This window comes from Alteromonas sp. G5_S2_22_S1, from assembly GCF_054968525.1.
Genome location: NZ_JBQKUJ010000005.1, coordinates 115,343 through 173,013, shown reverse-complemented (window position 1 = coordinate 173,013; position 57,671 = coordinate 115,343). Strand labels below are relative to the sequence as shown.

Here is a 57,671-nt window from a genome sequence, read left to right as displayed (position 1 = left end):
GCAAGTAAAACAAGCTGCTCTAAACGGGCCTTGTTTGTCTCGTTTAGCGTCAATGCCGTTACCTTTTCAATAAGCTGCTTGAGCCTATACTTTCGGTATACGCCAATATCAGCCTCAATCATACATTGAAGTAAATTCAGGCCAAAAGCGGCAGTTTGCGGCGAAAGTTGAAAGGCGTCATAAAAGTGTTTCATGGCTTTACTAAATAGCCCTTCAATAAAAAGCTGTGTACCGGTTTCATTAATCGAAACCGCTTGCTGGTGATTAAGACCTAAGCTTTCCCCGCCGGAAAAGATGAGCTCATCGTTCATCACTTGTTCTGATACTGCTTGTAGCTCAGCATTCTTTTGCTTTGCCATTAATAACAGTTCACCCGCCTTACGTTCATCACCCAAGCCGTGATGCACTTTAGCAGCAATAACCAAAACAGACGGTTCAGTACGCAAATAATTATCGACATAGTCACCTTCAAGCAGGTGTGTGGCTTTTTCTACATCGCCGTCAAGGACGGCGGAAAACGCTAAAAGGTAATCGCGTTTTTGCAAGGCTTGCGGGTCTCCTTGGCTTCTTCCTGCAATACCCACCAATTTTCGCGCTTGAGATAAACTTTCTGAACGATTTGTTTCAGGCGATTCTTCTGCAAGGAAAAGATAGAATTCCGCAAGTTCAAAGGTAAAGTCATTAAACCTGTCTTTTGCACTGCGGTGCATAGCGCGTTTCCTTTGTAGCAGATCTATGGCTTCAACAACCTTGTCCTGCTTTTGAAATGCTATTGTTTTCATCTTTGCTGCGGGTAAACTTAACTCGCTAAAGTTGATTTCATCTAAATACTTTTCAACTTGATCATAAGCGTTTTGCTCAAATGAAATGGACGCCAACCATTCGAATGCTTTATCTCGAGCAAGGCTTGAGTTAACCATATCGCCTAAATGATCTTTGCATTCGGGCCACTGTCCAGACGCATACTGACATTTGACTTTACCCCATTGGGCCCATAAAACTTTGTCTGAACGGGTCAATACATCATCGTAAATACTAAGCGCACGGCGGATTTCTCCGCTTTTAAAAAGAAGTCGGGCGTAAAGCTTTCTTATATCACCAACTAAACGCGGCGGTATGCCATCTTTAATTTTGGCGCGAACAATACTGACTGCGCGTTCTACTTGTTTGTTGTCTAATGCATGCAGTACGTTTTTTACAAAGTCGCGATATGAGAGGTAATGATTGACTTGGCGTGTTAACGACGCAATGGTGTATGGCTTTATTAGTAATACGTCTGGTTGTAAATCCATGACCCGACCAATGGTCTGGGGAGAGCGGTCAGAGGTAAGAAAAATAATGCCGGTACTGGGTCTAATAAAACCCGATTCCCGTAAAATTTGAACCCATTCAACGCCCGATTTTCCTTCGCCTAAATGATAGTCCATTAGCAGTAATTCGAAGTTTTGTTTCTTGAGGGCGGCTTTTAGCTCTACGCCTGATGCAAAACTGCTCACTGATAAATTTGCGATAGACATTAAATGCCCTCGAAGCGCAGTTCGAGCGGTCGCATTGTCCTCTACAATGGCTATTCTAAATTCCACGGTAACCTGACGGGTTATTGTAAAGTAACTAGATTATCAGCAGCAGAATAAAAGTGCATTATTAAAAAGGCTAAGATTCCCCCCCAATCGTGCGCACAATTCCCTACCTGACTCATCTCGTCACAAAATATTTACGTTATAGATTATAATATTTAAACAAATGTTTACCTTTACGTTTACGTAAGGGGTAGGTATTGGGTATGGTTACCGAAAAGTCCAATATATTAAAGGTAAGAAAAATGAACTTTGATTTAACCGATGATCAGTTAGCCTTTGAAGAAACCGCCCGCCAATTTGCTCAACAAGAGCTTGCGCCAAACGCCGCGATGTGGGACAGAGAGCACCACTTTCCCGTTGATGCTATTAAAAAAGCAGGTGAATTGGGTTTTTGTGGATTGTATGCACCAGAAAGTGCCGGAGGCCTTGGTCTATCGAGGCTCGACTCGTCTATTATCTTTGAGCAGCTTTCTATGGGGTGCACCACCACGACAGCAATGTTAACCATACACAATATGGCAACATGGATGATTGCGACGTGGGGTAGCGACGACGTTAAAGATGCATGGTGCGAGCAGTTGGTAACAGGCAATAAACTAGCGTCTTACTGCCTTACCGAGCCAGGCGCAGGTTCAGATGCGGCTTCACTTAAAACTAAAGCTACTAAAGAAAACGGTGGCTACGTACTAAATGGGGCAAAAGTATTTATTTCTGGCGCAGGCAGTACAGATATTTTAGTGGTTATGGCCAGAACAGGTGAAGACGGCCCTAAAGGAGTATCTGCATTTGCCGTTCCTGCGAATACAGACGGTATCGAATATGGAAAAGCAGAAGAAAAAATGGGCTGGAATGCCCAGCCGACCCGCATGATCACCTTTGATAATGTAAAGTTAGATGAAAGTTGGTTATTAGGTGAGGAAGGGCAAGGCTTCAAAATGGCCATGCAAGGCTTAGATGGCGGCCGTATTAATATTGCCACGTGTTCAGTTGGGACTGCGCAGCAAGCGCTGAATGTAGCGCGCGACTACATGAATGAGCGAGAACAGTTTGGTAAACCAATTGCCGGGTTTCAAGCGTTACAATTTAAACTTGCAGATATGGCAACGGAGTTAGTTGCGGCGAGACAAATGGTGCGTATGGCGGCTTGTAAATTAGATAATAATGATGCAGATAAAACTACCTACTGCGCTATGGCTAAACGCTTTGCCACCGACGTAGGCTTTAACGTGTGTAACGACGCGCTTCAATTACACGGCGGTTATGGCTATATAAAAGAGTACCCTCTAGAACGACACTTTAGAGATGTTAGAGTGCATCAGATCCTTGAAGGTACAAATGAGATTATGCGCGTTATTATTGGAAGACGTTTGTTGGCGGATGAACGCAGCGTATTGTAGTGCGCTTTTAGTAGCTATGTTAGACGTGGTTTTAATGGAACGTGTTTATGGTTGTAAACACGAAGAAGGAGGCGAGAAATAACGATGATTAATGCCGATTCAGTTGTAGTGGTTGATGAAATTACTACAGCAAGTAAAGACTACAAAATAGGCCGGTTAACGCTTAATAAACCCAAAGCACTGAATGCGTTAGATTTGGAAATGGCAGGTATAATGCTGGACGCACTTCGGCAATGGCAAGCGCGCAGCGACATTGTCGCTGTTGTCATAGACGCTGCAGGTGAGAAGGCGTTTTGTGCAGGTGGAGATATCGTCTCTATGTATAATTCGATGGTTGAAGCCCATGGAGAGATTCCCGCATTCCTCGAAACCTTCTTTGAAACCGAATACACCCTTGATTACACCATTCATAACTACAACAAGCCTATTATTGTTTGGGGCAGCGGCATTGTTATGGGGGGCGGTATGGGGTTACTTTGTGGCGCCAGCCATCGCGTTGTGACAGAAACTTCTCGTTTGGCGATGCCTGAGATTTCTATCGGTTTGTATCCTGATGTGGGTGGTAGTTACTTTCTTCCCCGCTTACCCGGTAAATCGGGGTTATTCTTAGGTTTAACCGGCGGTCAAATGAATGCAGCAGATGCTATGTACGTTGGGCTCGCTGATGTAATGGTTAGTAGTGCTGAAAAAGAAAATTTGCTGCAGGGCCTTGTAGACTACGCGTGGAATGAAACAAGCAGCTCAACCCTTGCAGAAGCAGTAAATACGGTGTTAAGCCGCCTACAAAAGCCTGAAACGGAAGTGCAGAGCAACATAGGGCCCAACATGCCCCTTATCAATGACTTGTGTAGTGCCAACAATGTAAGTGAGGTTGTAAATGCCATATTGACCGCTGATATGCAGGGCGACAAATGGCTATCTAGAGCGCAAAGTACCTTGGCAAAGGGCTCGCCTATAACGATGCACTTGGTATTCGAACAATGCAAAAAGGGCGCTACTATGTCGTTAGCAGACTGCTTTAGAATGGAGGCTGATATGTCCTGTCGATGCGGCGAAAGTGGTGAGTTCCAAGAAGGGGTAAGGGCGCTGTTAATTGACAAAGATATGACGCCCCAATGGAAATTTAAAAAGGTTGAAGACGTACCTGAAGCCGAGATAGCGCATTTCTTCACGTCTCCTTGGTCTAAAGAAGCACACCCGTTGGCTGCTTTGTAGTACAAAGCTTACTAAACGCGAGCGGCAACCAGTTCGGGCAAATTTGTGCATACATAAAGCCGCTACAACCGTGTAGCGTCATATTTCTATGACTATGCATTAGAAAAGTATGGCGCCAGTCGCACCGCTTATTGCCGTAAAGCTATCGGTTTTGGTATCCTTTACGGCAAATTCAAACACATAAGTACCCGTCATGTGGCACTGCCCACTTTGTAAAGCACCGATATCATTAATAGCCTCTCCAATTCGTTGTCAAAATAGCCACAGCTTCGACAAAGCGAAGTCTGGGTATGTAAATTTGCTCCCTGTTCAGTTCAAAAAGTCGAAAGCGCCTGGTGACGATAAGGAGATGGTTAAAGCGAGACGGGAATTCCATCAGCTAAATGCGTATGGTCCGTTAAAAGAGAAAATGGTGTCGCTGTTACAACGTTCTCTAAAAGATCTATACGCGGGGCAAGCTACTGTTAATGATCAAGGAAAGCACGGTTGTATCAATATCTTTGACGCAGGTTGCGGTGAGGGGAGTTACCTCGATGCGATAACTCAAGGGCTATCGGTACGCGGTTTTAATGTGCAAGGTGCAGGAAGTGATATCGCCAAAGTTGCGGTTGAACTAGCGGCCAAAGCGTTCAAACAGGCACAATTTGTGGTGGCAAGTAGCTTTGAACTTCCCCTTGAAACAGGTAGTCAGGACGTGATGCTGCAGGTCTTCGCGCCGGGAAGCGACAAAGAATACTTTAGGGTACTTAAAGATAACGGCCTTTTGATCACCGTTGACCCAGCACAAAAGCATCTATTCGAGCTTAAGCAACAGGTTTACGCTAATCCAAGACCGCATGAGCTGAACGATAGTGTAAAGGAAGGGTTTTCTCGTATAAAAAACGAAACTTTTTCATTTCCTATTGCGTTTGAAAGCCGCGAACATGCCCTTGCGTTGATTAAAATGACGCCTTTCTATTGGAAATTACCCAAAGGTAAAATTGATGAAATTGTCGAAGCCCTAAAAAGCGTTACCGCCGATTTTCACATCCAGCTTTGGAAAAAGCACAGTGATGTAGAAGCGTGATGACAAATATAGTTAAATCTGCCCCAGCGACAAAAGCATTGTTTTTAGACCGTGACGGCGTAATAAACGTTGACCATGGCTACGTAGGAACGTATGCGGACTTTGAATATATAAACGGCATATTCGATGTCATCAAGCAGTTTCAGTTAAAAGGCTATCAGCCTGTTATTGTAACGAACCAAAGCGGTATTGCCCGAGGGTTTTATACTGAAACTGAGTTTCAATCGCTCATGGAAAGAGTTCAAAAAGACTTTACTGCACACAATATAAATAACATACCTGTGTATTTCTGCCCTCATCATAAACAGGGCTCGATATCTCGCTATGCTATTTCCTGCGAATGCAGAAAGCCAGCGCCAGGAATGCTATTAAAAGCTGCTAAAGATTTAAATATAGACCTTTGTAACAGCATACTTATTGGGGACAGCTGGCGTGACATACAAGCCGCTGATGCAGCGGGCCTTAAACAAAGTATATTCTTGTCAAAAGAGATCGTCACACCTGAGCAGGCTGAAGGGCTTAGCGAAGGTCACAAAGTTAACATCGTTACTTCATTTTCAAAAATTACGCCACCATAATTCCCCGTTTAATCTGGTTACGCGTAACATCTGGGGCATTTGAAATTAAAGAGTTTTTACAAATACTTGATATGAAAAGGCTGCAGGAACTTATGTTGCTGCAGCCTTTTTTGAATGTTAATTTTGTGTTGAAAACCGCGAAAGATGCTTAATCGCTTGGCTTAATAAATCAACGTTTAGCGCGTCTTTACTGCGTTTTCCTGTTTCCATATCGCTTATCTCATAGCTGCCGTTACTTAACACATCAGTACGTTTATTATCGTGGAATACGACAATACGTTCGCCTGATGTGCTTACTAGCCACGCTCTAGAAGGGGCTAATAGGCTTTGACCGGTAGAATAAAAGGTTGCTGGTGCATTACAGCCAAGCGCATTTAAAATGGTCGGCGCTAAGTCTTCAGTGCTGGCTAAATTGGCCTTCAGATTGAGCGTACTGTACAACGCGCCTTTACCTTCCTCACTTCCAAAACCTGTGGCTACGATTACGTCGTGATTGCGTTTAAGCGTATTATCTACATAACGTGCAATATCATTGCTTTTCATAAACGCAATATGTAGGCCGTCGTGATTATTCGTAATGGGTTGTAAGTACCCAGACAGCTGCGGCAGTGGCAGTGTTTCATCGCTATGAATAGACACAGGCATACCCGAACCTAACGGAAGCGCAAGAAGAACAGGGCGCTTTTTCGATAACGCGTCTTGATAGATTTCCGGTACGCCAAACAGTGTTGACGTTATTAAGCCTTCAATGCTGCTAGCAGTAGAATAATAATTACTCACTTTATTTAAGCTTTTAGCGCCCACGCTAAGTAAATCTACCGACTGCTCGTTGTCTATTTGAACCACTACGGTTAGGTTCTTGTTTGTTTCCACTGAGCAGTAAACCGGTTGTGCTGGATACGTAATGTTGTGAATGTCTGGGCTAAACTGCAGCTGTTTTCGCTCCTCATAGGCTGCGAGGTCAAGAAGCCCGTAACGAGACATAGTCGTCTTAGCCGTAGCAGGATATGAAAGCGGAAACATATTGTCTTGTTTGATTATAGGCTGATAGAGCTTGGCGTCTGCCCATACGTGTATCGCGTGGCTCAGTACAAAGCAGCTTACGAAGAAAGTAGTAACAGGTACGCCGACCTTATAGCGAGTGAAGCGCTCAACTCGCTTCCAAATTGCATTGGCTAGCACTAATTGAAAGCCTAACCACACAATAAACAGCAAGAATAAAAACGCCCACTGTTGCCAGCTTTCAATGGTCATACTTGACTGAGCTTCGCTTCTCAATAAGTCTGCAGCGTGAAAACTAATGTGAAAGCCTGTGCGGTTAAATAGAAGGGCATCGAACGCCAGCAGCGCCAAACCGACAGCGGCAATAATCGAGGCGCTGCCTTTTATAACCCTGGGGTTATTGACCAAATAGCACAGGGGGAGAATAAAAATAACGAAGCCAAAAAAGGTCATAAACCCAATATGACCAAACCAATTGGCTAGTAGATACAAGGTGCCGACACCCGTGCCTGGCATAGGTGAAGAGAAAACAAAAATTGAGGCAATAACAATGGCGATAATAATATTCGCCAAGGCAAACCAGTGCCCCCAATTTACCAGTTTAGTAACACGCTGGCGACGAGGTGATTCGGCAAGTATCATGCAGTCCCTTAGCTATTTTTTACGCTTTTCTTAAGAACATCGGCAAACTGCGTTGCCATGGCTTCGCGATCTTCAGGGGCTACCTGAGTGTTTAAAATGTGCGTAATTACGTTTCCTAACACCATAAGTGAAAGATCACGGTTTGCACCGCCTTCTTCAAGCGTTAGAATAACGTTATTCATTAGCGTTTCGAACTGGTCGTTGCTATAGCGGCTCTGTTGGGGCATTGCTACGCCTCTTTTTTATGATTTCTTTGATAAAAAGAATGGTTTTACACGTAAAATGATTATAATCGTTGTTTGAGTGAGTACAATCATTCATTCTAAAATCCCGCAATTCTTTGGATATTTCTGACACTTTTTAAGCAACAGGACACCCGATACTCTATGAGTGCACTGATTCACCACTTTGTTGTACATCGATTGATTGTAAACAAAGAAGAGAAAATTGAAGCGATTCCCCGCGATAACTGCTTAGCAGTGACACCGGAAATCGAGCTTCTTGCCCATCAAATTAACCACAGCTTTAATGCTAAACCAGGCAAAGGTGTGGGGCATTTTGTTAGTGAAGTAACCCGTGAAGCAAAAATAGAAAATGAAGAGGGTGAAACCACCACCGAAAAAAGCACGGAGAATGTGGCAGAGTTTGCTGAAGGTCTAAAGCAATATTTAGAAGTTCAAAAAGAAGCAGGCGATAACGTAGAAGATGCTTTCCATGCTTTTTCGGTGTCTGCTACTCAGCGTTTGGTTCGCACATTAGCGGAAACTGGCACGGTCGAGACAGGTTTTCTAATTTTTTGCCAGTACGAATACCTAGCAACCCAGTATTTAATGATTGCGCTATTAAATACTCGCTCTCATGTAGAGGTTACGAACTCATTAGATTTATCTGCTCGCGAGCATTTAGATTTAGCGAAAATGCAGCTTGCTGTACGTTTTGATTTAACTCAGTGGGATATTCAACCCGAGCAACAGCGATACGTTAGTTTTATTAAAGGAAGAATGGGGCGCAAGGTATCAGACTTCTTTATGCAGTTTGTTGGTTGCGAAGAGTTGGTTGATGTTAAACAGCAAAATAAGCAACTTATCTCTTCGGTAGATGCGTATCTTGCTAGTGAGTCGTTAGACCCACAGGAGCAGCATCAACATCGTGAAGAGGTAAAATCTTACTTTAAAGAGAAGATTGATGCGGGCGAAAGTTTGTCTGTTAATGAATTAGCCAACCGTCTACCTCAAAATGAAGAGACCAGCAGCAACTTCAAGGCGTTTACAGAGTCTTTGGACGTGCCATTAGAAAAAGAAATTCAGCCCGATCCTGCTGCGCTTAAACAGTTGGCGAAGTTTACTGGTCAGGGTGGCGGCGTGTCTGTGAGCTTTGAGCGCAAACTTATGGGCGATAGGGTATTTTATGACCCAGCGACAGATACACTCACTATCCGTGGAATTCCACCGAATTTGAAAGATCAGCTGAATCGACAATCTTCAATGGACTAGTCGCTGCTAAGGCAAGATAAAAGACGTATACTAGGGGCATAGCTGTTGCTTGCGTGTTAATCAAGCACACACGCCAGCCTCACTTTATAGTAAATAAACTCGACTCAAGGGTGTTATGCAATTATTTGTAAATGATTTGACAGTGATGGACTTTTCTTACCTGTGCCCACAGCGTGGTATGGTAGGAGAAAGTTGGATTGTCGATGTAGTTTTGGACGGAGAGCTCAACGAAGAGAGCATGGTTCAGGACTTTGGTCACGTGAAGAAGAACCTTAAGCGTTTGATTGATGAATATGTCGATCATAAATTGCTAGTGCCTGCAGAGTACAGCGGCTCAGAGGTACTTCACGACGATGAAACCGAACAGGTAGAAACCCGCTTTACCTGCACAGATGGCCGCAGCATTATGTTGCACTGCCCGGCAGAAGCTTATGCTTTTGTCTATTCTGATGAAATTAACATGGATTCAGTAGGTGTTTACCTTAAAGAAGTGCTTGCTACACATCTTCCTGAAAACGTCGAAAACATTACCCTTAATTTACGTGAAGAAGTAATAACCTCGCCGTTTTATCACTATACTCACGGCCTGAAAAAGCATGATGGCAACTGTCAGCGTATTGCCCACGGTCATCGTTCGCGTATTGATATCATTCTTGACGGTAAAGTTAGTGTGGAAAGTCAGCAATATTGGGCAGACCGCTGGGAAGATATTTACATTGCAACTCAAGAAGACGAAATTGCCTACAGCGATAGAAAGTTAAAGGGTACGGTAGACAATGCAGAAGATTACTATTGTTTCGCCTATGAATCGTCTCAAGGTTACTTTGAATTATTAATTCCTAAATCTGATTGCGAAGTGATTGACACCGACTCAACGGTAGAGTGCTTAGCGCAATACTTGCTTGAAGAGCAAAAGAAGCGCACACCAGAAGGTATTTGCCAAGTCATTGCCTATGAAGGCGTAGGTAAAGGTGCCACGGTAAAAGGCTAAACCGCCAAAGCTCGAACGCAGTTAAAGCTAAGGAATAGACCATGAGACTCTCCCAATCAGGTAATGCATTGATAAAAAAAACCGCAAGCTTAGTTATCTCGGCCATGGCATGCACGTTAGCTTTGGGCTTACTGCCTTCGCCATCTGTGGCGTCGACAGCTGAAGCATCCAATGATTTACGTAACAAAGCTTCGAATGATATTGCTGTTTCTCTTAACGGTAAATTTACCCAAGGGGCACTTTTACGCGGCCAGGCGCCGGTTGAGTCAAAAGTTTTTCTAAACGGTAAGCCGGTACCTACCAATAAAGATGGAAAATTTGTCGTTGGGTTTGAAAGAGAGGCGCCGCTTCAACAAACCCTTACCGTTGAGTATGGGGGTGGGAAAACGTGGCAACGAGAAATTACACTAGAAAAGCGCGAATACAATATTCAACGCATCGACGGTTTAGCGCAAAAAATGGTAACGCCGCCTGCTGAAGTCACGGCGCGTATTAAACAAGATAATATAAACGTGGCTAATGCGCGCAGCGTTAATTCGGATCTCGACGCGCTTTTTACTCGGTTTGAGTGGCCGGCAAAAGGCGTTATCTCAGGGGTTTATGGTAGCCAGCGCATTTTAAACGGGGTACCTAAGTGGCCACACTATGGGCTGGATATAGCGAACGAAACAGGAACGCCTGTGTATGCACCAGTAGACGGTGTTGTGACCATGGCAGACGACCTTTATTATTCAGGCAATACGCTTATTCTTGATCATGGCATGCGTGTGTTTTCTACATTTCTGCACATGGATACAATAACAGTAGACGTGGGTGAAAAGGTTAAACAAGGCGAGCTGATCGGTACTATCGGGACAACAGGACGCTCTACAGGTCCGCACTTAGATTGGCGTATAAACTTAGGTAAAATGCGCCTTGATCCTCAAACGATTATCTCTGGCTCCCCTGAAACCCAATAATATTGTCGCTTAAAAGCGTACATTCGAAGTAAATAGAAAGGCTCCATAAGGAGCCTTTTTTACTATGCCAAGATGATAGCTTATCGGCCTAGCCACTGGTTAAGTGTTTGCACATCTTCGATATCAAAATACGCCATTTCAGCGCGTGCTTTAACCACGTTAAGGGGCAGGGTAAGTAGTTTGCCATCCCTAATAAGGGTAACGTCTACAGCTGATTTTTGCGCAGTATCAAGCAGGCGCTGCAGCTTTTGCACATTAACAATGTGCCCATCAAGGGCAATGATAACGTCGTTTAACAAAATGCCGGCTTGCATAGCGGCCAACCCTTCAAACACCTGTACTACCGTTAAGCCTAGGCTTGCTGGTTTCAATGTCGCCCCAAGTTGATTACGTATTGCTGGCAGCTGCGTCAAACCACCTTTATCTTCAGCAGATACACGAGCACGGGTGTTAAAGCGCACGCCCATTTCACTGACTAAAGAAACTAAGTCAACATCTTCTGTACCGTAAACCACGCGGTTTAGATAATCTGACACATCGATGTCAAAGTGGGTTTTACACAGGTTTTGAATGACGTCATCGGGCGTACCTTTTTCGTCAACACCATAGTGTTCCCAAAGTAGCCTCATTAGCGCATCGAGGTTTACTGAATTATTTGACGCTTTGCGAAGTAAAAGGTCCAGGCCGAGGGCGATTACGCCGCCCTTGGTATAATAGCTAACAATATTATTAGTAGCACTAGCGTCTTGCTTGTAAAACTTAGTCCATGCATCGAAGCTACTTTCAGCGGCACTTTGCTTTAATCGCCCGGTGTTTTGGATTAGCCGGCTGACGTTCTGTGCAACAATATCAAGGTACTTTTGCGGCTCGATAACCCCGGCTCTGGCAAGAGTGACATCGTCATAGAAGCTCGTAAAACCTTCGTATATCCAAAGTTGGTTAGTATAAGTTTCCTGAGATAAATCGGGATTGACCATAACCCTCGGTTTAATTCGTTTTACATGCCAGGTGTGGAAGAATTCGTGGCTACATAAACTTAAAAATGTAATATAGCCATCGGTTTTGTTCTCATTATCGCCCACTTGCGGCAGATCAAAACGCGGGTAGAGCAACGCTGTAGAATATTTATGCTCTAACCCTCCAAAACCGTTGTCGGCAAGCAATGTCATAAAGAGATACTTGTCGATGGGGTGCGGCGCTCCAAATAAGTCAAGGTGGTGCTTGCAGATAGGTGTTAAGTCGTTTGCTATACGCTGATAATCGATATTGTTATTACCCGAAAACAGCAAGGTAAACGTCACGCCATCAACATCAAAGCTATGGGTGTCGGCAATTCCCACATAGATAGGGTGGTCGATAAATGCATCGTAGTTGTCTTCAGCAAAATACCATTTTGATACGCTTGTGCTATTGCCGTGAGCAGGCATCGATGTATAGGCTTGCCATTTAGCCGTAGTTTCGTCGTTTTCATCTAACTGAATATCAAGCTCACAGCGCGATTGCTCAAAACCAGCTACGCGTAAAAACGCACTTGTGCCGTTAATAAAAGCGTATTCATGGTTCATAAACGCCGAGCGAATAGAGAGGTCGTTGGCATACACGGTATAACGAATGGTACAGGCACTACCGTTCGTTTTAACACGCCACGTTTGTTTATCTAATTTAGTAACTGGAAAAGCGTTTTTGGCATTACTGTTGTCAACCGCGCTTAGGGTGATGATGCTTTTAGCAAAATCTCGCACCATATAACTACCCGGGATCCAGCTAGGTAGTGAAAGCTCAAGGTCAGTTTGCTCGTGTTTTGGCACTGACAAGGCAACAGTGAACTGGTGAGAACGCCAATCAGAAATGGTTAACGCGTAATGAAGAACAGAAGAGGGCATAAACATCCGTTAATATAAACAATGATATCGGTTAACTATAACAACCTATAGGCGTAAGCCCAATAGTAGGTAAGGCTACATAGCGTAATTAGTAAGAAAAACGCTACCACGTTAGAAGCATAAAGTTGATCAAAGTTAAATTGATGCGTACATTGAGGCAATCAACAATATTTCCAGCAATAACAAATACAAATGGCTGAAAAAATACAAAGTAATTTACTCAGTGCAGAAGGCTTGGCGTCGCTTCGTACTCTGGTACCCGGCGATACGGTAGATTTACAAATTGCTATGCCTGCAGCGCCCAAGCGTGTAAAAACTGATTACACAGGCATGCTAATTGATGAATGCATGCTGTTCCATATTCCCACGACCGCGAAGTGGATCACCGTGCGCGATGCGCTGACCGTAGGTAACGATATTGTCGTACGTTCTGTACTTGAAGGTGATACGGGTCAGGTTATTGCATTTAAAGTAAAAGTACTCAAGCTGCTCTCAAAGCCCTCCGGGTTGCTTATAACGTCTTTTCCTAAACGCATTGAAAGCATAGGGCTTCGCGCTGTCAAGCGAGCGCAGCTTGGCGTTTCAGTTTCTCTTGATGCCGAGGTTTACCCCGATGATGAAACGGTCACCGGTATCATTATTGATTTGAGTGAAAAAGGCTGCAAGGTCGCACTACAGGTTAAACCTAACTGGCCCGTTATGCTCGATGAAGCAGATGTTAAGCTAAACTATTCAATAGACGGTAAAGAAGTTGCGCTTACCGCAAAGGTAAAAAATCACAGGTTAGAAAGTGACGTGGTCTACTATGGTCTTGCCTTTACCTGCGATGAAAAATTGATAAAAACGCTGCTGTCCCGACACACGCTATTAACGTAACAATAAACTGTTTTTAAGGCGTGCCGGGTGCTCTTTAGATAATAATCAAAATAACGAGCTAAGGGGAATAATATGAGAAGCATTGAACGACTCTTAATGCAATACGGCGAAAGTCATCAAAATAGAACAAATGTCATCATTCATGCGATAGCGGTACCAAGTATCTATTTTGTTTCACTGGCGTTACTGTGGAGTTTGCCAGTACCCCAATTTATTGCGCAGTTTGACATCACGTGGGCGCATATTATTGCTGTTCCTGTGTTGTATTACTATTTTATGTTATCTGGCCCTATTGGGGCCGCAATGACGTTACTCACAATTTTATGTTTTGGGGCGGTTAATGCCCTAGTTCACTTCAATGTTTCTGTGTGGCTGTTTTCGCTTGTGCTTTTTGTCGTCATGTGGGTACTCCAGTTTATTGGGCATCACATAGAAGGAAAGAAACCTTCGTTTTTTGAAGATTTACGTTTTCTGCTTGTTGGTCCGGCGTGGTGGTGGGTTCACTGGCTAAAACGTATGAACATAAGTTACTAGATGCGTGTAACAAATTAACGCACTGTTAAAACAACGCTGTTTTCAATATGTTGTCCTGCGACCAGAAGCATAAGGGGCACGACCAAGCCGCTTGGGTCGCAACAAGGCTTGCGTATAATCGTTGTATAAGTTTTTAAATTGGTAATATTGTGAGTCGCTTTCAGCGTGTAATAGAAAGTAATGAACGTTTATTTTGGACGCTCCACAGCGCCGGCTGGGCAGGGTTCGCGATAATTTATTACATTGGTTCTTTCCTACATGATGTGCGCCCAATTTGGGTTTTTATCATCATGCTCAATGCCTATGCAGGGTGGTTATTAACCATTCCTCTTCGCTACATCTACCGGTGGGCAAGAAAACAATCTCCGCTCAACATGATCATTATTGTGATTGTGTCATGCTACTTGATAGCTCTGCTTTGGGCCGTGGTGAAAAACATTAACTACTGGGAAATCTACAAGCACGGCTACCGCCCAGATGAATGGTACATGTACTTTACCAACACCATTAACTCACTCATCATGGTAGGTTGCTGGAGCGGCGTATACTTTGGCATTAAAAATTTCCAGATGTTGCAAAAAGAAAAACAGAATGCGCTAAAAGCCAGCACCATGGCTCATCAGGCACATATAAAGATGCTGCGTTATCAGCTCAACCCACATTTTCTGTTTAATACCCTTAATGCAATTTCAACGTTGGTTTTGCTTAAGGAAAACGATACAGCTGAAGCCATGGTGTCTAGGCTAAGTGACTTTCTGCGCTATTCCTTAGACAATGACCCCATAAAGCGCGTGCCGCTAGGGCAGGAAATTAAAGCGCTTCGCCTTTATCTAGAGATAGAAAAAGTAAGATTTGATGACCGCCTAGAGGTGTTGTGGGACATTGATGAGCAGTGTGAAAGTGCCCTTGTACCTAGCATGATATTGCAGCCCATTATTGAAAACTCGATAAAACACGCCATATCAAAAATGGAAAACGGTGGCCGCATTTCAATTACTGCTCGTACATTTGGCAATGATTTATTAATGGATGTTGCCGACAACGGCCCAGGCGCTGATATCAAAGACGGTACGCTCAGCCGGGAAAACGGTGTAGGGTTAGCTAATATTAAAGAGCGCCTGCAGTCGCTCTACCATCGTAATTTTGCATTTTCTATAGAACACAATCAGCCGTCAGGTGTACGAGTGAGAATTCGTATTCCTTACGAAGTTAAGGACGTATAACATGACAAAGCAAGTGATTAAAACCATTGTAGTGGACGACGAACCTTTAGCACGCAAAGGGCTTCGTGCCAGGTTAGAACGTCATGATGATGTACAGGTTCTTGCCGAGTGTCAAAATGGCCTTGAAGCGGTGAGTAGTATCTCTCAGCATCGCCCCGATTTAGTGTTTCTAGATATCCAAATGCCGGGCTTAAACGGGTTTCAGGTAATTCACAAACTGCGTGAACTAAAGCAACCCATCCCAATGATAGTATTTGTAACTGCGTACGATAGCTATGCGATTAAGGCATTCGATGTTCATGCTTTAGACTATCTACTAAAGCCGGCAGACGACGAACGTCTTGGCGCGGCGCTTAACAAGGTTAGAGAATACTTCTCTACTCAACATCAAGATGAGCAATCGCAAAAGCTTGTTAGCCTAGTTGCTGAATTAACTGGTGACGACTGCGAAGAAATCTTGCGCAAGCTTGCTAACGGTGAACCAGTGGAAACTAATCCATACCCAGATGTACTGGCCATTAAAGATGGCTCGGAAGTGACCCGTGTTAATGTTCAGGATATTCAATGGATAGACGCCGCGGGCGATTATATGTGTGTACATGCCCTAGATGGTATGCATATTATGCGTAAGACAATGAAAGAATTAGAGCAAGAACTAAACCCGCAGTTCTTCGTGCGTGTTCACCGTTCGGCTATTGCTAATATCCGCTTTGTCAAAAAGCTAGTTAGCCACATAAGCGGCGAGTATCACTTGATACTGCAAAACGATACTGAACTTAAAGTAAGCCGCAGTCACCGCGACAAAGTAAAAGCGGCAATGAAAATGTAACGGGCGTTACAAAAACGAAAAGCCCTGAGTCGTTTGCTTAAACCGCAACTCGCCACAGGGCTTTTTAATGCACGCTAGTTATCTGCTTGGTTATAACGCTCGTTCATAAGCGTTCGCATGGCGCCGACACGGGCCTCGTTAAGCGGTTTAGTATTTTTCCACGTTTCAGACAATGGCACGGTTACTGGACGCTGATTAACCTCACCAACCATAACATTACTTATGTCTTTTCCCACCAATCGAATGGCCGCTTCTCCCAGCGTAGTCGCTAAAAGTCGGTCTTGCGCTACCGGGGAACCACCGCGCTGAACGTGACCTAAAGTAACCGGCCTTACATCTTGTAGATTTCGTTGTTGAAGGGCATCAGTTAAGCCCGCTAGTCCGTTGGGCCATACGTTCTCTGCAACCACAACGATAAAACTAACAGGGCCTTTCAGCGTTCGCTGAGCGTTGATTTGCGACACGAGTTTTTCTATTTCAGATTCAGCTGAAGAGAAAAATTCTGGAACAATAACATAGTCTGCAGCAGAGGAGAGGGCTGCATTAAGGGCTAAGAAGCCAGCATTGCGCCCCATTACCTCTACTAAAAAGATACGTTCAAAAGCGTCGGCAGTATCGCGTACTTTATCGATAGAGCTCATGGCGGTATCAATAGCCGTGAAATAACCGATAGTTGCGTCTGTTCCCGCAATGTCGTTATCGATAGTGCCAGGGATACCTATAATTTGCCCATCCCAATGCTCGCTTAATTTAGCAGCCCCTTTAAACGAGCCGTCACCGCCGATAACAATTAATGAATCTATGTGCGCTTTCTTTAAATTATGAGCCGCTTTAAACAGCCCCTCTTCGTGCATAAACTCTTTGCACCTTGCGCTATGTAAAATTGTACCGCCTTGCTGAATAAGGTTATGCGTAGAGTCTAAGGACAATGAAATATATTCTTGCTGCAGTAGCCCATTGTACCCGTGCTTATAGCCCAACAGTGTATAACCGGCTTTTTGACAGGCAATGATAGCGGCCCGAATACATGCATTCATACCTGGTGCGTCGCCACCAGATGTTAAAATTGCGACACGTTTTGACACATTAAAGTCCTTCTTTTTACAGGCAATACGGTTAAGGTAAAGTAAAGTGTACGCTACGTAAAGTGGACGTTTGTAATGAAGCATTGAACACCCAAATGATTAAAAAAGTTTTACAACGGTGTTCCATTTTATTTCTCTATTTTTTTACTTGCAGTAAGCGGTTTGACTGCAAGTAACGTAAACAACAAAAAAGGATTGATTATGCGCACGTTGTTTATACTGGTATTCGTTGTCTTTCTCTCTGCCTGTAGTTCAAAACTGGCCTACAACAACCTTGATTGGTGGGTGTATTGGTATTTAGACGACTACATCGAACTTAAAGAGGGACAAGAAGAAAAGTTTGATGACCACCTTCAGAACTGGTTGCGTTGGCATAAAACAACAGAGCTTAGGCGGTATAAAGCACACCTAAGTGAAATTAAAGCCGAAATAAATGAAGGCACGTTAGACTCTAACACAGTGTACAACCACTTAGTTAAAGCGAGGTCACACTGGGAACGGGTTCGTGATGAAATAAGCCCGGAACTGGCAATTCTCGCTAAGACCTTAGATGACGAGCAAGTTGTTTCGCTTTTTGCCGCGTTAGAAAAAGATAACAAAGAGGAAGAAGAAGAGCGTAAAGAGGCGCTTGTAAAAACAGAAGAAGCGCGCTTAGAGGACCGTATCGAGCGTATTGAAGAAGCGATGAGTGAACGCATTGGCAAACTTAGTCATGAACAAAAACAAATTGTAAGTACTTATGCTACGCAGTTTATCCCTACGGGGGAAGAGTGGCTTAAATATCGCAGAGACATCCAAAACGCGGCAAGAAAGTTATTTGTTACTCGAAGTTTCAACAACAATTTTGAAACAGACTTAATCGAACTTATGCAAAACCCCGACAGCTATAAGAGTGACATATACAAACAAAGCAGTGCGCACAATATGACGGTGACCGCTACATTAATATCAGAAGTGTTTTCCACCCTTAGCCGCAAGCAGCGCGAAGTGCTAATTGAAAATATAGATAAATTGATTGAAACCGTTGAGAACTTTAAAGGCTAACCTTGTTTTCTAAAAAGGCATGTTAAAGTCGACCTTGCAATTGATTAAGTATCATAAAAACTGCGTAAAGTATTTATTGTTAATAGTGAAGGGGAGTGAAGGAGCTACTGTTTATTTCCTGCATAACATTGATTTCTTCAGGTGGGCGACGGCTTAGTAAAGCGGACCTTGGAGCAATGAACTTTCCATCTCAAAGACCAGTAGACTAACAACAAAACTATCTGCAATCTGGGCTACCAATCCCTGGCAAGGACGCCATTGTTAGCCATTAACATGCATACCTATAAACGACATCGGCCAGAGCAAACATTGCTATACCAATTGGTTGAGCAATATTATCCAGATTTTCTGGAGTACCTTTCCCATCAAGGAAAGACATTACCACTTCATGTAGATAAAGAGTTTGCAGAATTTCTAAAGTGTGGTCGGTTTGAGCATGGATTTCTCAGAGTCGTGTGTGACGACTGCAAACATGAGAAGCTGGTCGCGTTCAGTTGCAAACGTAGGGGCTTCTGCCCTATTTGCGGGGCAAGACGGATGGCAGAGAGTGCGAAGTTACTGGTTGACGACGTTCTTAACGGCTATCCCATACGTCAGTGGGTGTTGAGTCTACCTATCCCATTGAGGCTGCTACTTGCCAGATATCCCAAAGAGCTCAGCAAAGTCATGCAAATCATCCATCGCACGATTTCAACTGACATCATCCATCGAACAGGTTACTTGAAAAAGCAAGACAAGACGGGTGCAGTAACGTACATTCAGCGTTTTGGAAGTGCGCTAAACTTGAATATACACTTCCATATGCTCTTCCTCGAGGGCGTTATTACAGAAGAGCGAGGGCAAACCAAATTCAAGCTCGTCAAAGCGCCGAGCCATAGCGATATGGAACAGATAGTTGACAACATCAGCCACCGCATTGCGGCCTATTTAGAGAAGGCCGGGCTCATTCAGCGTGATATGGACAATGCTTTTCTCGATTTTCCCATGGATGATGAAAATAGCTTATTGCCCTTGCAAGCGGCCTCGGTTAGTTATCGTATTGCTTGGGGCCAGATATGGGCAAAAAAGTATTTACCTTACAAACCTTGCCCGCCAAAGACAAACAACACTACGGACAATTAGCCCAGATAGGCGGTTTCAGTTTACATGCTGGCGTATTCGCAGACGGTCACCAAACCGATAAATTGGAACGCCTGTGCAGATACATCTCAAGACCAGCCATAAGTGAACAACGATTGAATCTTACAGATTCAGGTAAGGTGAGGTATAAACTAAAGACCCCTTACAATGACGGAACGACCCTCGTGTTATTCTCTCCACGGGATTTTCTCGGCAAACTCGTTGCTTTGATACCACCACCTCGACTTAACCTCACGAGGTTTTATGGGGTATTTGCTCCCAATGCTATAGTTCGTGCCGAGGTGACTGCTTCACAACGTAGTAAGAATAGTCCTCGTTTAGCAGAACACCTGAAAGATTCAGAAAAGCCGTATCATTCCCGCAATATGTCTTGGTAATCCGGTCACCGGCGCAAAGACTGAAACGCGTATTCAACATCGACATTCCCCAATGCGAGGTTTGCGAAAAATTTAACGTAAAGGTCATTGCTTGCATAACTGACGCGATCATTATCAATAAAATCTTGTCATATTTGGACAAGCACAATTTACCGGAAGCGAGCAATAATCCCCGTACGCCGCCACTTCGTGCGCCACCAAGCATTGACGCATTCTGCGACTATACCATTCAACGTGACTTCGACTTTGGTGCATGAACCACAAAAACCTACCATTACTTAAACACGCAAATTGTTGGGGTGAGGGCTTTCACATATCTTATTGCAGATTTCAGTACCAAAGACCAGTTAACTTGCCTGTCTTGATGACAACTACTCCACTGATTTCTGAAAAGTACCCGTTTGACACACGTTCAACTAGCCTTAAATACATCTGACACGGTGGGTAGTACATAGCGTTAATATTTCTTATACACACAAGCTGTCCTGACCATTCAGGCTAACACATCCGGCTTCCTTGCCGTGAGGATGCGCTCTGCGATGCAGATGTAAATCTGTTAGGCGCCTTGTTGGTAGCTCTGCCAGGCTTGCATTGAACCAATAAAAACATCCACGTTTTCAAAACCCTGTGCCAGCAGATAACTGGCTGCTACGGTGGCGCGCTTACCGCTGCCACAGGCCAGTGTATAATGGCGGGATTTATCCAGTTGGTGGCACATTTCCGGCAGATAGCCTAAGTAGATATGCTTTGCCTGGTCAAATTCGTTGTTTTCAACCTCTTCCTGTTTGCGAACATCCAGCAGTTGCCAGTTAGCACGTGGTGCTCTAATGCGCTCATCAACCTTATCTGCAGTAACGGCGTTCACATGCTGACGATGGTAAGCCTCAATGGTATCTGGCTTTGGTACCATGGTCAGATAACCACTAATCTGCTGGTAGCCCATCCGCCACAGCTGTTCGGAGCTTTCGGTTGCCTGTTGATGGGAATCTGCCACCAGTGCGATAGGTGTGGAGTAGTCCAGAAACCAACCACCATAAGCGCTGAGTAAGCCGCCCGGCAAATTAAGACTGCCGGGATAGTGACAGTCTCGAAACTGGGCATGACTTCTTACATCAATGAGCACGCCGGGACGTTCTGCGCTTTTCTGCCAGGCTGACTGAGCATCCTGTGCCAGCTTCTGGCACGCCACTGGCGGTAAAGGCGTATCCATCCCGGTAACGTTAGACTGCTCCATTTTGCTAAAGTAGGGAGCAATATAATGATTCTCTTTTAACTTACGCTCTATAAAGGCTTTTTTAGAGGTACATTGATAGCCCGGGTTTTGCCGTTTCTCAATGCCTATGGTGGTAAACTCACGTTCTGCCATGCCTGAGCCACACACCGACCCTGCGCCATGAGCCGGGTACACAATAATGTCATCACCCAGGTTGGCCAGCGTTTGTAGGCTGTCATAAAGCTGGCCAGCCATTTTTTCCATTTCCTCGGGGTAGAAGTCTGTGCGACCGACTTCACTGACAAATAAGGTATCGCCGGTAAATACGCCGATAGGCTGACCGTCCTGTTCGTTGTCGATAGCCAACACACAAATACTGTCTTTAGTATGGCCGGGCGTTGCAATAACTTCGAGTGTCCATTTGCCAATCTCAAATTTATCGCCATTACCGGCCTTGCGGGCATATTCGATAGGCTCGTCAGCGTATTTACCATGGTAAATATCAGCACCGGTCTGGTTGGCCAGCGCTACCGCGCCAGAGATAAAGTCTTCATTGCGGTGGGTTTCGATGATGGTGGTGATCCGGCATTCATGCTTTCCGGCAAGGGTGAGATAATGCTGCGTATCTAACTGAGGATCAATCACACAGGCTTCACCATCGCTGCCAATCAGGTAGGAAAGGTGCGCAATGCCCGGTGTTTTAACAGATTCTACAAACATAGGTTAGCTCCACTTTGGGGTTGTGCCGCGCACAACGTGAATGTATTCACTTCACCCTAAGCTTTCAAATGTCATGCCGAATAAAAAGTTTATATAAAACAGGTAATTACATTTTCTACCCACAAGGCTTCCCAGTAAATGAAGAAATATTCACTTAATCCTATATAAAATTTACATGCTATTGCGGGATAAGCGTGCCCGTTGCAGACGCTGTTTGAGGTATTGCAGTCTGGGAAGCAAAATCAGCAAGGCTATTGCCCAGTAAATTAACGGTTCCTGCAGGCCGGTTTTGCGAGACCAGCTAAAGTGTAACAGGGCCAGTAAAACAACCAGGTAAATGGTGTTATGCAGGGATTGCCAGCGATTGGCGCAAAGCAGAAGTAGCTGGTCAATAATCTGTTGCGTCCGCAACTTGTCTAAAGCGGTCCTCTAATACTCATTTAAAAGAGGTCTGGTTTACGCTTACTTATGCCGAAGAGTCTTAAAAATTTAAAGGGCAGTGGCACACAGTTAACGGGCGTTTTATTTGCGCTTATTCCCATCAGTGATCATTTTGCGAGCTCTAGTGTCTGACTGTTTTATCATATCGTCAATCAGTGACGTTTCAGGCAAGTTCTTCCAATATTTTTTGGGCATTGAACTTAGCATGGCGTCTTTTTTGATGCGTGCCGGATTGAAGATATTAGCGTAATAAGTAAGCCAGTATTTTTCAATATGATCGTTATCTGGAAGCACACTCGAACAAGGGTTATCTTCTAAAATAAGTGTTTCTGTATCCCAGTGAGCCGCCCGATAAGGCGTGAGTATAGACCATCGCATATTCTTAAAACGGGTTTTAAAGAAGTCGAGCTTTAACTCTAGGCTAAAATGTTCAGGCTCGTACCAAGCGATAAAGTGTTCATTGCCATCGAGTTTAACCTCTCTAAATCTTAAAAACGCGCTCATTTTATACGCGTCTCGCTTTACCGCTTTAGCTAGTGCCATAAGCTGCAATATATCGTCATCAGTTTTTAACCGAACTAGGTTTTTGTTTTCAAACGTAACGCGCCACAACACCCGATAACACAATGCGAAGCGGTGAGCATCGCTATGACACAATGCATATTTGAAAAGCATTAAGACAGATTTAGGAATAGCATGCCTTTTTTGTGGCTTTGTGCCCGTAATAGAGGGTTGGCTGTGGCCGAATAGGTCGTCCTGTACTGATTGTGCACTTTGCCAAATGATATTTTCAGGGGGGATAGATTGTGCTAAACACGCTCTTGCAGCCATGCGCCACTCATCAAACCCCGGTACTGAGTTAATTCTAATTGTTTCCATCTCACAGCAACTTCATTTAAGCGCTAAATAGTTCAAACTGCTTCGGCTGCTTGAACTGAAGTTCAAAATTATTACTATCGAGTAAGTGAATATCAGGGGCATAGTCGCCTACGCTAATAAAAGGTTTTAGCTTTTTAAGTGGTAAACGCATTTTAGTCAGATCTATCCAGTTAAGCTTTGTGTGCCGTCTAATCGCCAGAATTTTTTGCACCGTTCGAGCACCAAGCCCCGGTACTCGTAACAACAGCAATTTGTCTGCCTTATTTAAATCAATCGGAAAAACATGGCGATTGCGTAATGCCCACGCAAGTTTAGGGTCATAATCCATATCAAGCATGTCATCGTGAACAATTTCATCAAGGGTAAACCCATAAAAACGCAACAGCCAATCAGCTTGATAAAGGCGGTGCTCGCGAATTAACGGCGCAGGCTTTAGCGGCAACACTTCAGATGCATCGGGTATTGGCGAGAACGCCGAATAATAAACCCGGCGAAGTTTTTGTTGGTCATAAAGTTTAACGCTGGTCCCTAAAATAACTTTATCATTAGAGTCATCTGCGCCTATGATCATCTGTGTAGACTGCCCACCAGGTGCAAAGCGTGGCAGGCGTTTACCTGTATAGGTTTTATCTGCCTTGTGCTCTGCAATTTTGTCTTTTAGCGTGTTCATTGAGCCATGGATAGCACCGAGATCTTTTTCTGGCGCGTATTTATTTAAAGAGGGTTGAGTCGGCATCTCGACATTAATACTTAATCTATCTGCGTATAAACCAGCTTCTTCTTGTAACTCAGGTGAGGCATTTGGAATGGTTTTAAGGTGTATATACCCTTTAAAACCGTGGTCGAGGCGCAAAGATTTGGCAATACGTACCATACTTTCCATTGTAAGATCGGGTGAGCCAACAATGCCTGAACTAAGAAACAAACCTTCAATGTAGTTGCGCTTGTAAAAATTCAGCGTCAGGTCCACGGTTTCTTTAACGGTGAATCGTGCGCGTCGAACATTGCTAGACACTCTATTTATGCAGTAGTGACAATCGTAGATACAGTAATTGGTCATTAAGATTTTTAGTAAAGAAACACACCGACCATCAGGCGTGAAGCTGTGACATATACCCGAACCGCCGGTAAGCGAACCTATCCCCGTTTTTTCGGTTTTGCCTGCCTTTCGTTTACCCGCCGAACCGCTTGCACAGGAAGCGTCATACTTGGCTGCATCTGAAAGAATTTCGAGTTTTTGTATCAGTTTGTCGTGCATAGCAGATTACTACTTTCTCTAAGCATTTACTTAACATCGGTCAATTTTAAGCGGGATACTTAAAAGGACCTGTATATTTAGTTTGTGTAGCCATGTGATTTCTGCACGTTATATCATGTATATATATACAGTACAATTGGGCGTTGGAAGATTTGTGCATTTAATATACGAATCTCAGCTACATTTTCGTATTGAGAAGTTAGAGCGTGTAAGGTTTGATACGAGTAAAAAGCGCTTAATTAAAATAGCCCGGTTTCGCCGACTGTTTCGAATATTTTATTTGAGCAAAGATGAGCCATATAACGGTTAAAGGGGGGGAATCAAAAACCGATGTACTTAGAAAGTTCGTCACGTAGATTAGTATACTTTTCGTTATACGGCGCTTTAAGCGACATATCGTCTATTAACTTAAACAAACGCTTACATTCATTGGTAAGCTTCATTTCTGCTTTATCTTCTTTTATCACTATCTGCAGTAGACACTGAAGTAAATTAAGCGCTACACCCGTATTAACCGGTGCAAAACCTTGTGCTAAGGCAAAGGACGCTTTTGCACGTTCGTAATCTTTTTGCTGATAGTGCTGAATGCCTTCTCGATTAAATTGCTGATAGCTAGCAAGACTTTTCCGTGCATTGTGGGCTTGCGTTTCTAACATATTTGCACTGTTTTGATCGAGCTCGTCGTGACGTGACTCGAGAAGTGAAGTTAGCTGTAACGCATCATCAAATTCACCGAGTTTGTACATAACGTTGATACTGTCTGGAATAAAAGCAGTGGGAACCTCGGTGTATTTTTCATCGAGCATGGTTTGTGACGTTGATAAATGCCGCTTCGCGTCAATTAATTTGCCGTCAATGGCGCTAATTCTGGCATTAACAATCGTACCGAAGATATCTACATCAAAGTCCCGGTCCATTTTTTGAAGGTGTTCGTCAAACTTTCCGCGTTGAAGTGTAAGTAGGGCTTCTTGTTGGTATTTATTGCGCTGTTTTTTATCTTCAGCGCACTCAGCTACATCTAATAGACTGCGAATAATACCGCACCAGTGCAGGCTCGTTTTATGAACCGACCGCTTCGACAAATTCCATATAGCTAAACTTGAATTAGCCGCGAGCACTAAGTCATCGTTTAACCTGCCAATTTCGCACGCTTTAAAGTGTCTCGGTAGAGAATAGGGCGAAAGCTTGATAGCTTCTTTAATGGCGTCTAGTGCTTTTTCGCCGTCGTCTAATTTCTGCTGTGCTTGGGCAAGTATGTCATAGGCATCCGCATTAAACCGGTTTCGTTTTAACGTTCGTTTCGCCGTCGTTATTGCTTTGTCGAATTCGTTTAGTTGAAGGTAAGTTTTTGCAATTGCGATCTGTGCCCAAAGCACAGGTTTGCCGTCAATGTAGTCGCTCAATACGTCAAGGGCTTTCTCTGGCTGACCTATACGCCAATAGAGTTCAACCAAAAGTTGCTCGCAGTGCCCTTTGTAATGTGAGGGTGAATCGAGCAAAGATTCGATGTGGTCGATTGCACTGTTACATTCACCTTGCTCAATGAGGCTGTACGCCTGTTGCAAAAACTGTCGTTTTTGCCAAGCGCGAATAATCCTGGATTTTAACTGAACCTGAGAGAAGGGCTTAACAAGAAAGTCATCAGGTCGGCGTTCAATAGAGCCTAGCACGATAGGTCGGGCGCTATCAGCGCTTATAAGGATAAAAATAGAAGTAGGGTTAATAAGCCTTCTGGTACGAAGCTCTTCGATTAACTCATACCCACTTTTATTATCTGCTCCTAAATGCAAATCACAGATAATGACATCGAACTTATGTTTTTTGCATAGGGAAACGGCTTGTTCCGCCGATGACTTTGTTACCACGTCACTGGCCCCCATAGAATGCATAAGCCCTTTGAGTAGCAAAAGAAAGGGGCGTTGATCTTCAACAATCAGTACTTGTTTATTGCTAAATTGCATTTCGAATCCATGAATAGGGGCGCTATGGCTTTATTGAAGTATATCTAACTTTAAAAAATAAGCTTAAGAAAAACATTATCTTGCCGACAACATAAGTATACAAATCAAGTAATCAGAATGCATGTCTGTAGACGCTACATCCCAAAATGAGCAAACGCATATTGACCCCAGTATTTATTGGGAGCGCAGCGGTGTGCTTGCGCGTGCATCAACGCAAGGGGCGCTATTTTCACTCTATCTTGCCATGCAGCAACATAGTACAGCAGCGCCCTTTGAGATAGAGGCGGCAGATAGCGAATTATCTCAAAAAGCGGGCATTGATACTGAGCTTACTTCCCTGAGTCACTACCGTTGTTCAAGTCTTGCTGCAAACGAAAGTGAATGGAAAAACATGGACGTAATGTCGGCTTTGGTTGCTGAAGACTTTTCCACGGCGCGACTATATTTAAATATGAATCCGGCACCCTTAGCACAAACCGATGATGCGAAACGGCTGCCTGACGATGTGATAGATAACTGCAGTTTGGCAGCGCAGAAACGTATTAAAAAGCAATATAACAATACGATGAAGGAAGACAACACGCTGCTTTACGATATGCTTGCCGTGAAAGAGACACAAAACCCCGGAAGTAATGCAGATGCTGTTCACACCTCACCATTTGAAAACATCGCTTAGCCGAGCACTGGTTAGTTTACTGCCTATCAACGTACTGAAGCGAATTGTAAAACAGGGCTACTCAATGCGCCAAATACAGCAGGCCTAGTTTTTACCCTGAAGTTTTGTTATATTGCGCGCCGCATTTTTGCACTGGTCTTACGCTCCAATCAGCAAAGGTTAAAATATGTCTAAATATATTGTATGCGCAATGTATAAGTTTGTTGCGCTTGAAAACTATAAAGAAATTCGCCAGCCCCTTCTAGAAGCTATGGAAGCTAACGGTATTAAAGGGACACTTCTTCTAGCCAGCGAAGGTATAAACGGCACGGTATCCGGTACCCGAGAAGGCATAGACGCGCTGTTGGCCTACTTAAACAGCGACGCGCGCATTAACCCCATCTCTTTTAAAGAATCGCTCCACGACGAGCAGCCTTTCTATCGCACGAAAGTAAAGCTTAAAAAAGAAATTGTGACCATGGGTGTAGAGGGCATAGACCCACGCGAAACCGTAGGCACTTACGTTAAGCCAAAAGATTGGAATGCGCTAATTAGCGATCCAGAGGTAACGGTTATCGACACGCGAAACGGCTACGAAATTGAAATTGGTACGTTCAAAAACGCCGTCGACCCAAAAACAGAGACTTTCCGCGAGTTCCCTGAGTACGTGTCTAAAGAACTCGACCCGTCTAAAAACAAAAAAGTGGCCATGTTCTGTACCGGCGGTATCCGCTGTGAAAAATCTACCGCTTATTTGAAAGAGCAAGGGTTTGAAGAGGTATATCATCTTGAAGGTGGTATTTTGCAATACTTAGAAGATGTGCCTAAAGAAGAGTCTATGTGGGAAGGTGATTGCTTCGTTTTTGATAATCGTGTGGCAGTAAACCATGATTTGGAAAAGAGCCATTACGAGCAGTGCTACGCGTGTCGACTACCAATTACCGCAGAAGACAAGCAAAGTGATAAATACGAGCCGGGTGTTAGCTGCCCGCATTGCTTCGGCACCCACACTGAAGATCAAATTGCACGCTTTAGAGAGCGCGAAAAGCAGGTTCAATTAGCCAAAGAGCGCCAACAGGAACACGTGGGTACTGAAGCACGTTTAACCATGGAACAAAAGCGTAAAGAAAAAGCAGAAGCTCAACGTTTACGCGCACTTAAAGCAAACGAAAATCAGGCATAGACAGCCAGAAAGAAGGGCGTTACACTCGTGTTTATTGCAGTTGATATAAGGAATGCGAGTGAGCACTCAACTTTCAGAATCTAAAATTGAAGAAATTAGGAAGGACTTTAGCTTTTTCGATCGTGATGGCAATGGCCAAATCGATTTGCCGGAGTTCATCGAGCTTCTAACCGTAATTTCACCAAAAACAAAAGCTAGCCACGTACAAGAAGGCTTTAAGCTTATCGATAGTAACGACGATGGTTACATCGACTTTGAAGAGTTTTTGGAGTGGTGGCAAGAAGGGTGGTGGGAATACTAAGCGCTAGCTTGTTTTAACCATCTTTTAATATCGTATGCCCGTGTAATCGTTATTGACGAGTGATTACACCGAAACAAAAAAACGAGTGACTTTTTAAGCACTCGTTTTTTTATGTCTGCCATTAGTCGGTGACTATAGTGGATTTAGTTTGAATAAAAGCCTGAAAATCGAACCGTCGCGAAGATGCCTTATCTAATTAAACCGGTTAACTAGAATGGTAAGAGCCCAATAGTTGTTGATCTTACTCGTCGTCATCCGAGAGCGTTTTGCGTGGTTTGCGTTTCACTGGGACCATACCGATATCTTCACCAGACATGGTATCAACACGCTTTTTAACGTTTGCTTTAACAGGTTTCGCTACGCGCTTTTTGCCATTTTGGGAAGTTGCGCCTTTCGACACTTTTTTCTTAGGCTTGAAACCTTTAAACGAAGCTGAAAATTCGTCGTGCGGCGAACACTCTAAAGCATATTGAAGGTGATTTTTAAGCCCTTCGAAGCTGTTCCAATCACGAGGGCCTATTAGTGAGAAAGCTTCGCCTTTTTGCCCCGCGCGTCCGGTACGACCAATACGGTGAATATACTCATCGGCGTTTTTGGGTAGGTCGAAGTTAACTACCAGGCCAACTTTTGACAGATCTAGACCGCGCGAGGCGAGGTCGGTGGTAACTAAAATACTGTGCTGTCCACGAGCAAACGCGCTCATAACCGCTGCACGTTGGCTTTGTAACATGTCACCACGTAGCGCTATGGCTTCTAAGTTTTGTTCGTTAAGCAATGCTGCAATTCTGTCTGTGTCTTCACGGGTCGCAGTAAATACGATAGCTTGGTTGTAAGTACGATTAGCCAACTCAAACTGTAAAATCTGATCTTTGTTATCAACATTGTCTGCAAAGAAACACTTCTGCTCGATATCGCCATGCTCTGCAGTTGAGTCTCCTACCGCTACGCGCACCGCCCCTTTGGTCAGCTGTGTTGTCATATGCTTAAGCTCAATATTGTCGAGCGTGGCAGAAAACAGCATGGTTTGGCGCTTTCTGTGATCAGCATAGTCGTTGATCATCTTAAGCTGAGCAGAGAAGCCTAAATCTAACATTCGGTCGGCTTCATCAAAAATAAGCAGCTCTAAACCGTTTAGATATACGCTTTTGTCTAAAAGATGGTCGGCAACACGGCCAGCTGTGCCTACTATGATATGAGGGTTACGGCGAAGCGCTTTAACCTGGTCGTTGTAGTTTTCGCCGCCCACAATCAGTGAACACGTTAAGTTCAACCCGGTGCACATTGACTTAGCTTCTATGAAGACTTGCTTCGCAAGTTCCCGCGTTGGCGCTAAAATCAAAGCGCGAGGGTCTTGTCTGCTTAATGCTTTTTGTGCCATTAGCCTGTTAATGGCGGGCACTAGAAAGGCGAAGGTTTTACCTGAACCCGTTTTAGAAGACGCAATAATATCTTTTCCTTGGATAGCAGGAAGCATAGTGCGCTCTTGAATTTCCGTTAGCGTCGAAATATTTTTAGATTCGAGCTTTGAAATAATTTTGTGGTGTACAGGTAAATCAGAAACTAGCAAGAAGGTATAGCCTTTATAAATGAACAGTCGAGCGCATTATCCCTTAATGCAAAACGTATTGAAAGGCTTATCGCAGTGGTTAGTCGATGGGTGAATGCTAGGGGATGATAAAGGCGTACGTACGGCAGCAGTTTTGCTAAATACCGCTTAAGTAACAGGTACGCCTTTTGGTTGGCTTTTTAATTATCTCAGCATTATTTTCTCAAATATTAAAACTGCATTTCGGGCACGCTGTCTGGTGCAACTAGTTTACCACCGGTTTTTTCTTTTATTTCATCAATGGTGACACCAGGGGCACGCTCTTGTAATACAAACGCACCATTTTCAACGCTTAATACCGCTAAGTCGGTAATAATCCGCGTGATACAGTTAACGCCCGTTAGCGGCAGCGTGCACTCCCCAAGCAGTTTAGGGTTACCGTGCTTGTCGGTGTGGGTCATGGTAACAATGATGTTTTTTGCGCCAGCCACTAGGTCCATTGCGCCGCCCATGCCTTTTACTAATTTTCCAGGTATCATCCATGATGCAATATTGCCCGATACATCGACTTCAAATGCGCCTAGCACGGTGAAATCGACATGGCCGCCGCGGATCATTGCGAAGCTTTCAGCGCTACTGAAAATCGATGCCCCGGTGATGGCGGTAACGGTTTCTTTACCCGCATTTATCATGTCTGCGTCCACCTCGCTTTCGGTGGGGTAACGACCCATACCTAATAGCCCGTTTTCTGACTGTAGCATTACGCTAATATCATCCGGTACATAACTTGCCGCAAGGGTAGGGATGCCTATGCCTAAATTCACATAGTCGCCATCTTTAAATTCTTGAGCTACGCGCATGGCAATTTGTTCTCTGCTAAGCATTATACTGACTCCTCACTAACTACAAGGCGCTCAATTCGTTTTTCAAAAGTCCCTTGAATAACGCGGTTAACATAAATACCAGGAGTATGAATTTCGCTTGGGTTAAGCGTTCCTGGCTCGACAATCTCTTCAGCTTCCACCACGGTAATCTTACCGGCAGTTGCGGCCATAGGATTGAAGTTTTGCGCCGTGTGTCGATATACACAGTTGCCGAATGTATCCGCTTTCCATGCTTTTACGATAGCAAAGTCGCCGGTAATGGCTTCTTCAAGAATATAGGGGCGCCCATTGAATGATTTTACCTCTTTGCCTTCACCTACCGGCGTCCCATAGCCTGTGGCCGTGTAGAAAGCTGGGATACCCGCACCACCTGCACGCATTTTTTCCGCTAGCGTGCCCTGTGGCGTTAACTCTACTTCTAGTTCACCATCAAGTAATTGCTTTTCAAATAGAGCGTTTTCGCCTACGTAAGACGATACCATTTTGGCAATTTGTTTATCTTCTAACAGAAGACCCAAACCGAAGTCATCAACGCCACAATTGTTCGATACTACCGTGAGATTTGAAACACCCAGCGTTTTGATTTGGGCAATTAGCCCCTCAGGTATTCCGCAAAGACCAAACCCACCTGCAATAACGGTCATTCCGTCTTTCAGACCCGCCATTGCGTCTTCATACGACGAAACGACCTTATTAAATCCTGCCATTTATACTCTCCAACCCATTTTGTTAAAAATAAGTATCAACATTGTTGCTTGATTTGTAAAATCGAATTAATCTTTCTATTAATAAATATTATTTATTAATAGCGAGGTTAGAGGGAATAAACGTGGACGTATCCTACCGACAAGTGAAAGCGTTTGTAGAAGTGGCGAAATCTTCGACATTTGCTGAAGCTGCAGTTAATTTACACCTTACTCAGCCAGCACTGTCTTCTGCCATTAAGAAAATGGAAGAGCAATTGGGCGGCAAACTCTTTAAGCGTAATACGCGTAATGTAAGCCTGACACCGGAAGGTGAAGTGTTATTCCCAAATGCCTTACGACTGCTTCACGATTGGGATAACACGTTTTCAGACATACAGAACTTGTTTGCCATGGCCAAAGGTCAGCTGACCATTTGTGCAATGCCCTCATTTGCAGCGTCACATTTACCCAGTATTCTATCTGCTTTTCACAAGAGAACGCCAAACGTCAACTTGCGTATCGTCGATGTAGTGATGGAGCAAGTTATTCACGAAGTCACTACAGGTCGAAGTGAAATAGGGTTTTCCTTCGAGCCAGAGCGAAAAGATGGGCTAGTGTTTAAAAGTCTGTTTGCTGACCAGTTTGTTGTAGTGGCTAATTCTTCTCAGGCCAAGTATTTAAGCAACGCGCCAAGCTGGCAAGACTGCTTGCTGCACCCTCTGGTAATGATGAACAGAGGTTCCGCGGTTCGGCATTGGACACAATCTCAATTAGCGCGTTTTGGTGAATTGAACATTATTGCCGAAACGGGTCAGTTATCAACGCTTGGCAAATTAATTCAAAATGGGTTGGGCATTTCAATTATGCCGGCTATTTGCCAATCTCAAATGGAGGGGTTAGGGCTGGTAGTGAGACAAATAACAATCAACCCGTTGATAAAAAATATCGGTATTATAAAGCATGCGCGAAAGGGTTTGTCGCTACCTGCTCAATCTATGTGGGACTTAGCTATCGCGCATTACGCTTAAATTGTAAAACCAAGTACTATGCGACGGAGTCAGTTAACCCACAGGGATAAGCAGGCTAACTAATAGGCCTTTACCACTTTTTCTTAGGGGCGAATAATTCGTCCAGTTCGTCGCGCTCTTCTTCTTGCTTCTTGGCCCGATCTTTCTCGTTTACGCTCTTAAGGTTACTTTGTATTTCGTGAAGCCATTCGCCTAATGTAGCTAGGCGAGACGTGGAATATTCATCTTGTTGTGTTTGGTTTTCCAGCGCATTTTTGGCTTTTTCAAAATACTGTCTGGCCGAGCCTAACATGTTAGTTTGAAGCGCAGCGCGGCCTCGCTTGATCAAGGTTTCTACGTTGACTTTTATCTGTAGTCGCTCTAACTGTTTATCTTCATCCATAAATACTTTCGAGTCTATTTGACCTTTACTGTGCTCTGAGCGCAGCACAATTCGCAGCTTTTTAACTGCTTGTATATATTGAATGATCATTTTGTCGTTATCAGGTAGAGAAAACTCTGACAATGCACCGCTTTTATCAGAAAGCGCTGCCGCCGTCGCCTGTTCGCTACTTGCAATTCGCTGTTTAAGTTCAGCGGTACTCGATAGTTCATTCATCGCTTTAAGCGCGTTGAGAATTCGATTGTGTAGAATCCCCATGATGCGAGAAGAAACTGGGATGTTAACGCAAGCGGCAATAACGTTTTCTGTCTCATCGACAATGGTGCGCTGCTTTGCTAATTCTGTTCTGCGCTCAGCTTCCTGTTTTTGTCGATGCTGTTGTATTGCGTTAATGAATATGGCCGCGATGAGCAAAACAACAATTAATATGATAATAATCACGTACATGCGTGTCTTTCCGTCTGTTTTATATTTTTTACAACGTCAGTGTATTCTTACTTACGGGCGTTACTTTCTGAATTACTTAAGGTTATCGGTCAATACTACGGTATTTTTACTTCAAATACACTTCCACCGAGCAATCCGCCATTAGAAAGTGCGATTGTTCCTTCCATGTCCTCCTGCGAATGGGCCCGTGCTATCAATTTTGCAAAAAACAAACCGAGTCCCGTTCTGCCCTGACTTAGCTCGAAATCAGAGAGAGCTTCGTGACTCTTAGACAACATAGACTCAGGGTAGCCGACACCGTCGTCTTCTATCTTTATCGATAAGTAGGAAGATGCGTCTATGGTTGCACTGACCTGTATTTTAGAAGTGCCGTAACGCATAGCATTAATGATTACGTCATTTAACAGCAAATAAATGAGTTCACTGTCTAAGTACCAGCTCAAGTCATCCTCAATATCAGTGGTTATGGTTATATTTTTTTGCGCTACATAAAGTGCATTTGACCCTACAACGTCTTCCACTAAGTCTTTGATAAAACTCTCGTCAACAGTAATAGGAAGGCTTTCTAACTCTGCCCGATACAGGGAAAGAATTTGGACAAGGTTGGTATTTAGCCGAGACGCTTCGTAGTGAACACTGGCTACTTGTTCTTTCGCTTCAATATTTGTTGGAGACAACGTCTCACTTAATGTTTCGATAGATTGGATAAGAAGAAATAATGAGTTTTTCATATCGTGCACTGCAGCGGCAAGCACAGAAGAAAAATCGATTGTGGAAGAAACCTGTTTACTGCTACTCATTATTTATTAAACGCCGTGTATCTTATTTTCCGTAACCTTAATGTAGTTCAATTTCATTAAGGCCGAAGCTTTACCGAGTAAAATGGTAAAAAATGAATTATTTTCAACTTTATAATGGCATTTTCGTAATAGCAACTAGTAAAAACGAGTAGTTTTGGTTATAACGGTGGGAGTACAGTGTCAGACTATCCCATTTAACGGTGTAAACTATGAAGCTACAGCAACTACGATATATCGTAGAAGTTCTTAACAATAATTTGAATGTTTCAGCTACCGCTGAAAGTTTGTATACCTCACAACCGGGTATCAGTAAACAAGTGCGCATGCTAGAAGATGAATTAGGCGTTCAAATTTTTGGTCGTAGTGGAAAGCACCTTACGCACGTCACTGATGCTGGTAATGATGTAATCAATATCGCGCGAGAAATTCTTGCGAAAGTTGAAAGCATTAAAGCTGTTGCCAGAGAGCATACACTGCCTGACCAAGGCAAATTAAACATTGCTACTACGCATACACAAGCCCGCTATGCATTGCCAGATGTAATACAAGGCTTTATGAGTAAGTACCCAAAGGTATCGCTTCATATGCACCAGGGTACGCCATCTCAAATAAGTGACCTAGCAGCAAAAGGTGAAGCAGATTTTGCCATTGCCACTGAAGCACTTCACTTATATAACGATCTGGTCATGCTGCCTTGCTATCACTGGAATCGCAGTGTCATCGTTAATAAAGATCATCCGCTTTCTAAGAAGGGCACCATAGACATTTCGGATATAGCAAAGTATCCCTTAGTTACTTATGTGTTCGGTTTTACAGGTCGCTCAGAACTCGATCAAGCGTTTGAAAGAGCAGGGCTTACACCTAAAATTGTCTTCACTGCGACAGACGCAGATGTAATTAAAACGTACGTTCGTCTTGGTGTAGGTATAGGCGTTATAGCCTCTATGGCAGTAAGTGAAGAGCTTGATGATGATTTAGTTAAAATAGACGCAAGTCACTTATTCGATTACAGCACAACAAAGATTGGTTTTAGAAAAGGGTCGTTCTTACGAAGCTATATGTATGACTTTATCGAGCGATTTGCACCTCATTTAACTAAAGACAAGGTGGAAAAAGCCATGATGCTGAAAAACAATGACGAAGTAGAAAAAATGTTCAAAGGCGTAACGCTTCCCGTGAAGTAGCGTTGTGAAAAACAAGCATGAATGAAAAAAGGGGGCTGTTGCCCCTTTTTTGTATTTTAGTCTTCGTTTACTGCGAGCTAACGATCAACACTCTATGATATTTACTGCCAGTCCGCCTCGTGCCGTTTCTTTATATTTGGTTTTCATATCGTTGCCGGTATCGCGCATGGTCTTAATTACCTTGTCTAACGATACTTTCTGATCGCCCGTCCCGCGTAGTGCAAGTCGCGAAGCATTAATCGCTTTAATCGCACCCATGGCATTTCGTTCGATACACGGGACTTGTACAAGCCCACCAACCGGGTCACACGTAAGCCCTAGGTTATGCTCCATACCAATTTCTGCTGCGTTTTCTACCGACGCTGCGGTACCGCCCATTATCTCTGCAAGTGCGCCCGCAGCCATTGAACAGGCTACCCCAACTTCGCCCTGACAGCCGACCTCTGCGCCAGATATAGAAGCATTCTCCTTATAAAGAATACCTATTGCACCGGCGGTAAGAAGAAAACGGCTTGCGACTTCTTCATCTACAGGGCGTATAAATTTATCTACGTATTGAAGCACAGCGGGAATAATTCCGGCAGCGCCATTTGTAGGGGCAGTCACCACACGCCCGCCGGCTGCATTTTCTTCGTTAACAGCTAGCGCAAATAAGTTTACCCAGTCCATGGTCTGCATGGGGTCGTTAGTATGCTCCGTTTGAAGGCGGCGATATAAGCCAGGGGCACGACGGACTACTTTTAGACCGCCAGGTAAAATACCTTCACTTTCAATACCGCGTTGAATACAGGCTTTCATTACCAGCCATATATTATGCAACTGCTGCTTTACTTCATGCTTCGACCTAAACGTAGACTCATTACGCAGCATTAGCGAGCTAATACTTAACCCATTGGTTTTACATAAAGCAAGTAGCTCTTCGGCTGTTTTAAAAGGAAAGGGGACCGAAGCTTGAAGGGTAGCAGCGTGCGCTTTAGTCGCATCAAAGTCTTCGTCTTTTATAATGAAGCCACCGCCGATACTGTAGTATGTTTGCTGTTTTAACAACGCATCTTTGGCGTACGCGTAGAATGTCAGCGCGTTAGCATGTTTAGGTAGCGATTTACGGCGGTGGAAAATGATTGCGTTCTTGTTTGGGAAGCGCACTAGCTGCTGACCATTGAGTCGAAGTTGCTCGCTGTTGCGAATTTCCTCTAGTCTCGATTCAATGCTGTCTACATCAATCACATCGGGGAGTTCGCCGAGTAAACCCAAAATCACTGCTTTTCCTGTACCGTGTCCGATACCTGTTTGACCAAGAGAGCCAAACAATTCCACTTTTACACTATCTATAGTTTCAAAAAGCGCATTATCTTGTGCTAATTCGCCTACAAATTCAGCACCAGCTTTCATTGGACCTACCGTATGCGAACTAGAAGGGCCAATACCCACGCTAAACATATCAAATACACTAATCATAAACTTTCAAAATTAAAACAAAGTAATAATTAGATCATGCATCTACTAGGTAAAAACCACAATACAGAAATGCTAATAGCGAGATTAGTTTTGCTAATACACTGTAAAGATTAATTTATAGCGCAGTAAAGTTTTGAGATACGTTTGGGCATAGAACGTATTGTTAGCGGTATAACCACGTGTGTTTATACGCAGTGCTACGGGCTTAACCTGAAGTATGAATGTACGTGACCTAGGGGTGGATATGATGGGAAAGGTTACGCAGCATCGCTGCTGTCGCCCCCCATATCATTCTTTCTTGCCAAGGAATAAAGTAAATAGGGAAGGCTTTTTTATCTCGGTGGGTTGTATGAACAAGGTGGTTTTTGCGATTTAACACATGAGCTAGGGGAACCTCGAACACGCTCTCTACCTCGTTTTTATCGATAACGGGGGTAAAGTCGGGGTTAACAAAGCCTACTACTGGCGCAATTTCATAGCCGCTGATGGTGCGGTATCTTGGTAGCATGCCTACCACATCAACGTGGCTTGAAGGAAGGCCAACTTCTTCTTCTGCTTCCCTTAGTGCAGCATCGAACAGCGTGTTGTCTGAGCTATCTACCGCGCCGCCTGGGAAGCTTATTTGTCCAGGGTGGTGTTTCAGGTGATGGGCCCGTTCTGTAAGTAATAGTCGAAGTGAATTTCCGTAATCAATCAGTGGGATTAATACCGCAGCCGGACGACCTGTTTTTTGTAAAGGAAAATCAGGTTCAATGTGAGGCTGCCTAAAGTGATGAAATTGAGATAGAAATTCGTTTCGTGTCATGGCCTTCTAATAATAGTTGCAAACAAGGTTGCTTGTATACTCTTTCAATTATTGGTTTATCGATTCAAGTACCGGCAGTATCTTCGAGACTTTGTCGAGGGTTTCTTGGTATTCTTCACTGGGTACTGAATCTAAAACAATACCACCGCCGGCCCAACAATGTAATCGGTTATTCTCTGCCAATACTGTTCTAATACAAATGCTTGAGTCCATGTCCTCACGGTAACCCATGTAAAAAACACTACCGCAATAAATATTACGTCGGTGTGGCTCTAGTTCATCAATGACTTCCATTGCACGAATTTTAGGGGCGCCTGTAATAGAGCCGCCGGGAAAGGCTGCCGCTAACAACTCAAGTGGTGAGGCGGTTTCGTTTAGCTCTCCGGTAACCGTACTGACTAAATGATGAACCGCTTCATAGCTTTCAAGGGCAAAGAGTGCAGGTACTTTTACCGAATGGGGCTTACAGTGCTTCGAAATGTCGTTTCGCAGCAAATCGACAATCATCAGGTTTTCAGAGCGATCCTTTTCTGCTGATAGCAGACTATCAGCACTCGCTTTATCCTTTAACGGGTTCTTAAATCGTGGACGCGTGCCCTTAATCGGCTTAGTTTCAACTATGCCATCCTTAATCCGCAAAAACCGCTCCGGTGAAATAGAAGCAATACAGCCGTCCGGCAGGTTGAAATACGCAGAGAACGGCGCTTGGTTTTGATTGCGTAGTTCACAGTACGCTTGCCAAATATTACCTTCATATGATGCAGTAAAACGTTGCGCCATATTAACTTGGTAACAGTCCCCAGCACGCAGATAGCCCCCGATGGTGGCTAAACTTTTTTTATACTCATGCTTAGACAGGTTTGATGTAAACGGCGTTGTTAACTTGAAATCTGGAGGCGCAGTATCAGTGGCAACTTTTTTACTGCTGTCAGGGGCAGCAAAAAATGATGTTAAGGGGGCGTTATCTACTGAGCAGTAGTAGATATGGCCAGTTTGGGTATCTTCGATAAGCGAACGTAAGTATAGCCCAACGGTAAAGTCAGGCGTCGCGTAGTCGTCTTTCGCAACACTTGGCAATGCTTCATAGAAACGCCCTGTGTCATAACCCGCCATGCCCGCCACACCAACGATAAAGGGTAGGTGGGATGTATCGAAGTCTACATCTGCACTTATTACTACATTGTTTAGCTGCGAGTGCAAGTGTTGTTCGACGGCCTCGAAAGGGCGCTGCAGAAGGGCCTCACGCTTCGACGTAGAGACATCCACCAAGGTTACTTCATCGCCCTTCGCTTCGATAACGGATACAGGCGAAAACGCCATTATGTTGTAACGACCATCACTTTTTAAAGAGCCTGATGTGTCAAGCAGAAGGGAATAAGGTAGCGATGCCACCTGTTCAAAAAGCGTATTGAATGGCTCATGTGTGTTGTGATGTAAACCGACAATATTTAAGAGCGCTTCTTTCGTATAGCGAGACACATAGACGTGTAAGGGATATGCGTGTGACATAGGTAAATACAATACTTCTTTTTAAGGTCGTGACATTTCTTCAAACGCTTTGTTGAGAACCATTTTTAACTCAATTACAAAGCATTTTACGTGTACAACTACATAACGTTATGTTAATAATCCAGCGCGTCTAATACCGTTTTAGAAAGGCAAGGCGACATAGCTTTTAAAAATAGCTGGAATTAGCATTATGCGTATGGTTTTACATGGTGCGATGCCTTTAGATGCGCTAGTATACGCTTTTTTAGATAGCTAAGACCACGAAAGCCAAATAAAAAGAGGATGTCATGACCGTTATCCGTCAACAAGACTTCATTGACAGCATTGAAGATGCCCTGCAGTTCATTTCTTACTACCACCCACTCGATTACGTAAAAGCCGTAGAAGAAGCGTATAACAAAGAACAGAGCCAAGCTGCGAAAGACGCTATGGCGCAAATTCTTATCAACTCTCGCATGTCAGCAGAGGGCAAACGCCCACTTTGTCAAGACACGGGTATTGTAACCTGCTTTGTTAAAGTGGGGATGGGTGTAACGTGGGATAAAACCGACATGACCGTTCAGGAGATGGTTGATGAAGGGACCCGTCGTGCCTACCTTAATCCAGATAACCCGCTGCGTGCGTCAATTGTGGCAGACCCTGCTGGCGCCCGTAAAAACACCAAGGATAACACGCCATCTGTGGTTCACATTGATATGGTGGCAGGTGAAAAAATTGAGGTGATGATCGCGGCAAAAGGTGGCGGCTCTGAAAACAAATCTAAAATGGTAATGCTTAACCCGAGCGATGATATTGCTGATTGGGTGGTTAAAACGCTACCAACAATGGGGGCGGGCTGGTGTCCACCCGGTATGCTTGGAATAGGTATAGGCGGTACAGCTGAAAAAGCAGCGGTACTTGCTAAAGAAAGCCTGATGGACCCTGTCGATATACAAGAGTTGATTGAACGTGGCCCACAAACTACCGATGAAAAGCTTCGCTTAGAAATTTTTGACCGCGTAAATAAACTCGGTATTGGCGCGCAAGGCCTAGGTGGTTTAACAACGGTAGTGGATGTGAAGATCAAATCCCTGCCTACACACGCTGCTTCAAAGCCTGTTGCCATGATCCCTAACTGCGCTGCGACACGTCATGCACATTTTTATTTAGACGGTTCAGGCCCGACAGAGCTAACGCCACCTAAGCTTGAAGACTGGCCAGAAGTAACATGGGAAGTGAGTGAAAATACCCGCCGTGTAAACCTTGATGAAGTGACCAAGGATGATATTCAAGAGTGGAAAGTAGGCGAGACCGTATTACTATCGGGTAAAATGCTTACAGGTCGTGATGCAGCGCATAAACGTATTCAAACTATGATGGAAAACGGCGAAGGGCTTCCCGAAGGCGTTGACCTAACCAACCGCTTTATTTATTACGTTGGCCCAGTTGACGCTGTAGGCGATGAAGTTGTAGGCCCTGCTGGCCCCACGACGGCGACGCGTATGGATAAGTTCACCGATATGATGTTAGAAGAAACCGGCCTAATCGGCATGATTGGTAAAGCAGAGCGCGGCCCTGCTACGGTTGACTCAATCGCTAAACACAAAGCGGTGTATTTAATGGCAGTAGGTGGTGCAGCTTACTTAGTGTCTAAAGCAATTAAAAACGCGCGCGTTGTCGCTTTTGAAGATTTAGGTATGGAAGCCATCTACGAGTTTGACGTTGTTGATATGCCAGTAACGGTCGCTGTCGATAGTACAGGTGCCAATGCGCATAAAAATGGTCCAGCCATTTGGAAAGCAAAAATTGAAGAGTTAGACGCGTCGCTATCTAAATAGAGGCCAGCTTATGTTGAGCGACTGCATTATATTCGCTTAACTCATGCTCTAGTTCATAAAAAACAGGTGCGTATGCACCTGTTTTTGTATCTTTTATTAACCTTACCGTTAAGAGTGCGTACCAAAAATTCGCACCCTTAGTAGATAACGCGACCGCTGATGTTGGTAAACGCAGTAAGATTTGTTTATAGTGCTGTACAAAATAACAGTATGAAGTTAGCACTATGTTTTCCAACCTTATTTCCAGCGAACCCACTGCATTTTTAATTGCGTTTCTTAGTCTTAGCGTACTCGCGCTCTATTTATTCATTCGTAGCCAGAAAGTGGCCGCGCGAATGAAGCATGTCACTACACAATGTGAACAATTACAGACTGAATTAAATAGTGAGCGAATCACTAGCGCCAAGTTACACGCACAAAATGAAGCGCATCAAGCACGCATCCAGGCACTTCACACCGCGCATGAAGATAAACTTGCTGCGATGAACGCGTCTGAGCAGCGCTTACATACCCAGTTTGAAAACCTCGCAAACCGAATATTTGAAGAGAAGCAGCAGCGTTATACACAGCAAACTAAACACAATATTGAAGCGGTGCTTGCACCGTTTAAAAACGAATTAGATGGGTTTAAGCGCCAAATCTCTGAGCAGCATATCCGCGAAGGTCAAGAACGCGCGTCGCTTAAAACAGAAATATTAAGTCTTAAAGCACTTAATCAGAAAATCACTGAAGAAGCCGCCGCATTAACCAATGCACTAAAAGGCGACAATAAAAAACAAGGTAATTGGGGCGAGGTAGTATTAGAGCGAATTCTAAAAGAGTCAGGTTTACGAGAAGGTCACGAGTTCGAAACGCAAATGTCTGCTACCTCTGAACAAGGCAAACGCTTCCAGCCTGATGTTGTCGTGCACTTACCCAATGATAAAGACGTCATAATAGATTCGAAAGTGAGCCTCGCCGCTTATGAGCGCTACTTCAACTGTGAAGATGATACAGAAAAAGCCCAACACCTTGCGCAACATGTTGCGTCTATTAAAGGCCACATCAAAGGCCTAGGAGCTAAAGACTATCAAACGTTACAGGGCATTAAAACGCTAGACTATGTGTTGCTTTTCATTCCTATTGAGCCTGCATTTCTTATTGCAGTTGAAGAAGAGCCAGAGCTTGTTACCACCGCGCTTAATCACAATATTATGCTGGTTAGCCCTACAAACTTATTAGTTGCTCTTAGAACGATTAATAACATCTGGCAATACGAATACCAAAACCAAAACGCACAGCTTATCGCCGACCAGGCAGCTAAACTTTATGACAAGTTTGTTGGCTTTGTTACTGATATGGAAAAAGTAGGGAAGTCAATAGACAGTGCCCATACCAGTTACGAACAGGCAATGAACAAACTAACCAGTGGAAGAGGCAATATTGTAAGGCAGATAGAGAAGTTTCGGGAGCTTGGGGTGCAGCCTAGTAAACGAATGTCACAACATTTGCAGCAACTTTCTCAAGATGATTAAAAAAGGCCGCTTTAAAAGCGGCCTTTCTAGTTTAACGTAAAACGTTACGAACGTTTCATGCGTCTACGTAGGTATACCGCTGGCGCTAGAAGCAATGCAATCCAGCCCATAGAACCACCAGACTTATCGTTAACTATAATAGTCACGCTGTCTGTTGTCGTATCGATACCGTCTGTTGCTGTTACTTGTACCGTAACACGATTTGCTTGCTCGTGACTTGGTGCAGTACCAGTAAATGACGTTGTTTCAACACCGTCGATAGTAATAGTAACGTCATCACCATCTGCGTCAGTTGCTGAAGCAGTTACAGTAAATGATTCACCTTCATCAACGCTTGATGGCGCAGAGATTGAAAGTACAGGAGCATCTTGTACGCCTGCAACCGCTACTGATACCGTGCCTTCGCCAATGATGTCACCTTCTACCACTTCGCCTTCATCTGTAGTAGTACCCTCTACCTGAACTGTGTAGGTGAATGAGTCTTCACCGAAGAAGTCTGCGTTTGGCGTGTAGGTTACCGTACCATCGTCATTAACCGTCACTGTGCCGTTTGCTGCTTCAGTAGTTACTTCAACAGTTGACGGGTCTAACTCTTCTCTATCAACTTCAATAGGCGTATATGTCCTAAAGTCACCTGATAGTGAATCCATCTCAAACGTATTGAAGATGATATCTTCCTTCTCGTTTGCCAAGATGTTAGCTGTAATAGAGGCATCCTCGTCAACTGAAAGCGTGTCATCCATTAGCTCACCCGCTGGCTTTACTGAACCGCTATAGCTCACTGTAATTTGATCACCTGGGATGGTAACGATACCAAATTCATCACCCTCTACTGGTAGAGAACCTGTAACGCCAGTGCTTAACTGTGCAGCATGAGTATAACCAACGGTACCTGTCGCATCTTCAAAACCTACAACAGCAGGGGTGTTGTTAGGGCTCATAGGTCCATATGCAAACGAGAATGTTTCAGCACTCGCATCGTACCAAATTTGGAAATTTACGCTTGTACCCTCTTGCCCCCATAGCATCGCATTTTCCCATTCAACTACGAAATAGCTATCAGTACCGGCACTCAAGTTTTGAGCATATATATTGCCGGTGCCTATATCATTATCGGCAGTGCCTTTAAGGTTAAGGTCCGTCCAGTAAGGAGCAATAACATTATTAGGCTCTTGCGAACCAGGTAACTCATGGGGTCTGTATTCGGTAACGCTACCCGATGCAGTCCCTAAAGAAATAAACCCATTTGAAGAAATTTGCACACTTGTATACGTTTGACCCATATATTCTATGCCCACAACTGGTTCAACAGTTATCACTGTATCATCACATTCTGAACTACAGACTAAAGGCTGTGCAAAAGATAGGTTACGCATTGGAAAATAACCAAACGGCGCTGCTGTTTCAACGAGTTCAAGCGTTGCAGTGTTCAATGCCCCTTCCCAGCGAACTTCACGTTTTTCTGCATCGTAAGTTACTGGCTCTTGGTTGCCGTTTTTGACTGCTGAAATACTAGAAACGTCGATATCGTACTTTTCATCAACGGTTGAAGTTACGCCGATTAGGCCTGTCACACCTTGGTTAGTGACTGATGCAGATGTTCTAACCACTTCATTCTCTGATGCAAACTCATTGCTAACCGAGCTGTTGAATAACTCAGGCTCGTCGGTGTTAATAGGATAAATGGCAATAGGGATGAAGTAATCCGTTGTTTCATCGTTAGTATCCGCCCAGTTAATACCACCAAATAACCATTCTCCAGAATCTACAAGTGATACATCTACCGAAACCATGATCTGTGCAGATGCACCAGCAGGTAAGGTTGCCAATGCAGGCGTAACCGTTGCAACAATATTCTCATCATCAAACATTGTGGTCGCATCAACGGTCACATCAGCGTCGCTTGTATTAGTAACAGTGACAGACATGTCGCAAGTAATATAACACTCAGACGAAACGAGACTTAAATCGCTGTACGTTAGCTCAACTGATGTCGCACGTGGCAAGTCTAGGCGGCCCGCACCCATGTCAAAGTTGTCAGCTTGTGTAGCAGCGTCTTCTTTTAATACGTCACGAATAGATGAAGTAACAAGCGCGCTCTTAATTTGCTGTGCAGTCCAATCTGGGTGCATCTGCTTAATGAGTGCCGCTGCACCAGCCACGTGTGGTGACGCCATAGACGTACCGCCTTTAAACGAGAAGCTCTCGCCTTCGTGTCCCGGTGCGTCTGGAGATTCACCAGAGAAAATTCTAACGCCAGGCGCAGCAATGTTAGGCTTCAAGAACGTAGGGTCGCCGTTAGGACCACGTGAGCTAAAGTCGGCCATGATATCTGCCAAGCTATCAGATACAACGCGAACTACTTCTGCACCAATTGTGATATTAACCGCTTCTTCAGACTCTGAGATTAGTGTTGCTAACTCTTGACCCGGGGTTGCAGGGATCATGAATGAAGGAACCGTCTGGTCTGGGCTAAGGCCGCCCATTAAGATTGGGGCTTCTCCGCGACCATCCACATTGTGAACAACGACCGCAACAGCACCCGCAGCTTCAGCGTTTTCAATCTTTGTTACAAAACCACAAGTACCGCGGCTAACTAGAGCAATCGCTCCTTCAAACACAGAATCATCGGCAAAAGGCTCACATGCTTCAACATTTTCTGCATTAACTGCACCAGCGTAAACAACAGGGGCTGTTAGTGCAGTGTCAAAAACGATGTTAGGGTTTCCAACAGAGTAAAGCGCTGGAATGGTACCAATTGAAGTGTCACCTTCAATCGTCAACTCGTTAGCAAATAGGCGGGCTGTGGTTGTTGCCGCCACAGTAATAACGTCGTCAGAGCAACCAGGACAACCGATTGAGGTTTCGAGTGGGCCATCGTTACCCGCTGCAAATACCGTAACAACACCGGCATCGTGCATGGCTTCTAATACATCTTCATAAACAGAGCCGTTAGGGTTGCCGCCAGCGCCGCCGCCCCATGAGTTATTTACAACATCAGCGCCGTCTGTCAGTGCAGCTTCAAGCATTGAAAGCAACATAGACGATGCGCCGCTTGAAGAAGCGGGGTTTGCAGGCGTTGCATACAGGCCTTTATAAGCCATCAAATAAGCCGCTGGCGCAACCCCTGAAATTTCTGCCTCTGCGCCATCGCGTTCTGCCATAACGCCGTAGTTACCTACTGCAGTACCGGCTACGTGAGTGCCGTGACCGTTAAAACCTAGCGGGCTTTCATATTCTTCTTCTACAACACTAAAGCCTTCAACGATTTCAGCAGCACGAGCAACGATTAGCTTGTTGTTGCAAAAGTCAGGAACTTCTGAACAGTAATCATCAGTTGGAAGGGTGTCTGCGGCAGGAGCCGTAAAGTTCTCACCGCTAAACAAAGGGTTCTCTGGGCGAATACCACTATCGATAATGGCTACTTTAACACCCGCACCGGCGCTTTCTTTACCGCCAAACTGTTCCCACGTCTCAACGGCACCAATTAGATCCAAACTTGCGTCCATTTGGGCATGATGAATTACATCAGGATATACCGCTTTTACCGTTGACAGGCTTGAAAGTTTATCAAGCGCACTTTTCGATACGATACCCGCAAAACCGTTGAACGCCGCTGTATAAGACAAATCAGCTTTAAAGGATTTGTCGAATGCTTTAATTGTTTGGATAACAGATTGCTGTTGCGTTTCTAGGAACGATTTATATTCTTTCGCTGCGTTAGACTCAAAGTTAACTTTCTGCCCCTTGTGCGCAGACATACTGTTTACGCTTGGGTTTACTGCGCTGAATTGCGCCATTGGTACGTCATGTAACTGAACGATAACACGTACACTGTCACTGCTAGCTTGAATTGCATTGGCTAGAATATTTTTCTTATCGAAAGAGGCTTCGATTGCATTGCGTTGCTCAACGCTATGGCCGGAAATTTGGTTGGAAATTGCTAACGCGCCAAAAGCAGAACCTGCTAATGCCGTAGCAACTACGGTACTGATTAGTGTTTTTTTCATAATTATTCTCGTGTGAATAGTTCCCTGGAGTCCGGCGGCTTTTTAGGTCGATTTTAAAGGTCATTCGCCTTTATTTATGTGCCGTTTGTCGCCGTGACTATCTATTACTAGCACACTTTTATTTGTTTTGTAACGTGTGTTTCAGTAATACACACTTTACACATTTTGTTACATTTGAAGAGGGAATATAATTTTGAAATTTAACTAGATTAATAAGTGAAAAACGCGGTTCTTTTTGCATTAAATTGTAATTTAATTACATGTTTTCTCTGTCTAATAGAAGAAATAGAACGAAGACGCTCCCTTCGAATGAAATATTTATCCTAACTATTTATCAATATTTTTACATGGCATTTACTTTATTAGGATGGATATCCCCACAAGGGCACATCATTGAGTATGGCTATCTCATGCATTTGCTAAATCGTTGGCGAATAAAAATGACGCTCCTGCTTCCTCTCTACTAGCATAGTCATTCACTATAAAGTCGCTATTAGCCCTCAGTTTTAAGGGGAACAAACGTGAAAGACAGAAACCATTTGGCCGAAGTAAAAACAACAAATAAGGTCGAGATTATTTCTAAAGGGGTGGTTGATATCCCTATGTTGCAGGTTCTTTCTGAACAGGGAGAACTTATTAAAAACGCCCAAGAGCCTAACATCGACAAGGAAGAGGCATTAAAAATTTTTAATACCATGCATTACATCCGAGTATTAGATGAACGCATGGTAGGTGCACAGCGCCAAGGTCGTATTAGTTTCTATCTCGCCAGTACGGGTGAAGAGGCGGCTTCGGTAGCGAGTGCGGCTGCGCTTTCAAATGATGACATGATCATGTCTCAATACCGCGAACAGGGTGCGCTTGCCTATCGCGGTTACACTACAGATCAGTTCATGAATCAAATGTTCAGCAATAAAGACGACCCGAATAAGGGACGTCAAATGCCTATCCATTACGGAGACAAAACCCTTAATTTCATGACAATTTCTTCGCCCCTAGGGACGCAGATTCCCCAAGCATCCGGTTACGCTTACGGGCAAAAAATGTCGGGTAAAGATGTTGTCACTATATGTTACTTCGGTGAAGGTGCTGCATCAGAGGGGGATTTTCACGCGGGGTTAAATATGGCTGCTGTACTTAATTGCCCGGTTATATTCTTCTGCCGAAATAACGGCTACGCCATTTCAACACCAGCAGAAGAGCAGTTTGCTGGCGACGGTATTGCGTCAAGAGGGCTAGGCTATGGAGTTAAAACCATTCGCGTAGATGGAAACGATGCTCTTGCGATCTATGCGGCAACCAAAGAAGCCCGTCGCATCGCTATAGAAGAAAAATGCCCTGTACTTATCGAAGCAATGACATATCGCTTAGCTGCACACTCTACGTCGGATGACCCGACAGGGTATCGCTCTCGTGAAGAAGAAGACAAATGGCGAGCCAAAGACCCTATTGCTCGAATGGCGAAATGGTTAGAGAGCAAAGGGTGGTACAACGAAGCCGACAATCAAAAACGCGTAGAGAAAGCGCGTCAAGATGTATTGGCTGCAATGAAAAACTGCGAGAAAACCGATATATGTGCCGTTGAGGACATTGTTGAAGACGTGTATGACACACCACCTTGGCACCTAAAAGAACAAATAAACGAGCTTAAGTCACATATCAAAAAGTACCCGAAGATGTACCCTAAAACCGCAGAGAGAGTGAAGTAATGGCGAAGATGAACTTACTACAGGCTATCAATAACGCGCTCATCACAGCCATGACCGACGATGAAAAAGTCATGGTTTTCGGTGAAGATGTAGGCCATTTCGGCGGTGTTTTTCGTGCAACGAGTCACCTACAAGAGAAGTTTGGTAAAGCCCGCTGTTTCAATACGCCGCTAACCGAACAGGGCATCATCGGATTTGCCAATGGTTTGGCATCCCAAGGCTCGGTGCCTGTGGCCGAAATTCAGTTTGGTGATTATATCTTTCCCGCTTTCGATCAAATAGTAAACGAAACCGCAAAATGGCGATATCGCTCTGGTGGACAGTTCGATGTGGGCACGTTAACTATTCGTACTCCTTATGGTGGTGGGATTGCTGGCGGTCATTACCACAGTCAATCGCCGGAAGCCTTTTTTGCCCATTGCCCGGGTTTGAAAATTGTAATCCCACGCAACCCTTACCAGGCCAAGGGGCTGTTACTGGCGTCAATCCGTGATAAAAACCCGGTGTTGTTTATGGAGCCTAAGCGTTTGTACCGCGCTTCGGTGTCTGATGTACCAGAAGAAGATTATGAGCTGCCGTTAGGTAAAGCCGACATAGTACAAGAAGGTAGCGATATTACGTTACTAGGTTGGGGTGCTCAAATCGAAATACTGCAAAAAGCTGCTGAGATGGCGTTAGAAGATGGCGTGTCATGCGAAATCATCGACTTGCGCAGTATTTTACCGTGGGATGCTGAAACCGTTATGCAGTCGGTAATGAAAACTGGACGATTACTGGTTAACCATGAAGCACCGCTTACAGGGGGCTTTGCTAGCGAGATAGCGGCAACCATACAAGAACGCTGTTTCTTGTACCTTGAAGCACCTATAGCTAGGGTCTGTGGTCTTGATACGCCATATCCATTGGCACATGAAAAAGAATATATGCCAGATGAAACTAAAACCTACGAAGCAATTAAGCGTACGCTTCATTATTAAAACCGGGAGACGATGATATGACAATTGAATTTATCTTACCGGATATTGGTGAAGGTATTGTTGAATGTGAACTGCTTGAGTGGTTAGTGTCAGAGGGAGAGCACATAGAGGAAGACCAGCCTGTTGCTGAAGTTATGACAGACAAAGCCACGGTTCAAATTCCTGCTATGCATGCAGGTGTAGTGAACAAACTTCATTACGCCGTTGGCGATATAGCGAAAGTTCACGCGCCGCTTTTTTCCATGACGCCGGATGCAACGGATATAGCGCATAATGAACAGGCACCAGCCGACGCTGCTGTAGACACCACCGATGTGGTTGTAGACCTGCCGACTTCGACTTCGACTTCGACTTCAAACGCGAATGCAAATAAACAGGTAGAAGATTTTATCTTACCAGACATTGGTGAGGGTATTGTTGAATGTGAAATCGTTAAGTGGAACGTATCTGAAGGCGATGTCATAGAAGAAGACCAGGCTGTCGTTGAAGTAATGACAGATAAAGCGGTGGTTGAAATACCGGCAAAGAACGCGGGAACGGTACATCGACTGTATTACGCACAAGGTGATATAGCTAAGGTCCATAGCGCGCTGTTTTCATTAGAAGTAGAGGGAGGCACTGACCAGTCAGAAAGTCATTCGACTTATCAAGGCACGAGTGCTGAAAAAGCACGGTCTTCAGAAGCAACAACTAAGCAACAGACGTCAACTACGGTAGAGCTGTCAAAATTTAAAGAAGGTGAGTTTGAGCCTCCGGTTGCGATACCTGGTAAAGTGTTGGCAAGTCCGGCTGTAAGACGGGTTGCTCGAGAAAATAACATCGATTTGAATACCGTTAAGGGTTCCGGGAAGAAAGGCCGTATTCTAAAAACTGATGTTATAAACCTTGATAGCAACAGTAATGAGGCGTCGAAAGAGCAAGCAGCACATAGCACACCAACGCCTAACGCGTCAGCTAAGCGGGACATCAACACAATAACGCCTGGTGACGTAAGAACTGAAAAAGTGCGCGGTATTCAAGCGGCCATGGCGAAACAGATGTCGGCTTCTGTGTATACCATTCCGCACTTTACGGTAAGCGATGAGCTTGTCATGGACAGCTTAATGGCACTACGTAAACTGCTTAAGCCCGAGTTTGAAGCAAAAAATATCAAACTTAGCTTTATGCCATTTTTTGTTAAAGCGATGTCGCTTGCGCTGAATGAATTCCCAGCTATCAACAGTCAGCTAAACGAAGATGCTACCGAGATCAGTTATTTTAGCGATCACAATATTGGTTTTGCCGTAGATTCTAAAATTGGCCTACTGGTTCCCAACATCAAACGGGTTCAAGATTTGTCGCTGCTAGATATTGCAGAACAAATGCAAGACATTATTGAGCAGGCAAGAGCAGGGCGCGTTGCGGGCGAACACTTAAAAGGCGGCACAATTAGTATCTCAAATATCGGTGCTATTGGTGGCATTACCGCTACGCCGGTTATCAATAAACCAGAAGCTGCAATTGTAGCGTTAGGGAAAACGCAAAAGTTACCGCGTTTTGATGAAGAAGGAAACGTGAGCGCACAACACATTATGGCTGTGAACTGGTCTGGCGATCACCGCATTATTGATGGTGCGACTATGGTTCGCTTCAATAATTTGTGGATGAGCTACTTAACGCAACCTGAAAAAATGCTGATGCATCTAAGGTAAACCGCGTAAAAATCGTAACCGCTATGGCCTTGGTCAAGGACCAAGCAAATTGCATTAACAACAAAAGGGTTGATACATAGGCGTATTAACCCTTTTTTGTTTTGTGTACCTCGTGCGGCTATGGCGTTATCATAGGCTATATATGAAAAACAATGTTTCAGAGGTTTTGTGCTTAGTTATCAACACGCATTTCACGCTGGTAATCATGCCGATGTTATAAAGCACCTATGTTGGATAGGCGTTATCAATTCACTAAAGAAGAAAGATAAGCCCTTTACTCTTTTCGATACCCATGCAGGTGCTGGTACGTACGACTTAAACGATGCAATGTCATCGAAAAACAAAGAATACGAAACAGGCATTTCGCGAATTATAAAAACGGGCGCTGAACATGATTCGCTACCAGAGCTTTTGAAAGATTATCTGACGTTATGTGAACCTTTCTTAACAAAGCATCAATACCCCGGGTCACCTGCAATAAGTGCGACAGCGAAACGCGCTACCGATAACTTACACTTAATGGAGCTTCACCCCGCCGAGTTCGATAAGTTAGAAGCCAATATGGGTAAATTGCATTTGCGTAAAATGCATGTTCACAAGCGAGATGGCTACGAAGGTTTAAGAGCGCTTACGCCACCTAAACCTAATCGAGGCGCTATTTTAATAGATCCACCCTACGAGCGCGCATCCGAATATGGCGAGGTAATAAAAGGTGTAGAACAAGTTTTCAAACGTTGGCAACAAGCGCAAATCGTAGTTTGGTACCCCCTACTGTCTGAAAGGGCTGGCGCTAAACATGGGGCAAGCGAAACTATGTGCGATAAGCTTGCCGCGTTAAGAAAGCCCTGTTTTAAGGCCGAGATTTGTGTAGAAAAAAATACGCCAGAAGCGGGCATGTATGGTTCTGGGGTGTTTGTTTTGAACCCACCATGGCAGCTTGATAGCCAACTTGAATCAGCGTTACAGAACGTTGTACTGCAATTAGGCGCAAAAAGCAGTGACAGCAGTGCATCAACCTATGTGAGCTGGATAAACGAAGATAACTGATGGTAGTTCGCCCATGCAACCGGCGCTGAATATAGCGAAAATAACGCATGGTCACGCTCGCAGGCAGTGAAAGGTTAAAGTGAAAATAACACGATGTCGCAACTTAAAGGCCTAAAACACTTTTATATACCAGATGAACAGTCAATTTATCTGCTCTCTCACGCCGACGCAAAAAAGCTGAAAGACTGGGTGAATTTATGTATTTCTCAGTTAGAAAGCTTGGGCTATAGGGATATTGAACTGTTAGGTAAAGGGGCCTTTGGTTTCGCGTTTGCAGGCAGCGACCCAAGCGGTGAAGCAAGGGTTTTTAAATTTTCACGAATAACGTTACCTCAGCACGTACAAGACAGACTAGAAGAGGAAGCGTTTATGCTTTCTCACATCAATCACGAGTTTGTCCCTCGCTTTATCGAATACCAACAAATCCGCAAGCAGTCTATCTTAGTAATGGGCTTAGCCCCAGGTGAAGATTTAGAGAAAGTAAGCCTTAAAACCGGGCCTTTACCGCCGCGTATCATCGTAAAAATTGCCGTTCAGGTGGGAGAGCTTTTATCTAATTTCAGGCAATACAGCGAAAACGGCGAAATAAAACCCATTGTTCATGGAGATATTAAACCGTCAAATTTAGTATGGGATAAAGCTACTGAGACGGTTGGGCTTATAGATTGGGGGTCGTCGGTGTTCGCTCAAACAGACATTTCCGGGCAATATGTTGGCAATAATGTCATGGACTTGATGTCTGGTGAGCTTCACCAAACTAATGCGCGACTTGGTGATGTTTATTTTATTGGCGAGGAGCAGCTAAACGGCGCACTTTCAAGCCCACGTTTTGACGAACAGGGGTTAGCCAGTACCCTTTACGCACTAGCATCGGGTCAATCCTGCCGTTATGGCAGTAAGGTCATTACACCATCGTCGTTAGGCCTGCCTAAAATGTTAGCCAATATATTGGAATATATGCTTAGTGAAGACCCGGTAAAACGGCGCCAGGGCGGTGACTATTTGTTTAATCATCTTCACGTTTTAAAAAACATGGTATTTACCGACGATACGCCTCATCAATACACACCGTTAATTCCTACATGGCTGACTCACACTCGAGCAGATATAGAAACCGTTGTATACAGCTCGAGGAAATCCTATTTAAGGCAGCAAGCGCGTTTAACGAATGGCTTTGATGAAAAAGGTGCAGAGGAATTACGCTATATCGACGATGCTCAGTTTGATCGCTATTATAAAAACTATCTTCAAGGTATGGGCGATACTGAGAAAGCGTTTGTATCGGCAATCAGTAGATTAGGCCGCTATCCTGTTGTTGGCGGCATAGCCGTGCGCTGGGAGCCCGAAGGCATATATGTTGATTCAAGCCTTAATTTATACGATGAAACGTTGAAGGCAGCGTTTGAACTGGCTGTTAATAACGTTATTAACCTGGCTAGCGCCATTCACAAACCCGCCGTTTTTAAGTGTTGTATGTTTAACGCTAAAAATACGCTTCATATTGAGCGTGAGAGCGAGGAAGAAAAATTTATTCCTTCAAAAGCTATGGCTATTCCCTATGAACTATCAAAAGTGTCAGCGCAAAAAGATGAAAGTAGAACTCACTCTTATTTTGAAGATGGCGACGACCCGGATGAGCTACTAAAGCTACCACAAGATATCATTGATACCATTATTCAGCTTAACTCCATACATCACACAGGGTGTATAATATTTGAAGCATTGCCAACTCACCTCAAAATTCACAATTACTATACGTTGCTCGATCATAGTCAAGAGCAGCGGTTTAAAACCCTGTTAGCAAAGCTTGTCAAACAAATTCCTAACATAAAAGGGCTAGGCATATCAGGGTTTATGAAGTTACCCTATAAAGATACGCGCTTTTTTGAGCACAAAGCAAAATTGCCCGAGAAGTATTATCCGCGAAACCCCAAAGCAGTTATTGAAGAGAACGTACAACATGTCTGAAATTAAACTATCGTCACTATTTGAACTCGAAACAGTGGAAGCTGGCATCTATCGGGGTCAGAGCTGGGATTTAGGCTTTAGAGCTTTATTTGGCGGGCAGGTTTTGGGGCAAGCACTGGCGGCAGCCTATGAGACAGTATCACCAGACAGAGTGGCGCACTCATTTCATACCTACTTCTTATTGCCAGGCGATACAAAAAAACCGGTTGTTTACGATGTTGAAATAGTACGCGACGGAAGAAGCTTTTCAGCGCGTCGAGTGAAAGCGATACAAGATGGCAGAAATATTTTTTACATGACGGCATCTTTCCAGGTGCCACAAGATGGTATGGAGCATCAAAACCCCACCATGCCAGACGTTCCGGCGCCTGAAGACGTTCAGTCTGACATAGAGTTTTACGAAGCGAACTTCAACAAAATTGCGCGTCCCATGCAAGAAGCATTGAGCTACCATAAACCGGTAGATATTCGCACTGTAGATGCTGCTAATTCATATCACTCAGCTAAGCGTGAGCCTACTCGTTATATTTGGCTAAAAGCAAGAGACACAATGGATGCGCAATTAGCCGTGCACCAAGCTGCACTTGCTTACGCGTCAGATTACCACTTTCTTAGCACATCGCTACAGCCACACGGCGTTGCAGTGACCGATAAGTCTCTTCGAATTGCAACCATTGATCATGCTATGTGGTTTCATCGCCCAATTAGCATGAATGAATGGATGTTATATGCAATGGAAAGTCCTTTTAGTGGTGGTTCTAGAGGCTTGGTTAGAGGTCAAATATTTAACCAAAGTGGTGAACTTATTGCCTCAACCATGCAAGAAGGGTTAATGAGAAAAGTAGATGAATAGGGAGATAGGCATGCGTTATAAGTTAGGTTCAGAAACACCTGATGTTCATAAAAGCGTATTTATTGCGCCGGGCGCCCACGTTATTGGTAATGTTGAACTGAAAAAAGGCGCTAGCGTCTGGTTCAATGCCGTAATACGCGGGGATATGGACAAGATAACAGTGGGTGAAAACACTAATATACAAGACGGTAGTGTGCTTCATACAGACGCGGGTATTCCACTAGCTCTTGGTACCGGTGTAACTGTTGGGCACAAAGTCATGCTTCACGGGTGTGAAATTGGCGATTATTCGCTGGTGGGCATCAATGCTGTTGTGCTGAACGGCGCTAAAATTGGCAAGTATTGTATTATTGGCGCGAACGCACTAATCACCGAAAACATGGAAATTCCCGATTACAGTTTAGTTGTTGGCTCACCCGGAAAAGTAATCAGAAGTTTCGATAGTAGCGTAGAGCCTAAACTACAAGCGTCGGCGGCGCATTATGTTGAGAACGCTAAAAACTATCTAGCGTCACTAACGTTAATAAACGAGTAGTATCTTTTAACTTAACTTTCGCGTACCCCATAAAAAATGCCCAGAACAAACGTTCCGGGCCTAGGGGAATGGCTCATTGCTGAGCCGTGCGCTAACTTTTACTGGGAGAGTTATAACAAAATCTTCCAAACAGAATTTAATTATAGAATACGGCTGGATATTTTTTAAACAATTTTTGTGTGAATTTTATCTTACACACCTTAACTTAGGCTAATTGTAGTACTAAACCTATGCTTATCAAGTGACTACAATCTGGTCGGATGTGCTTCGCTCAACGGCTATTTCACTACCCATTTGCTATCTACTTTTATTTAGCGCTTCTTACTTAGTGTTCTATATATACGATTTAGAATCTATAACCAATTTCCCATTCATGTTATTTATCTTGGGAACAGGTGGTTGTTCCTTTTTATTAACATTGTAGTATGTCGAAAGTTATCGTAACTATGGATTACGATATTAATATTATAAACACGCCTTACATCGCTAAGAGGATGGATTATGCAATCGCTATCTACTTTTATTCCCCCTGAACGCACCTTGATGGGACCTGGACCGTCCGACGTTAACCCTCGCATACTGAATGCTATGGCAAGGCCAACACTTGGTCATTTAGACCCGTTGTTCATTGAATTAATGGACCAGACCAAACAACTACTTCAGAACGCTTTTAAAACCGAGAATGCGTTAACAATGCCAATTTCCGCACCTGGTTCGGCGGGAATGGAAGCGTGTTTTGTGAACCTTGTAGAGCCAGGCGATAAAGTCCTGGTTTGCATAAACGGCGTGTTTGGCATGCGCATGGTCGAAAATGTTGAACGCTGTGGCGGGGTAGCGATAACCGTCAACAATACATGGGGCGAGCAAACCGATTTAAATGCAGTAGAAGATGCGTTAAAAGCAGACCCTGCTATCAAGGTACTTGCTTTCGTACACGCCGAAACGTCCACTGGCGTACGTAATGAAGCCCAGGCACTTTGTGCTCTCGCTAAACAGTACGACTGCCTAAGTATCGTTGATGCCGTTACTTCGTTAGGTGGTATTGAGTTAGATGTAGACGGTTGGGAAATTGATGCAATTTATTCAGGTTCACAAAAATGTTTGAGCTGCGTTCCAGGTATTTCACCTGTTTCATTTAGTGAAAGAGCAGTGAACGTTATACAGAACCGGAAAACCAAAGTACAAAGCTGGTTTTTAGATATGAACCTTATTGTTGGCTATTGGGGGCAAGGCGCTAAGCGCGCTTATCACCACACGGCACCAGTAAATAGTATGTATGCCATGTATGAAGCGCTTCTTATTTTAAGAGAAGAGGGATTAGAAAATGCGTGGAAGCGCCATGCCAATGGCCATGCTAAGCTGGCTGCTGGTCTACATGATTTAGGATTAGATTTAACCGTAGATAGCAACTACCGTTTACCTCAGTTAAACGTAGTAAAAATTCCAGAAGGCATAGACGATGCTTCGGTTCGCAAGCAACTGTTGGAAGACTTCAGCCTAGAAATAGGCGCTGGCTTGGGTGAACACGCAGGCAAAGTATGGCGCATTGGTTTAATGGGATACGCGTGCAAGCCGCGTAACATCGACCACTGCCTTGCTGCGCTTCGAACTGTATTAAAGTAAAGCCCCAATGCACAGGCTTTTGTCTCGTAAGCTTAAGCGTCGGTGTTCACCCGCTTGTGAACACCGACGCTAGGACCAGTTGGTTGCCTAAGGGGCAACTATTTTCATCGCTTTCCGGCGCCCTTACCGTATAAAAACTACTTTTCACCGACGTATCAGATAACCTAGCTCATATTCAGTGTTACTATGCGGTTAGCCCGAGTATTCATAAACTATTCAGTTATAAACGCTTATCCTTGGTATTTAGTAATCATTGTCATTTAAGTCTGATGAGACCTAAGATGATTACATTAAATAACACCATCAATAAGGAAACCCTATGAAACTACTTTCGCTTAAAAAAAATGCAATACCTTCAAAAGCGCTTATAGCATCAGCGTTCTTGGCGTTATTAACGCCATTTGTCTGTGCGAGCGCCGCCGAGAGCGCTAGCATAAGTGTACAAGGGGTAGGTGCCATAGAGGTGACGCCCAACGCTTACTCTGTAACGCTTGTTGTGGAAGAGCAGGGCAACACGGTAGGCAAACTCAATACCCAACTCGATTCAGATTTGCGCGCTATTGTTACGTTCCTGCTTGAGCAGGGCATTGAACAAAAGCATATACAAAGTATGCAAGTTCGCTTACAACCGCGCTATATAAATACGCCTCAAGGTAGACAGCAAGAAGGCTTC

The 57,671-nt window shown here is 44.1% G+C and carries 46 protein-coding genes and 1 pseudogene (2 of these 47 running past the window's edge); 29 read left to right on the top strand and 18 right to left on the bottom strand.

Annotated elements, in window-relative coordinates; genetic code table 11:
- A protein-coding gene (locus ACTRWF_RS07890; protein WP_462835366.1) for a response regulator crosses the window boundary here: on the bottom strand, positions 1 to 1,565 show its 5' portion. 19 nt of this gene lie to the left of the window's left edge; only the first 1,565 of its 1,584 coding nucleotides appear in the window; its start codon is at positions 1,563 to 1,565; its stop codon lies off the left edge, out of view.
- 257 nt (positions 1,566 to 1,822) lie between these two features.
- Between ACTRWF_RS07890 and ACTRWF_RS07885 the strand changes: the two genes are divergently transcribed.
- The 4 genes from ACTRWF_RS07885 (at position 1,823) to ACTRWF_RS07870 (ending at position 5,836) form a co-directional block, all read left to right on the top strand.
- The gene (locus ACTRWF_RS07885) at positions 1,823 to 2,977 is read left to right on the top strand and encodes an acyl-CoA dehydrogenase family protein (RefSeq protein WP_012518393.1); all 1,155 of its coding nucleotides are present in this window, start codon (positions 1,823 to 1,825) and stop codon (positions 2,975 to 2,977) included.
- Between the two features lie 84 nt (positions 2,978 to 3,061).
- Positions 3,062 to 4,192: a 3-hydroxyisobutyryl-CoA hydrolase gene (locus ACTRWF_RS07880; protein ID WP_462835337.1), complete on the top strand. Its 1,131-nt coding sequence runs from the start codon at positions 3,062 to 3,064 to the stop codon at positions 4,190 to 4,192.
- A gap of 193 nt (positions 4,193 to 4,385) precedes the next feature.
- A complete protein-coding gene (locus tag ACTRWF_RS07875; protein ID WP_462835336.1) occupies positions 4,386 to 5,258 on the top strand; it encodes a putative RNA methyltransferase in 873 nt (290 codons plus the stop codon).
- Positions 5,258 to 5,836, top strand: a complete 579-nt coding sequence (locus tag ACTRWF_RS07870) for a D-glycero-beta-D-manno-heptose 1,7-bisphosphate 7-phosphatase (protein WP_462835335.1) — start codon at positions 5,258 to 5,260, stop codon at positions 5,834 to 5,836. The genes ACTRWF_RS07875 and ACTRWF_RS07870 overlap by 1 nt, the downstream gene beginning before the upstream one ends.
- Positions 5,837 to 5,953: 117 nt before the next feature.
- Here the strand turns inward: ACTRWF_RS07870 and ACTRWF_RS07865 are convergent, their stop codons facing one another.
- Together ACTRWF_RS07865 and ACTRWF_RS07860 are read right to left on the bottom strand one after the other, a co-directional pair.
- Entirely contained in the window at positions 5,954 to 7,480 is a 1,527-nt protein-coding gene (locus ACTRWF_RS07865) for a DUF3413 domain-containing protein (protein WP_462835334.1), read from the bottom strand.
- 8 nt (positions 7,481 to 7,488) lie between these two features.
- Positions 7,489 to 7,707 carry a YejL family protein gene (locus tag ACTRWF_RS07860; protein WP_012518399.1) on the bottom strand — a complete coding sequence of 73 codons (219 nt, stop codon included), beginning with the start codon at positions 7,705 to 7,707 and terminating at the stop codon, positions 7,489 to 7,491.
- 159 nt (positions 7,708 to 7,866) lie between these two features.
- Here ACTRWF_RS07860 and yejK point away from each other — a divergent pair, with 159 nt between their 5' ends.
- The 3 genes from yejK (at position 7,867) to ACTRWF_RS07845 (ending at position 10,923) form a co-directional block, all read left to right on the top strand.
- Positions 7,867 to 8,973, top strand: a complete 1,107-nt coding sequence (gene yejK, locus ACTRWF_RS07855; protein ID WP_278383997.1) for a nucleoid-associated protein YejK — start codon at positions 7,867 to 7,869, stop codon at positions 8,971 to 8,973.
- A 115-nt stretch (positions 8,974 to 9,088) separates the two neighbouring features.
- Positions 9,089 to 9,964, top strand: coding sequence for a 6-carboxytetrahydropterin synthase (locus ACTRWF_RS07850; protein ID WP_012518401.1), 876 nt, complete (start codon positions 9,089 to 9,091; stop codon positions 9,962 to 9,964).
- 41 nt (positions 9,965 to 10,005) lie between these two features.
- Positions 10,006 to 10,923 (top strand): peptidoglycan DD-metalloendopeptidase family protein, encoded by a 918-nt coding sequence (locus tag ACTRWF_RS07845; RefSeq protein ID WP_462835333.1) that lies wholly within the window; start codon positions 10,006 to 10,008, stop codon positions 10,921 to 10,923.
- An 80-nt stretch (positions 10,924 to 11,003) separates the two neighbouring features.
- On the opposite strand, the gene ACTRWF_RS07840 is transcribed toward ACTRWF_RS07845, so the two are convergent.
- Positions 11,004 to 12,806, bottom strand: coding sequence for a M61 family metallopeptidase (locus tag ACTRWF_RS07840; protein WP_462835332.1), 1,803 nt, complete (start codon positions 12,804 to 12,806; stop codon positions 11,004 to 11,006).
- A 192-nt stretch (positions 12,807 to 12,998) separates the two neighbouring features.
- On the opposite strand from ACTRWF_RS07840, the gene ACTRWF_RS07835 reads away from it, so the two are divergent.
- The 4 genes from ACTRWF_RS07835 (at position 12,999) to ACTRWF_RS07820 (ending at position 16,268) form a co-directional block, all read left to right on the top strand.
- On the top strand, positions 12,999 to 13,682 hold the full coding sequence (locus tag ACTRWF_RS07835) for a PilZ domain-containing protein (RefSeq protein ID WP_012518404.1): 684 nt from the start codon (positions 12,999 to 13,001) through the stop codon (positions 13,680 to 13,682).
- Positions 13,683 to 13,754: 72 nt separating this feature from the next.
- Complete coding sequence (locus tag ACTRWF_RS07830) at positions 13,755 to 14,216, top strand: Mpo1-like protein (protein ID WP_462835331.1); 462 nt, start codon at positions 13,755 to 13,757, stop codon at positions 14,214 to 14,216.
- A gap of 149 nt (positions 14,217 to 14,365) precedes the next feature.
- Positions 14,366 to 15,439: a sensor histidine kinase gene (locus ACTRWF_RS07825; RefSeq protein ID WP_012518406.1), complete on the top strand. Its 1,074-nt coding sequence runs from the start codon at positions 14,366 to 14,368 to the stop codon at positions 15,437 to 15,439.
- A gap of 1 nt (position 15,440) precedes the next feature.
- Positions 15,441 to 16,268 (top strand): LytR/AlgR family response regulator transcription factor, encoded by an 828-nt coding sequence (locus ACTRWF_RS07820; RefSeq protein WP_012518407.1) that lies wholly within the window; start codon positions 15,441 to 15,443, stop codon positions 16,266 to 16,268.
- Positions 16,269 to 16,342: 74 nt separating this feature from the next.
- Here ACTRWF_RS07820 and ACTRWF_RS07815 read toward each other — a convergent pair whose 3' ends face one another.
- The gene (locus ACTRWF_RS07815) at positions 16,343 to 17,353 is read right to left on the bottom strand and encodes an ATP-dependent 6-phosphofructokinase (protein ID WP_287149111.1); all 1,011 of its coding nucleotides are present in this window, start codon (positions 17,351 to 17,353) and stop codon (positions 16,343 to 16,345) included.
- A 201-nt stretch (positions 17,354 to 17,554) separates the two neighbouring features.
- On the opposite strand from ACTRWF_RS07815, the gene ACTRWF_RS07810 reads away from it, so the two are divergent.
- Positions 17,555 to 18,397, top strand: coding sequence for a DUF6279 family lipoprotein (locus ACTRWF_RS07810; RefSeq protein WP_462835330.1), 843 nt, complete (start codon positions 17,555 to 17,557; stop codon positions 18,395 to 18,397).
- 273 nt (positions 18,398 to 18,670) lie between these two features.
- Positions 18,671 to 20,171: pseudogene (locus ACTRWF_RS07805) on the top strand (transposase).
- Positions 20,172 to 20,470: 299 nt separating this feature from the next.
- Here the strand turns inward: ACTRWF_RS07805 and ACTRWF_RS07800 are convergent.
- From ACTRWF_RS07800 to ACTRWF_RS07785, 4 genes are all read right to left on the bottom strand, one after another.
- Positions 20,471 to 21,847 (bottom strand): MBL fold metallo-hydrolase, encoded by a 1,377-nt coding sequence (locus ACTRWF_RS07800; RefSeq protein ID WP_013785790.1) that lies wholly within the window; start codon positions 21,845 to 21,847, stop codon positions 20,471 to 20,473.
- Between the two features lie 522 nt (positions 21,848 to 22,369).
- Positions 22,370 to 23,167 (bottom strand): TIGR03915 family putative DNA repair protein, encoded by a 798-nt coding sequence (locus ACTRWF_RS07795; protein WP_462835329.1) that lies wholly within the window; start codon positions 23,165 to 23,167, stop codon positions 22,370 to 22,372.
- Between the two features lie 16 nt (positions 23,168 to 23,183).
- Complete coding sequence (locus ACTRWF_RS07790; RefSeq protein WP_015067243.1) at positions 23,184 to 24,425, bottom strand: putative DNA modification/repair radical SAM protein; 1,242 nt, start codon at positions 24,423 to 24,425, stop codon at positions 23,184 to 23,186.
- 320 nt (positions 24,426 to 24,745) lie between these two features.
- Positions 24,746 to 26,386 carry a tetratricopeptide repeat-containing response regulator gene (locus ACTRWF_RS07785; protein WP_015067244.1) on the bottom strand — a complete coding sequence of 547 codons (1,641 nt, stop codon included), beginning with the start codon at positions 26,384 to 26,386 and terminating at the stop codon, positions 24,746 to 24,748.
- Between the two features lie 121 nt (positions 26,387 to 26,507).
- On the opposite strand from ACTRWF_RS07785, the gene ACTRWF_RS07780 reads away from it, so the two are divergent.
- From ACTRWF_RS07780 to ACTRWF_RS07770, 3 genes are all read left to right on the top strand, one after another.
- Entirely contained in the window at positions 26,508 to 27,062 is a 555-nt protein-coding gene (locus ACTRWF_RS07780) for a VC2046/SO_2500 family protein (protein WP_278385671.1), read from the top strand.
- 166 nt (positions 27,063 to 27,228) lie between these two features.
- Complete coding sequence (trhO, locus tag ACTRWF_RS07775; protein WP_015067245.1) at positions 27,229 to 28,224, top strand: oxygen-dependent tRNA uridine(34) hydroxylase TrhO; 996 nt, start codon at positions 27,229 to 27,231, stop codon at positions 28,222 to 28,224.
- 58 nt (positions 28,225 to 28,282) lie between these two features.
- Positions 28,283 to 28,525: an EF-hand domain-containing protein gene (locus tag ACTRWF_RS07770; protein WP_012518428.1), complete on the top strand. Its 243-nt coding sequence runs from the start codon at positions 28,283 to 28,285 to the stop codon at positions 28,523 to 28,525.
- Between the two features lie 241 nt (positions 28,526 to 28,766).
- Here the strand turns inward: ACTRWF_RS07770 and ACTRWF_RS07765 are convergent, their stop codons facing one another.
- The 3 genes from ACTRWF_RS07765 to ACTRWF_RS07755 all read right to left on the bottom strand — a co-directional run bounded on the left by ACTRWF_RS07765 (position 28,767) and on the right by ACTRWF_RS07755 (position 31,662).
- Positions 28,767 to 30,092 (bottom strand): DEAD/DEAH box helicase, encoded by a 1,326-nt coding sequence (locus tag ACTRWF_RS07765; protein ID WP_015067246.1) that lies wholly within the window; start codon positions 30,090 to 30,092, stop codon positions 28,767 to 28,769.
- A gap of 209 nt (positions 30,093 to 30,301) precedes the next feature.
- A complete protein-coding gene (locus tag ACTRWF_RS07760) occupies positions 30,302 to 30,955 on the bottom strand; it encodes a CoA transferase subunit B (RefSeq protein WP_012518430.1) in 654 nt (217 codons plus the stop codon).
- Complete coding sequence (locus ACTRWF_RS07755) at positions 30,955 to 31,662, bottom strand: CoA transferase subunit A (RefSeq protein WP_278385675.1); 708 nt, start codon at positions 31,660 to 31,662, stop codon at positions 30,955 to 30,957. Before ACTRWF_RS07755 ends, ACTRWF_RS07760 begins: the two co-directional genes overlap by 1 nt.
- Before the next feature lie 122 nt (positions 31,663 to 31,784).
- Between ACTRWF_RS07755 and ACTRWF_RS07750 the strand changes: the two genes are divergently transcribed.
- Positions 31,785 to 32,669: a LysR family transcriptional regulator gene (locus ACTRWF_RS07750; RefSeq protein ID WP_278385677.1), complete on the top strand. Its 885-nt coding sequence runs from the start codon at positions 31,785 to 31,787 to the stop codon at positions 32,667 to 32,669.
- 70 nt (positions 32,670 to 32,739) lie between these two features.
- Here ACTRWF_RS07750 and ACTRWF_RS07745 read toward each other — a convergent pair whose 3' ends face one another.
- Positions 32,740 to 33,498 (bottom strand): hypothetical protein, encoded by a 759-nt coding sequence (locus ACTRWF_RS07745; protein WP_015067249.1) that lies wholly within the window; start codon positions 33,496 to 33,498, stop codon positions 32,740 to 32,742.
- 95 nt (positions 33,499 to 33,593) lie between these two features.
- A complete protein-coding gene (locus ACTRWF_RS07740; RefSeq protein WP_012518434.1) occupies positions 33,594 to 34,298 on the bottom strand; it encodes a sensor histidine kinase in 705 nt (234 codons plus the stop codon).
- Positions 34,299 to 34,507: 209 nt separating this feature from the next.
- On the opposite strand from ACTRWF_RS07740, the gene cysB reads away from it, so the two are divergent.
- Entirely contained in the window at positions 34,508 to 35,482 is a 975-nt protein-coding gene (gene cysB, locus ACTRWF_RS07735; protein ID WP_015067250.1) for an HTH-type transcriptional regulator CysB, read from the top strand.
- Positions 35,483 to 35,566: 84 nt separating this feature from the next.
- Here cysB and ACTRWF_RS07730 read toward each other — a convergent pair whose 3' ends face one another.
- The 3 genes from ACTRWF_RS07730 to pabB form a co-directional block, all read right to left on the bottom strand.
- Positions 35,567 to 36,940 carry an L-serine ammonia-lyase gene (locus ACTRWF_RS07730; protein ID WP_462835328.1) on the bottom strand — a complete coding sequence of 458 codons (1,374 nt, stop codon included), beginning with the start codon at positions 36,938 to 36,940 and terminating at the stop codon, positions 35,567 to 35,569.
- Between the two features lie 232 nt (positions 36,941 to 37,172).
- Positions 37,173 to 37,745 carry a CoA pyrophosphatase gene (locus ACTRWF_RS07725; RefSeq protein WP_012518437.1) on the bottom strand — a complete coding sequence of 191 codons (573 nt, stop codon included), beginning with the start codon at positions 37,743 to 37,745 and terminating at the stop codon, positions 37,173 to 37,175.
- 48 nt (positions 37,746 to 37,793) lie between these two features.
- The gene (gene pabB, locus ACTRWF_RS07720; RefSeq protein ID WP_462835327.1) at positions 37,794 to 39,254 is read right to left on the bottom strand and encodes an aminodeoxychorismate synthase component I; all 1,461 of its coding nucleotides are present in this window, start codon (positions 39,252 to 39,254) and stop codon (positions 37,794 to 37,796) included.
- 287 nt (positions 39,255 to 39,541) lie between these two features.
- Here pabB and ACTRWF_RS07715 point away from each other — a divergent pair, with 287 nt between their 5' ends.
- Positions 39,542 to 41,071: a FumA C-terminus/TtdB family hydratase beta subunit gene (locus ACTRWF_RS07715; RefSeq protein ID WP_462835326.1), complete on the top strand. Its 1,530-nt coding sequence runs from the start codon at positions 39,542 to 39,544 to the stop codon at positions 41,069 to 41,071.
- Positions 41,072 to 41,295: 224 nt separating this feature from the next.
- Positions 41,296 to 42,585 carry a DNA recombination protein RmuC gene (gene rmuC / locus ACTRWF_RS07710; RefSeq protein ID WP_015067254.1) on the top strand — a complete coding sequence of 430 codons (1,290 nt, stop codon included), beginning with the start codon at positions 41,296 to 41,298 and terminating at the stop codon, positions 42,583 to 42,585.
- 44 nt (positions 42,586 to 42,629) lie between these two features.
- Here rmuC and ACTRWF_RS07705 read toward each other — a convergent pair whose 3' ends face one another.
- Positions 42,630 to 46,595, bottom strand: a complete 3,966-nt coding sequence (locus tag ACTRWF_RS07705) for a S8 family serine peptidase (RefSeq protein ID WP_287149453.1) — start codon at positions 46,593 to 46,595, stop codon at positions 42,630 to 42,632.
- A gap of 521 nt (positions 46,596 to 47,116) precedes the next feature.
- Here ACTRWF_RS07705 and ACTRWF_RS07700 point away from each other — a divergent pair.
- The 9 genes from ACTRWF_RS07700 to ACTRWF_RS07660 all read left to right on the top strand — a co-directional run.
- Complete coding sequence (locus ACTRWF_RS07700) at positions 47,117 to 48,304, top strand: thiamine pyrophosphate-dependent enzyme (RefSeq protein ID WP_462835325.1); 1,188 nt, start codon at positions 47,117 to 47,119, stop codon at positions 48,302 to 48,304.
- Positions 48,304 to 49,281, top strand: coding sequence for an alpha-ketoacid dehydrogenase subunit beta (locus ACTRWF_RS07695; protein ID WP_012518445.1), 978 nt, complete (start codon positions 48,304 to 48,306; stop codon positions 49,279 to 49,281). Before ACTRWF_RS07700 ends, ACTRWF_RS07695 begins: the two co-directional genes overlap by 1 nt.
- Before the next feature lie 17 nt (positions 49,282 to 49,298).
- Positions 49,299 to 50,972: a 2-oxo acid dehydrogenase subunit E2 gene (locus tag ACTRWF_RS07690; RefSeq protein WP_462835324.1), complete on the top strand. Its 1,674-nt coding sequence runs from the start codon at positions 49,299 to 49,301 to the stop codon at positions 50,970 to 50,972.
- A gap of 168 nt (positions 50,973 to 51,140) precedes the next feature.
- Complete coding sequence (locus tag ACTRWF_RS07685) at positions 51,141 to 52,019, top strand: 23S rRNA (adenine(2030)-N(6))-methyltransferase RlmJ (protein WP_462835323.1); 879 nt, start codon at positions 51,141 to 51,143, stop codon at positions 52,017 to 52,019.
- A 93-nt stretch (positions 52,020 to 52,112) separates the two neighbouring features.
- Positions 52,113 to 53,987 carry a protein kinase domain-containing protein gene (locus ACTRWF_RS07680; RefSeq protein WP_015067257.1) on the top strand — a complete coding sequence of 625 codons (1,875 nt, stop codon included), beginning with the start codon at positions 52,113 to 52,115 and terminating at the stop codon, positions 53,985 to 53,987.
- Positions 53,980 to 54,840, top strand: coding sequence for an acyl-CoA thioesterase II (tesB, locus tag ACTRWF_RS07675; RefSeq protein WP_020743611.1), 861 nt, complete (start codon positions 53,980 to 53,982; stop codon positions 54,838 to 54,840). Before ACTRWF_RS07680 ends, tesB begins: the two co-directional genes overlap by 8 nt.
- Positions 54,841 to 54,850: 10 nt before the next feature.
- The gene (locus ACTRWF_RS07670; RefSeq protein WP_020743612.1) at positions 54,851 to 55,375 is read left to right on the top strand and encodes a gamma carbonic anhydrase family protein; all 525 of its coding nucleotides are present in this window, start codon (positions 54,851 to 54,853) and stop codon (positions 55,373 to 55,375) included.
- Between the two features lie 501 nt (positions 55,376 to 55,876).
- The gene (locus tag ACTRWF_RS07665) at positions 55,877 to 56,998 is read left to right on the top strand and encodes an aminotransferase class V-fold PLP-dependent enzyme (protein ID WP_462835322.1); all 1,122 of its coding nucleotides are present in this window, start codon (positions 55,877 to 55,879) and stop codon (positions 56,996 to 56,998) included.
- 319 nt (positions 56,999 to 57,317) lie between these two features.
- Positions 57,318 to 57,671: the 5' end (the start) of an SIMPL domain-containing protein gene (locus tag ACTRWF_RS07660; protein WP_462835321.1), read on the top strand. 363 nt of this gene lie beyond the right edge of the window; 354 of the gene's 717 nt are visible here — the first part of the coding sequence; the start codon lies at positions 57,318 to 57,320; its stop codon lies off the right edge, out of view.

Bases quoted from the DNA above. Each gene is read 5' to 3' on its own strand.
- ACTRWF_RS07885 (WP_012518393.1), top strand. From the start codon at position 1,823: ATGAACTTTGATTTAACCGATGATCAGTTAGCCTTTGAAGAAACCGCC.
- ACTRWF_RS07880 (WP_462835337.1), top strand. From the start codon at position 3,062: ATGATTAATGCCGATTCAGTTGTAGTGGTTGATGAAATTACTACAGCA.
- ACTRWF_RS07875 (WP_462835336.1), top strand. From the start codon at position 4,386: ATGTGGCACTGCCCACTTTGTAAAGCACCGATATCATTAATAGCCTCT.
- ACTRWF_RS07870 (WP_462835335.1), top strand. From the start codon at position 5,258: ATGACAAATATAGTTAAATCTGCCCCAGCGACAAAAGCATTGTTTTTA.
- ACTRWF_RS07865 (WP_462835334.1), bottom strand. From the start codon at position 7,480: ATGATACTTGCCGAATCACCTCGTCGCCAGCGTGTTACTAAACTGGTA.
- ACTRWF_RS07860 (WP_012518399.1), bottom strand. From the start codon at position 7,707: ATGCCCCAACAGAGCCGCTATAGCAACGACCAGTTCGAAACGCTAATG.
- yejK (WP_278383997.1), top strand. From the start codon at position 7,867: ATGAGTGCACTGATTCACCACTTTGTTGTACATCGATTGATTGTAAAC.
- ACTRWF_RS07850 (WP_012518401.1), top strand. From the start codon at position 9,089: ATGCAATTATTTGTAAATGATTTGACAGTGATGGACTTTTCTTACCTG.
- ACTRWF_RS07845 (WP_462835333.1), top strand. From the start codon at position 10,006: ATGAGACTCTCCCAATCAGGTAATGCATTGATAAAAAAAACCGCAAGC.
- ACTRWF_RS07840 (WP_462835332.1), bottom strand. From the start codon at position 12,806: ATGCCCTCTTCTGTTCTTCATTACGCGTTAACCATTTCTGATTGGCGT.
- ACTRWF_RS07835 (WP_012518404.1), top strand. From the start codon at position 12,999: ATGGCTGAAAAAATACAAAGTAATTTACTCAGTGCAGAAGGCTTGGCG.
- ACTRWF_RS07830 (WP_462835331.1), top strand. From the start codon at position 13,755: ATGAGAAGCATTGAACGACTCTTAATGCAATACGGCGAAAGTCATCAA.
- ACTRWF_RS07820 (WP_012518407.1), top strand. From the start codon at position 15,441: ATGACAAAGCAAGTGATTAAAACCATTGTAGTGGACGACGAACCTTTA.
- ACTRWF_RS07810 (WP_462835330.1), top strand. From the start codon at position 17,555: ATGCGCACGTTGTTTATACTGGTATTCGTTGTCTTTCTCTCTGCCTGT.
- ACTRWF_RS07800 (WP_013785790.1), bottom strand. From the start codon at position 21,847: ATGTTTGTAGAATCTGTTAAAACACCGGGCATTGCGCACCTTTCCTAC.
- ACTRWF_RS07795 (WP_462835329.1), bottom strand. From the start codon at position 23,167: ATGGAAACAATTAGAATTAACTCAGTACCGGGGTTTGATGAGTGGCGC.
- ACTRWF_RS07790 (WP_015067243.1), bottom strand. From the start codon at position 24,425: ATGCACGACAAACTGATACAAAAACTCGAAATTCTTTCAGATGCAGCC.
- ACTRWF_RS07785 (WP_015067244.1), bottom strand. From the start codon at position 26,386: ATGCAATTTAGCAATAAACAAGTACTGATTGTTGAAGATCAACGCCCC.
- ACTRWF_RS07780 (WP_278385671.1), top strand. From the start codon at position 26,508: ATGTCTGTAGACGCTACATCCCAAAATGAGCAAACGCATATTGACCCC.
- trhO (WP_015067245.1), top strand. From the start codon at position 27,229: ATGTCTAAATATATTGTATGCGCAATGTATAAGTTTGTTGCGCTTGAA.
- ACTRWF_RS07760 (WP_012518430.1), bottom strand. From the start codon at position 30,955: ATGCTTAGCAGAGAACAAATTGCCATGCGCGTAGCTCAAGAATTTAAA.
- ACTRWF_RS07755 (WP_278385675.1), bottom strand. From the start codon at position 31,662: ATGGCAGGATTTAATAAGGTCGTTTCGTCGTATGAAGACGCAATGGCG.
- ACTRWF_RS07745 (WP_015067249.1), bottom strand. From the start codon at position 33,498: ATGTACGTGATTATTATCATATTAATTGTTGTTTTGCTCATCGCGGCC.
- ACTRWF_RS07740 (WP_012518434.1), bottom strand. From the start codon at position 34,298: ATGAGTAGCAGTAAACAGGTTTCTTCCACAATCGATTTTTCTTCTGTG.
- cysB (WP_015067250.1), top strand. From the start codon at position 34,508: ATGAAGCTACAGCAACTACGATATATCGTAGAAGTTCTTAACAATAAT.
- ACTRWF_RS07730 (WP_462835328.1), bottom strand. From the start codon at position 36,940: ATGATTAGTGTATTTGATATGTTTAGCGTGGGTATTGGCCCTTCTAGT.
- ACTRWF_RS07725 (WP_012518437.1), bottom strand. From the start codon at position 37,745: ATGACACGAAACGAATTTCTATCTCAATTTCATCACTTTAGGCAGCCT.
- pabB (WP_462835327.1), bottom strand. From the start codon at position 39,254: ATGTCACACGCATATCCCTTACACGTCTATGTGTCTCGCTATACGAAA.
- ACTRWF_RS07715 (WP_462835326.1), top strand. From the start codon at position 39,542: ATGACCGTTATCCGTCAACAAGACTTCATTGACAGCATTGAAGATGCC.
- rmuC (WP_015067254.1), top strand. From the start codon at position 41,296: ATGTTTTCCAACCTTATTTCCAGCGAACCCACTGCATTTTTAATTGCG.
- ACTRWF_RS07705 (WP_287149453.1), bottom strand. From the start codon at position 46,595: ATGAAAAAAACACTAATCAGTACCGTAGTTGCTACGGCATTAGCAGGT.
- ACTRWF_RS07695 (WP_012518445.1), top strand. From the start codon at position 48,304: ATGGCGAAGATGAACTTACTACAGGCTATCAATAACGCGCTCATCACA.
- ACTRWF_RS07690 (WP_462835324.1), top strand. From the start codon at position 49,299: ATGACAATTGAATTTATCTTACCGGATATTGGTGAAGGTATTGTTGAA.
- ACTRWF_RS07680 (WP_015067257.1), top strand. From the start codon at position 52,113: ATGTCGCAACTTAAAGGCCTAAAACACTTTTATATACCAGATGAACAG.
- tesB (WP_020743611.1), top strand. From the start codon at position 53,980: ATGTCTGAAATTAAACTATCGTCACTATTTGAACTCGAAACAGTGGAA.
- ACTRWF_RS07670 (WP_020743612.1), top strand. From the start codon at position 54,851: ATGCGTTATAAGTTAGGTTCAGAAACACCTGATGTTCATAAAAGCGTA.
- ACTRWF_RS07665 (WP_462835322.1), top strand. From the start codon at position 55,877: ATGCAATCGCTATCTACTTTTATTCCCCCTGAACGCACCTTGATGGGA.